64 protein-coding genes, 2 pseudogenes and 1 riboswitch (1 of these 67 only partly in view) are annotated in these 56,748 nt (G+C 37.7%); of the genes and pseudogenes, 19 read left to right on the top strand and 47 right to left on the bottom strand.

Features of this window, described 5'->3' with window-relative positions; genetic code table 11:
• From JOD14_RS05920 to JOD14_RS05875, 10 genes are all read right to left on the bottom strand, one after another.
• Positions 1-276 carry the start of a hypothetical protein gene (locus JOD14_RS05920; protein ID WP_204653919.1) on the bottom strand. 339 nt of this gene lie to the left of the window's left edge, so only the first 276 of its 615 coding nucleotides appear in the window; it begins with the start codon at positions 274-276; the stop codon falls past the left edge of the window.
• 82 nt (positions 277-358) lie between these two features.
• Positions 359-634: a GNAT family N-acetyltransferase gene (locus JOD14_RS05915; protein WP_204653918.1), complete on the bottom strand. Its 276-nt coding sequence runs from the start codon at positions 632-634 to the stop codon at positions 359-361.
• Positions 635-898: a (4Fe-4S)-binding protein gene (locus JOD14_RS05910; protein ID WP_204653917.1), complete on the bottom strand. Its 264-nt coding sequence runs from the start codon at positions 896-898 to the stop codon at positions 635-637.
• 146 nt (positions 899-1,044) lie between these two features.
• Positions 1,045-1,815: an ABC transporter permease gene (locus tag JOD14_RS05905; protein WP_204653916.1), complete on the bottom strand. Its 771-nt coding sequence runs from the start codon at positions 1,813-1,815 to the stop codon at positions 1,045-1,047.
• Positions 1,808-2,743 (bottom strand): ABC transporter ATP-binding protein, encoded by a 936-nt coding sequence (locus JOD14_RS05900; protein WP_204653915.1) that lies wholly within the window; start codon positions 2,741-2,743, stop codon positions 1,808-1,810. The genes JOD14_RS05905 and JOD14_RS05900 overlap by 8 nt, the downstream gene beginning before the upstream one ends.
• A gap of 57 nt (positions 2,744-2,800) precedes the next feature.
• Positions 2,801-3,097, bottom strand: coding sequence for an ArsR/SmtB family transcription factor (locus tag JOD14_RS05895; protein WP_204653914.1), 297 nt, complete (start codon positions 3,095-3,097; stop codon positions 2,801-2,803).
• 392 nt (positions 3,098-3,489) lie between these two features.
• Complete coding sequence (locus tag JOD14_RS05890; RefSeq protein WP_204653913.1) at positions 3,490-4,563, bottom strand: ABC transporter substrate-binding protein; 1,074 nt, start codon at positions 4,561-4,563, stop codon at positions 3,490-3,492.
• Positions 4,560-5,402 carry an ABC transporter permease gene (locus JOD14_RS05885; RefSeq protein WP_204653912.1) on the bottom strand — a complete coding sequence of 281 codons (843 nt, stop codon included), beginning with the start codon at positions 5,400-5,402 and terminating at the stop codon, positions 4,560-4,562. The genes JOD14_RS05890 and JOD14_RS05885 overlap by 4 nt, the downstream gene beginning before the upstream one ends.
• The gene (locus JOD14_RS05880) at positions 5,399-6,208 is read right to left on the bottom strand and encodes an ABC transporter permease (RefSeq protein ID WP_204653911.1); all 810 of its coding nucleotides are present in this window, start codon (positions 6,206-6,208) and stop codon (positions 5,399-5,401) included. The genes JOD14_RS05885 and JOD14_RS05880 overlap by 4 nt, the downstream gene beginning before the upstream one ends.
• 10 nt (positions 6,209-6,218) lie before the next feature.
• Positions 6,219-7,304: an ABC transporter ATP-binding protein gene (locus JOD14_RS05875; protein ID WP_204653910.1), complete on the bottom strand. Its 1,086-nt coding sequence runs from the start codon at positions 7,302-7,304 to the stop codon at positions 6,219-6,221.
• Between the two features lie 235 nt (positions 7,305-7,539).
• On the opposite strand from JOD14_RS05875, the gene JOD14_RS05870 reads away from it, so the two are divergent.
• From JOD14_RS05870 to JOD14_RS05855, 4 genes are read left to right on the top strand one after another with little or no spacing between them, the layout of a single operon-like run.
• Complete coding sequence (locus JOD14_RS05870; protein ID WP_204653909.1) at positions 7,540-8,523, top strand: YhdH/YhfP family quinone oxidoreductase; 984 nt, start codon at positions 7,540-7,542, stop codon at positions 8,521-8,523.
• A 2-nt stretch (positions 8,524-8,525) separates the two neighbouring features.
• The gene (gene coaB / locus JOD14_RS05865; protein ID WP_204653908.1) at positions 8,526-9,290 is read left to right on the top strand and encodes a phosphopantothenate--cysteine ligase; all 765 of its coding nucleotides are present in this window, start codon (positions 8,526-8,528) and stop codon (positions 9,288-9,290) included.
• Positions 9,287-9,835 carry a phosphopantothenoylcysteine decarboxylase gene (gene coaC / locus JOD14_RS05860; protein WP_204653907.1) on the top strand — a complete coding sequence of 183 codons (549 nt, stop codon included), beginning with the start codon at positions 9,287-9,289 and terminating at the stop codon, positions 9,833-9,835. The genes coaB and coaC overlap by 4 nt, the downstream gene beginning before the upstream one ends.
• A 10-nt stretch (positions 9,836-9,845) precedes the next feature.
• Positions 9,846-10,490 (top strand): ECF transporter S component, encoded by a 645-nt coding sequence (locus JOD14_RS05855; RefSeq protein WP_204653906.1) that lies wholly within the window; start codon positions 9,846-9,848, stop codon positions 10,488-10,490.
• A 79-nt stretch (positions 10,491-10,569) separates the two neighbouring features.
• Here the strand turns inward: JOD14_RS05855 and murB are convergent, their stop codons facing one another.
• On the bottom strand, positions 10,570-11,472 hold the full coding sequence (murB, locus tag JOD14_RS05850) for a UDP-N-acetylmuramate dehydrogenase (RefSeq protein ID WP_204653905.1): 903 nt from the start codon (positions 11,470-11,472) through the stop codon (positions 10,570-10,572).
• A 143-nt stretch (positions 11,473-11,615) separates the two neighbouring features.
• Between murB and JOD14_RS05845 the strand changes: the two genes are divergently transcribed.
• Entirely contained in the window at positions 11,616-12,368 is a 753-nt protein-coding gene (locus JOD14_RS05845; protein WP_204653904.1) for an exodeoxyribonuclease III, read from the top strand.
• A 227-nt stretch (positions 12,369-12,595) separates the two neighbouring features.
• On the opposite strand, the gene JOD14_RS05840 is transcribed toward JOD14_RS05845, so the two are convergent.
• From JOD14_RS05840 to JOD14_RS05825, 4 genes are all read right to left on the bottom strand, one after another.
• Positions 12,596-13,123 carry a GNAT family N-acetyltransferase gene (locus tag JOD14_RS05840; protein WP_204653903.1) on the bottom strand — a complete coding sequence of 176 codons (528 nt, stop codon included), beginning with the start codon at positions 13,121-13,123 and terminating at the stop codon, positions 12,596-12,598.
• Positions 13,116-13,589, bottom strand: coding sequence for a tRNA (adenosine(37)-N6)-threonylcarbamoyltransferase complex ATPase subunit type 1 TsaE (gene tsaE, locus JOD14_RS05835; protein WP_204653902.1), 474 nt, complete (start codon positions 13,587-13,589; stop codon positions 13,116-13,118). Before tsaE ends, JOD14_RS05840 begins: the two co-directional genes overlap by 8 nt.
• 123 nt (positions 13,590-13,712) lie before the next feature.
• Complete coding sequence (gene pta, locus JOD14_RS05830; RefSeq protein WP_204653901.1) at positions 13,713-14,693, bottom strand: phosphate acetyltransferase; 981 nt, start codon at positions 14,691-14,693, stop codon at positions 13,713-13,715.
• A 150-nt stretch (positions 14,694-14,843) separates the two neighbouring features.
• Positions 14,844-15,524, bottom strand: coding sequence for a uracil-DNA glycosylase (locus JOD14_RS05825; RefSeq protein ID WP_204653925.1), 681 nt, complete (start codon positions 15,522-15,524; stop codon positions 14,844-14,846).
• A gap of 152 nt (positions 15,525-15,676) precedes the next feature.
• Here JOD14_RS05825 and JOD14_RS05820 point away from each other — a divergent pair, with 152 nt between their 5' ends.
• Together JOD14_RS05820 and JOD14_RS05815 are read left to right on the top strand one after the other, a co-directional pair.
• Positions 15,677-16,546 (top strand): Cof-type HAD-IIB family hydrolase, encoded by an 870-nt coding sequence (locus tag JOD14_RS05820; protein ID WP_204653900.1) that lies wholly within the window; start codon positions 15,677-15,679, stop codon positions 16,544-16,546.
• Between the two features lie 22 nt (positions 16,547-16,568).
• Positions 16,569-17,108 carry an LURP-one-related/scramblase family protein gene (locus tag JOD14_RS05815; RefSeq protein ID WP_338031669.1) on the top strand — a complete coding sequence of 180 codons (540 nt, stop codon included), beginning with the start codon at positions 16,569-16,571 and terminating at the stop codon, positions 17,106-17,108.
• A gap of 64 nt (positions 17,109-17,172) precedes the next feature.
• Here the strand turns inward: JOD14_RS05815 and JOD14_RS05810 are convergent, their stop codons facing one another.
• Positions 17,173-17,733 carry a GNAT family N-acetyltransferase gene (locus JOD14_RS05810; protein ID WP_204653924.1) on the bottom strand — a complete coding sequence of 187 codons (561 nt, stop codon included), beginning with the start codon at positions 17,731-17,733 and terminating at the stop codon, positions 17,173-17,175.
• 99 nt (positions 17,734-17,832) lie between these two features.
• Between JOD14_RS05810 and nrdI the strand changes: the two genes are divergently transcribed.
• Both nrdI and JOD14_RS13170 read left to right on the top strand, forming a co-directional pair.
• Positions 17,833-18,303, top strand: a complete 471-nt coding sequence (gene nrdI, locus JOD14_RS05805) for a class Ib ribonucleoside-diphosphate reductase assembly flavoprotein NrdI (RefSeq protein WP_204653899.1) — start codon at positions 17,833-17,835, stop codon at positions 18,301-18,303.
• A gap of 13 nt (positions 18,304-18,316) precedes the next feature.
• Positions 18,317-19,150 carry a LysR family transcriptional regulator gene (locus JOD14_RS13170; protein WP_204653898.1) on the top strand — a complete coding sequence of 278 codons (834 nt, stop codon included), beginning with the start codon at positions 18,317-18,319 and terminating at the stop codon, positions 19,148-19,150.
• A gap of 18 nt (positions 19,151-19,168) precedes the next feature.
• Here JOD14_RS13170 and JOD14_RS05795 read toward each other — a convergent pair whose 3' ends face one another.
• From JOD14_RS05795 to JOD14_RS05780, 4 genes are all read right to left on the bottom strand, one after another.
• Positions 19,169-20,284 (bottom strand): radical SAM/SPASM domain-containing protein, encoded by a 1,116-nt coding sequence (locus JOD14_RS05795; RefSeq protein ID WP_204653897.1) that lies wholly within the window; start codon positions 20,282-20,284, stop codon positions 19,169-19,171.
• On the bottom strand, positions 20,285-20,509 hold the full coding sequence (locus JOD14_RS05790; protein ID WP_204653896.1) for a hypothetical protein: 225 nt from the start codon (positions 20,507-20,509) through the stop codon (positions 20,285-20,287).
• A 176-nt stretch (positions 20,510-20,685) separates the two neighbouring features.
• Positions 20,686-21,510, bottom strand: a complete 825-nt coding sequence (gene nadE, locus JOD14_RS05785) for an ammonia-dependent NAD(+) synthetase (protein WP_204653895.1) — start codon at positions 21,508-21,510, stop codon at positions 20,686-20,688.
• A gap of 28 nt (positions 21,511-21,538) precedes the next feature.
• Positions 21,539-23,005 (bottom strand): nicotinate phosphoribosyltransferase, encoded by a 1,467-nt coding sequence (locus JOD14_RS05780; protein WP_204653894.1) that lies wholly within the window; start codon positions 23,003-23,005, stop codon positions 21,539-21,541.
• Positions 23,006-23,455: 450 nt separating this feature from the next.
• Here JOD14_RS05780 and tyrS point away from each other — a divergent pair, with 450 nt between their 5' ends.
• The 4 genes from tyrS to JOD14_RS05760 all read left to right on the top strand — a co-directional run bounded on the left by tyrS (position 23,456) and on the right by JOD14_RS05760 (position 27,222).
• Positions 23,456-24,727 (top strand): tyrosine--tRNA ligase, encoded by a 1,272-nt coding sequence (gene tyrS / locus JOD14_RS05775; RefSeq protein ID WP_204653893.1) that lies wholly within the window; start codon positions 23,456-23,458, stop codon positions 24,725-24,727.
• A 183-nt stretch (positions 24,728-24,910) separates the two neighbouring features.
• The gene (locus JOD14_RS05770) at positions 24,911-25,975 is read left to right on the top strand and encodes an FtsX-like permease family protein (protein WP_204653892.1); all 1,065 of its coding nucleotides are present in this window, start codon (positions 24,911-24,913) and stop codon (positions 25,973-25,975) included.
• Between the two features lie 9 nt (positions 25,976-25,984).
• A complete protein-coding gene (locus tag JOD14_RS05765; protein ID WP_204653891.1) occupies positions 25,985-26,647 on the top strand; it encodes an ABC transporter ATP-binding protein in 663 nt (220 codons plus the stop codon).
• A gap of 242 nt (positions 26,648-26,889) precedes the next feature.
• On the top strand, positions 26,890-27,222 hold the full coding sequence (locus JOD14_RS05760; protein WP_204653890.1) for a YrdB family protein: 333 nt from the start codon (positions 26,890-26,892) through the stop codon (positions 27,220-27,222).
• Between the two features lie 204 nt (positions 27,223-27,426).
• On the opposite strand, the gene JOD14_RS05755 is transcribed toward JOD14_RS05760, so the two are convergent.
• The 4 genes from JOD14_RS05755 to groES form a co-directional block, all read right to left on the bottom strand.
• Positions 27,427-27,954, bottom strand: coding sequence for a PBECR4 domain-containing protein (locus JOD14_RS05755; RefSeq protein ID WP_204653889.1), 528 nt, complete (start codon positions 27,952-27,954; stop codon positions 27,427-27,429).
• A 333-nt stretch (positions 27,955-28,287) separates the two neighbouring features.
• Positions 28,288-28,608 (bottom strand): hypothetical protein, encoded by a 321-nt coding sequence (locus JOD14_RS05750; RefSeq protein ID WP_204653888.1) that lies wholly within the window; start codon positions 28,606-28,608, stop codon positions 28,288-28,290.
• A 196-nt stretch (positions 28,609-28,804) separates the two neighbouring features.
• Positions 28,805-30,430, bottom strand: a complete 1,626-nt coding sequence (gene groL, locus JOD14_RS05745) for a chaperonin GroEL (protein WP_204653887.1) — start codon at positions 30,428-30,430, stop codon at positions 28,805-28,807.
• A gap of 25 nt (positions 30,431-30,455) precedes the next feature.
• A complete protein-coding gene (gene groES / locus JOD14_RS05740) occupies positions 30,456-30,740 on the bottom strand; it encodes a co-chaperone GroES (protein WP_204653886.1) in 285 nt (94 codons plus the stop codon).
• 191 nt (positions 30,741-30,931) lie between these two features.
• On the opposite strand from groES, the gene JOD14_RS05735 reads away from it, so the two are divergent.
• Positions 30,932-31,576 (top strand): CPBP family intramembrane glutamic endopeptidase, encoded by a 645-nt coding sequence (locus JOD14_RS05735; protein WP_204653885.1) that lies wholly within the window; start codon positions 30,932-30,934, stop codon positions 31,574-31,576.
• 195 nt (positions 31,577-31,771) lie between these two features.
• On the opposite strand, the gene JOD14_RS05730 is transcribed toward JOD14_RS05735, so the two are convergent.
• The 7 genes and pseudogenes from JOD14_RS05730 to JOD14_RS13360 form a co-directional block, all read right to left on the bottom strand.
• Positions 31,772-32,116 (bottom strand): substrate-binding domain-containing protein, encoded by a 345-nt coding sequence (locus tag JOD14_RS05730; protein WP_204653884.1) that lies wholly within the window; start codon positions 32,114-32,116, stop codon positions 31,772-31,774.
• Positions 32,113-32,385 (bottom strand): type 1 periplasmic-binding domain-containing protein, encoded by a 273-nt coding sequence (locus JOD14_RS05725; protein ID WP_204653883.1) that lies wholly within the window; start codon positions 32,383-32,385, stop codon positions 32,113-32,115. Before JOD14_RS05725 ends, JOD14_RS05730 begins: the two co-directional genes overlap by 4 nt.
• Positions 32,364-32,630: pseudogene (locus JOD14_RS13165) on the bottom strand (glycoside hydrolase family 2 TIM barrel-domain containing protein). The gene JOD14_RS05725 and the pseudogene JOD14_RS13165 overlap by 22 nt, the downstream one beginning before the upstream one ends.
• Positions 32,578-32,784, bottom strand: coding sequence for a hypothetical protein (locus JOD14_RS13610; RefSeq protein ID WP_204653881.1), 207 nt, complete (start codon positions 32,782-32,784; stop codon positions 32,578-32,580). Before JOD14_RS13610 ends, JOD14_RS13165 begins: the two are co-directional and overlap by 53 nt.
• Positions 32,785-32,939: 155 nt before the next feature.
• Positions 32,940-33,323: pseudogene (locus JOD14_RS13605) on the bottom strand (sugar-binding domain-containing protein); the annotation flags it as partial.
• 12 nt (positions 33,324-33,335) lie between these two features.
• Complete coding sequence (locus JOD14_RS05700; protein ID WP_204653880.1) at positions 33,336-33,551, bottom strand: hypothetical protein; 216 nt, start codon at positions 33,549-33,551, stop codon at positions 33,336-33,338.
• A 153-nt stretch (positions 33,552-33,704) separates the two neighbouring features.
• Entirely contained in the window at positions 33,705-34,820 is a 1,116-nt protein-coding gene (locus tag JOD14_RS13360; RefSeq protein WP_204653879.1) for a 3D domain-containing protein, read from the bottom strand.
• 311 nt (positions 34,821-35,131) lie between these two features.
• On the opposite strand from JOD14_RS13360, the gene JOD14_RS05690 reads away from it, so the two are divergent.
• Together JOD14_RS05690 and JOD14_RS05685 are read left to right on the top strand one after the other, a co-directional pair.
• Positions 35,132-36,853, top strand: a complete 1,722-nt coding sequence (locus JOD14_RS05690) for an ABC transporter ATP-binding protein (RefSeq protein ID WP_204653878.1) — start codon at positions 35,132-35,134, stop codon at positions 36,851-36,853.
• A complete protein-coding gene (locus tag JOD14_RS05685) occupies positions 36,846-38,594 on the top strand; it encodes an ABC transporter ATP-binding protein (RefSeq protein ID WP_204653877.1) in 1,749 nt (582 codons plus the stop codon). The genes JOD14_RS05690 and JOD14_RS05685 overlap by 8 nt, the downstream gene beginning before the upstream one ends.
• 119 nt (positions 38,595-38,713) lie before the next feature.
• Here the strand turns inward: JOD14_RS05685 and JOD14_RS05680 are convergent, their stop codons facing one another.
• From JOD14_RS05680 to JOD14_RS05655, 6 genes are all read right to left on the bottom strand, one after another.
• Positions 38,714-39,892, bottom strand: a complete 1,179-nt coding sequence (locus tag JOD14_RS05680; RefSeq protein ID WP_204653876.1) for a glycoside hydrolase family 3 N-terminal domain-containing protein — start codon at positions 39,890-39,892, stop codon at positions 38,714-38,716.
• Positions 39,893-39,961: 69 nt separating this feature from the next.
• Positions 39,962-40,501 carry a folate family ECF transporter S component gene (locus tag JOD14_RS05675; protein ID WP_204653875.1) on the bottom strand — a complete coding sequence of 180 codons (540 nt, stop codon included), beginning with the start codon at positions 40,499-40,501 and terminating at the stop codon, positions 39,962-39,964.
• A 28-nt stretch (positions 40,502-40,529) separates the two neighbouring features.
• Positions 40,530-40,627, bottom strand: a riboswitch (THF riboswitch).
• 155 nt (positions 40,628-40,782) lie between these two features.
• Positions 40,783-41,346: a hypothetical protein gene (locus JOD14_RS05670; protein WP_204653874.1), complete on the bottom strand. Its 564-nt coding sequence runs from the start codon at positions 41,344-41,346 to the stop codon at positions 40,783-40,785.
• Between the two features lie 159 nt (positions 41,347-41,505).
• Positions 41,506-42,390, bottom strand: a complete 885-nt coding sequence (gene rsmA / locus JOD14_RS05665) for a 16S rRNA (adenine(1518)-N(6)/adenine(1519)-N(6))-dimethyltransferase RsmA (RefSeq protein ID WP_204653873.1) — start codon at positions 42,388-42,390, stop codon at positions 41,506-41,508.
• Positions 42,387-42,956 (bottom strand): ribonuclease M5, encoded by a 570-nt coding sequence (gene rnmV, locus JOD14_RS05660; RefSeq protein ID WP_204653872.1) that lies wholly within the window; start codon positions 42,954-42,956, stop codon positions 42,387-42,389. Before rnmV ends, rsmA begins: the two co-directional genes overlap by 4 nt.
• Positions 42,956-43,723 carry a TatD family hydrolase gene (locus tag JOD14_RS05655; RefSeq protein WP_204653871.1) on the bottom strand — a complete coding sequence of 256 codons (768 nt, stop codon included), beginning with the start codon at positions 43,721-43,723 and terminating at the stop codon, positions 42,956-42,958. The genes rnmV and JOD14_RS05655 overlap by 1 nt, the downstream gene beginning before the upstream one ends.
• A 138-nt stretch (positions 43,724-43,861) precedes the next feature.
• On the opposite strand from JOD14_RS05655, the gene JOD14_RS05650 reads away from it, so the two are divergent.
• The gene (locus JOD14_RS05650) at positions 43,862-44,683 is read left to right on the top strand and encodes a metallophosphoesterase (RefSeq protein ID WP_204653870.1); all 822 of its coding nucleotides are present in this window, start codon (positions 43,862-43,864) and stop codon (positions 44,681-44,683) included.
• Positions 44,684-44,737: 54 nt separating this feature from the next.
• Here JOD14_RS05650 and JOD14_RS13355 read toward each other — a convergent pair whose 3' ends face one another.
• From JOD14_RS13355 to JOD14_RS05630, 4 genes are all read right to left on the bottom strand, one after another.
• The gene (locus tag JOD14_RS13355) at positions 44,738-46,495 is read right to left on the bottom strand and encodes a metal ABC transporter solute-binding protein, Zn/Mn family (RefSeq protein WP_204653869.1); all 1,758 of its coding nucleotides are present in this window, start codon (positions 46,493-46,495) and stop codon (positions 44,738-44,740) included.
• A 1-nt stretch (position 46,496) separates the two neighbouring features.
• Complete coding sequence (locus tag JOD14_RS05640; RefSeq protein WP_204653868.1) at positions 46,497-47,219, bottom strand: metal ABC transporter ATP-binding protein; 723 nt, start codon at positions 47,217-47,219, stop codon at positions 46,497-46,499.
• 121 nt (positions 47,220-47,340) lie between these two features.
• On the bottom strand, positions 47,341-48,678 hold the full coding sequence (locus JOD14_RS05635) for a DUF438 domain-containing protein (RefSeq protein ID WP_204653867.1): 1,338 nt from the start codon (positions 48,676-48,678) through the stop codon (positions 47,341-47,343).
• A gap of 1 nt (position 48,679) precedes the next feature.
• Positions 48,680-48,907: a DUF1858 domain-containing protein gene (locus JOD14_RS05630; protein WP_204653866.1), complete on the bottom strand. Its 228-nt coding sequence runs from the start codon at positions 48,905-48,907 to the stop codon at positions 48,680-48,682.
• A gap of 256 nt (positions 48,908-49,163) precedes the next feature.
• Between JOD14_RS05630 and JOD14_RS05625 the strand changes: the two genes are divergently transcribed.
• Entirely contained in the window at positions 49,164-50,672 is a 1,509-nt protein-coding gene (locus JOD14_RS05625; protein ID WP_204653865.1) for a flavocytochrome c, read from the top strand.
• 54 nt (positions 50,673-50,726) lie between these two features.
• Here JOD14_RS05625 and JOD14_RS05620 read toward each other — a convergent pair whose 3' ends face one another.
• The 6 genes from JOD14_RS05620 to JOD14_RS05595 all read right to left on the bottom strand — a co-directional run bounded on the left by JOD14_RS05620 (position 50,727) and on the right by JOD14_RS05595 (position 55,504).
• Entirely contained in the window at positions 50,727-50,894 is a 168-nt protein-coding gene (locus tag JOD14_RS05620) for a hypothetical protein (RefSeq protein ID WP_204653864.1), read from the bottom strand.
• Between the two features lie 82 nt (positions 50,895-50,976).
• Positions 50,977-51,933 carry a DHH family phosphoesterase gene (locus JOD14_RS05615; protein WP_204653863.1) on the bottom strand — a complete coding sequence of 319 codons (957 nt, stop codon included), beginning with the start codon at positions 51,931-51,933 and terminating at the stop codon, positions 50,977-50,979.
• A gap of 17 nt (positions 51,934-51,950) precedes the next feature.
• Entirely contained in the window at positions 51,951-53,282 is a 1,332-nt protein-coding gene (locus JOD14_RS05610) for a DRTGG domain-containing protein (RefSeq protein WP_204653862.1), read from the bottom strand.
• A gap of 314 nt (positions 53,283-53,596) precedes the next feature.
• Positions 53,597-53,767 (bottom strand): hypothetical protein, encoded by a 171-nt coding sequence (locus JOD14_RS05605; protein ID WP_204653861.1) that lies wholly within the window; start codon positions 53,765-53,767, stop codon positions 53,597-53,599.
• Positions 53,768-53,964: 197 nt separating this feature from the next.
• The gene (locus JOD14_RS05600; protein ID WP_204653860.1) at positions 53,965-55,137 is read right to left on the bottom strand and encodes an AI-2E family transporter; all 1,173 of its coding nucleotides are present in this window, start codon (positions 55,135-55,137) and stop codon (positions 53,965-53,967) included.
• A gap of 10 nt (positions 55,138-55,147) precedes the next feature.
• On the bottom strand, positions 55,148-55,504 hold the full coding sequence (locus tag JOD14_RS05595; protein WP_204653859.1) for a PTS glucitol/sorbitol transporter subunit IIA: 357 nt from the start codon (positions 55,502-55,504) through the stop codon (positions 55,148-55,150).
• A gap of 118 nt (positions 55,505-55,622) precedes the next feature.
• Between JOD14_RS05595 and JOD14_RS05590 the strand changes: the two genes are divergently transcribed.
• Positions 55,623-56,642: a lactonase family protein gene (locus JOD14_RS05590; RefSeq protein ID WP_204653858.1), complete on the top strand. Its 1,020-nt coding sequence runs from the start codon at positions 55,623-55,625 to the stop codon at positions 56,640-56,642.
• The last annotated feature ends 106 nt before the right edge of the window (positions 56,643-56,748 follow it).

The following is a 56,748-nucleotide window of genomic DNA, read 5'->3' as shown; positions in this document are numbered from 1 at the left end:
TGAGTAAATGTGTAATTCTGGATAACTTTCAAGAGCAATTTCATAAACATCAATTGGTGTAAGGGTAATCTCACTGACGGTTATTTTTTCTGAAAGTATCTCTTCGTTTTCAGAAATGTTTACTGTTGAAGATGGCCTTGGTTCGCTCGATTCTACTTTAGTTGACGTCGCAGTTGAAACCTCAGAGGATAGAGTGGTTGATTCTGGTTTTAGAGGCATCGTTTGACAAGCAGTAAGGAATAAAAATGCCACAGGTAGGAAATATATTTTTTTCAATTGAGCCAATCCCCTTTCGATGTCTTTTCTTAAGTATAAGAGCTTCTTTGTAGTTTGTCGAAGAAGACGACTCTTTTTGTTTTTAGTGAAGAATATCTTGATAATTCTCAAAGTCATTTTCTGTAATTTTTTTAGCAAAAGGGCATAATGGTAATATTTTCTTCTTTCGGTTACGCGCTTCACTTGCTAGATGCTCGACTAATTGATTCCCAACTTTTTGACCACGAAATTGATCGTTGACTTGCGTGTGATCAATAATCCATAAATGTTCACCTGCAGGGCTGTAAGTAATCTCTCCCATTACTTCTTGTGCGTCATTCATTGCAATAAAGCGATTTTTTTCTTCCAAAAATTCCATTCAGACCGTCTCCCTTTCATACTGAAGTGCGTGGCTTGGACAACGATTAATAATTTCTTTAATTTCTTCTGCTTTTGCTGCATCGGCGTTAATCCAAGGTTTTTGCTTCGGATTAAAAACAGCAAGATTGCCTCGAACACATTCCGCTGCATGTTGACAAATTTCTGCTTTAAAGTAAACGTTTATTTCTTTTCCACGATATTCACGATAGTCATTTGCTAGCAATTCTTCTTTCGTCATTTGATGATTATTAAATGTTGCCATACGATCTCTTCCTCAGGAAAATTTTAAAATTGATTTATACTCTGTCTTTATGTTACTCCTTCAAAATAAACAATGCATATATTTCTAATCCGAAATATTAAAAAAAGAAGAACGACTCCTATTTTTGAGCCGTTCTTCTTTTTTTACTAACTTCTTAAACCACGACCTTTACTTACTAAATAGTAAGCTGCCGTGTATAGCGCTACAATAAATAAAACTAAAATCGCAAGAGACAATTGAATTGAAACATCCTTCATTCCTAAAAATCCATAGCGGAAACCAGAAATCATATAGACAATCGGATTAATTTTAGAGACGGCTTGCCAAAATGGTGGTAACATCGAAATCGAATAAAAAACCCCACCTAAATAGGTCAGTGGTTGTAAAACAAACGTTGGCACGATCGACACATCATCAAAAGATTGTGCAAAAACACCATTAATTAAACCTGCCAGTGAAAATAAAATTGCTGTCAAAAGTAACGTCAATATTACCATGAACCAAGAATGGACATGTAAAGGTACAAAAAGTAACGATACTACTGTTACCAGTGAGCCAACTAACAAACTACGTCCCATGCCACCTAAAACAAAGCCCCAAATAATCACATGCGTTGGAACCGGTGCAACGAGTAATTCTTCAATATTTTTTTGAAATTTTTGCGAAAAGAACGAGGAGGAAACATTCGCATAAGAACTCGTAATTGCCGACATCATAATTAGACCCGGAACGATAAATTCCATGTAAGAAAAGCCACCCATGTCGCCAATTCGTCCACCAATCATCTTACCAAAAATAACAAAGTACAAAGAAGTCGTAATCACAGGTGGTACGAGAGTTTGAACCCAAATTCTTAAATAGCGATTGGTTTCTTTCACAACCAGGCTTTTTAAAGCCGTAAAATAAAGACTAAACATTTTCTTCCTCCAACTGATGATTTTCTTCGGTAATTTTCAAAAAAAGCTCTTCTAAACGATTGGACTTATTACGCATCGATAAAACTTTTACGCCTTGTTCACTCAATTGACGAAAAATTTCATTCAATCCTTGATTGCGTTCAACTTCTACTGCCAAAGTAAAGTCGTCTTCAAAAGCTGTTTTGTAGCCTGTAATTTCAGGCTTTTTAGCCGCATGGTCTAGATCAAAAATAAAGGTTTCATATTGGAGTTTGGCTAAAAGTTCTTTCATACTCGTGTTTTCAATTAGCTCGCCTGATTGAATAATCCCGATATTACGACAAAGCATCTCTGCCTCTTCTAAGTAATGCGTTGTCAAAATAATTGTCGTTCCTTGTTCATTTAACTCACGTAAAAAATCCCACATCTCACGTCTAAGCTCAATGTCCACTCCAGCCGTTGGTTCATCTAAAATAAGCAAACGTGGCTCATGCATCAACGCACGGGCAATCATCAAACGACGCTTCATACCACCTGAAAGCATCCGCGCGCGAACATGACGTTTTTCCCATAAATTTGATTGCTTTAAATATTTTTCACTCCGCTCGATTGCTTCTTTTCTTGAAACACCATAATAGCCCGCTTGGTTAACGACAATCTGTTGGACGGTTTCAAAAGGATTAAAGTTAAATTCTTGCGGGACGAGACCGATTTGTTGTTTCGCTCTTTCTAAGTCTGCATCAAGGTCATAACCAAAAACATTGACACTCCCCGAAGTTTTATTCACAAGCGACGTGATAATCCCTATTGTTGTTGATTTTCCTGCACCGTTTGGGCCAAGTAAAGCATAAAAATCACCTTCTTCAACAACCAAATCAATGCCACGTAATGCTTTTACACCGGTTGCATATACTTTTTTTAAATCCTTTAATTCTAATGCATGCGCCATTTACTGCAAATCCCCTTATTCTTAAATTTCTTTATCCTCATCTACTAATCGCACCACTTATTTTTCACTGCGATGATTTACGTCTTGCGCAAATAATTGAGCCATCGTCGCCATAAATTCTTTTACAAAAGCTTCTTTTAAAGCATAGTGATGCCACTGACTTTTTTTACTAACTTCTACAATACCAGCATTCTCCAATACTTTCATATGATGAGACAATGTCGGTTGTGTAAAATCAAAATGCTCAAGCACCTCACAAGCACAGAGCGTCCCTTTTGATAGTAGGTGAATAATCTTCATTCTTTTTGGATCGGCCATTGCTTTTAATCTGCGAGAAGTTTCTTCGTAATTCATTGTCAGCACCCTTTCGATAGATAGATGATTATCGATGTTTAATATAGATGATTATGAATGTAGTGTCAAGCGTTGTGCAATTTTTTTGTGCTATCTTATTTTTACTTGCTATTATTTTAAACGATAATGCTCACTTTATTGAAACTATTTCAAAATGCGTTTCATTTTATGCTGATTTCTTTTTCTATTTTGGAAATTACAATTCTTTTTGATTTACTTTTTTTGAGGCTCAAAACCTTGACCATATTCTTCAACAAACTGTCGCTTCCCCTTCGAAAGTCCCTATGACCATAGACGAGAGGAAGCGTATTGGACAAGTGCTTTGTTATTCGATGTTCACGATATTAAGGAATCAAAAAAGCGGCGCCCATCAAGCAGGCCCCGCTCTTTTCTTAATTCCGATACATTTTCAATTCTAAGAACAAATCATTATAGATACCAATATATTTTGGTCCTAAGTTTTCATAAACTTCTAGACGTGCCATTCGTTCATCGCTAGGATAAAACTGTTCGTCTTCGGTAATCTCACTTGGTAAAAGTGCCAACGCTTTTACATTTGGGGTTGAATAACCAATATATTCTGCGTTTTGGGCGGCAACTTCAGGCCGTAACATGAAGTTAATAAAGTCATACGCCCCTTCGATATTTTTAGCATTATGAGGAATGACAATATTATCAAACCACAAATTCGAGCCTTCTTCTGGAATCACATAATGAATGTGTTCGTTTTGATCCATCATATCAGCGGCTTCACCTGAATAGGTCACAGCTACTGCACTTTCTTCATTCGCCATATACATTTTTATTTCATCCGCGACAATCGCCTTAATATTTGGCATAAGCGTTCTTAAATGATCCACAGCTTGTGTAAGTTCCTCGTCATCAGTGCTGTTTAAAGAAAACCCTAAACTATTCAAGCCTATCCCGATTACTTCACGAGCACCGTCAATCATCATCACGTTGTTTTTTAATGAAGGATTCCAAAGATCATTCCAACTCGTCATGTCCGCTTCATCCACGTATTTATCATTATAGACAATTCCTAAAGTCCCCCAAAAATAAGGAATCGAATATTGATTTCCTGGATCAAAACTTAAATCTAAAAAGCGTGGATCAATATTTTCGATGCCTTCTATCTTTGAGTAGTCCAGTTTTTGAACAAGTTTATCATCCATCATTTTTTGAATCATATATTCACTAGGGATGGTAATATCATACGACATCCCTCCTTGCGCAATTTTGGTGAACATCGCTTCATTCGAGTCAAAAGTTTCATAGTTCACTTTATAACCATATTCTTTTTCAAATTGCTTGAGCAAATCTGGGTCGATGTAATCCCCCCAGTTATAGATATTTAAAGTTGTTGCCCCTGCCATACCCGTGCTTTTATCTAATTCATGCGCCCCAAAGATTAAGACGAGAATAACTAGAATAATCCCTATTAGTAATGATTGAATTTTTTTCATCGGATGGGTGCCACTCCTCTCCCTGATTGACGTCCACGTTTTAGTTTTTTCGGTAAATTATCTTTACTAATAAAATAGTACCCAACCACTAATAACATGGAAAACAAGAAGACTAGCGTCGATAAAGCATTAATTTCTAAACTAATGCCTTGGCGAGCACGGGAATAAATTTCTACAGAAAGTGTACTAAACCCATTGCCTGTCACAAAAAACGTCACCGCAAAATCATCTAGTGAATATGTGAAGGCCATAAAATAACCCGCCACAATTCCTGGTGATAAAAATGGTAAAATAATCCGTTGTATCACTTGAAAGTAATTCGCACCTAAATCAAGGGCGGCATCAACCATTGAATCATTCATCTCTTGTAACTTTGGTAAAACCATTAAGACGACAATCGGAATACTGAAGGCTACGTGAGAAAAAAGAACACTATAAAAACCTAAACTAAAGTTACGAAACAACGTGCCAATCGTCGTAAAGAAAATCAAGAAACTTGCCCCGATGATAACATCTGGTGAAACGAGTAAAATATTATTCAAACTTAAAAACGTATTGCGCAAGCGGCGTTTTTTCGTATAATAAATGCCCATTGCCCCAAACGTACCGATTATTGTTGCTAACAAAGCCGCTAAAAAGGCTAACATAAAAGTATCTAGTACAATAATCAATAGACGCGTATCTTCAAAAACAGCTGTATAGTTATCCCAAGTAAACCCGGTAAAATGATTCATCGTCCCACCTTCGTTAAAAGAATAAAAGACTAAGTACAAGATTGGGGTATAAAGTAAAATAAAAACAACGGTTAAATACAAGCGTGACCAAATATTTCGTTTCATTTACGTTGTCCTCCTTTCGCTTTTTCGCCAGTCAGTAACATCACAAGGAACATTGCGATAATCAAAATAACCCCAATGGTTGAACCCATTCCCCAGTTTTGAGTAACAAGGAAATGTTGCTCAATTGCTGTTCCTAGCGTAATGACACGATTTCCACCAATTAAACGTGTTAACATAAATAATGAAAGCGAAGGGATAAAAACAGCTTGTACACCGCTTTTCACCCCGTTTAAAGATAACGGAAAAATAACCCGACGGAAGGTTTCAAAGGAATTGGCACCTAAATCTTGACTGGCACTAATCAGTGATGGATTCATTTCTTCTAAGGCATTGTAAATTGGAATAATCATAAACGGCAATTCAATGTACGTTGCAACGGTTAAAAAACTCACGTCGGTAAATAAAATTTGTTTTGGACCTAAGCCAAAGAAATCTAAGAAAGTATTGACACTGCCATGAATACCAAAAATCCCAATAAAGGCATACGCTTTAAGTAATAAGTTCACCCATGTCGGCAAAATAATTAACAATAGCCATAAGTCTTTGTGACGAAGTTTCGTTAAAAAATAGGCGGTTGGATAGCTAATGAGTAAGGTAATTAAAGTAATCAAAAAAGCGTACCAAATCGAGTTAAAAGTCATAGCTAAATATTTTCCTGAAGTAAAGTAAACACGGTAGTTCGCTAGAGTAAATTGCCCATCCATATCAAAAAAAGATTGATAAACAATCAACAATACGGGAGCCAATACAAAAAGAAACAACCAGAGCATATAAGGAACCGCATAAATACGTCTTACTTTTGTCATTTCATCCCTCCTACTCTTCGTAACTTTCAAGTCGTGCATCAAAGTCTTCTTCTGATTCATTAAAACGCATGACGTGGATATCTTCTGGTTCAAAGAAAAGGCCGACTTGACTACCTTCGACCGCTTTTTTAGTGGAATGGACCATCCACTCGTTTCCATCAGCGTCATAACAGATAATTTCATAATGAACCCCGCGGAATAGTTGCGTATCAACTTTTGCTTTTAGCTTGCCTTTCTCAACCGTAGTTAGCGTTAAATCTTCTGGACGAATGACAATTTCAATGGGCTCATTTTTACGCATCCCACCATCGACACATTCAAATTGCTTGCCAACAAATTCTACTAAGTAATCATCAATCATCGTGCCTTTGACGATGTTACTTTCACCAATAAAATCAGCGACGAATTTATTAATTGGCTCGTCGTAAATATCAACCGGTGTCCCACTTTGAACGATCTCACCGTTATTTAAAACAAAAATTTCATCACTCATCGCGAGGGCTTCTTCTTGATCATGCGTTACGAAAATGAACGTAATTCCTAAACGTCGTTGTAATTCACGTAATTCATACTGCATGTCTGTCCGTAACTTTAAGTCAAGCGCCGATAAAGGCTCATCTAATAGTAAGACTTTCGGTTCATTGACAATCGCACGCGCAATGGCCACACGTTGCCGCTGACCACCTGACATTTCACTAATTTCACGATTTTCATAACCACCTAAACGAACAAGACGTAAAGCCTCTTGCACTTTTTCTTGTATTTGATTTTTAGGTAACTTTTTGATTTTCAAGCCAAAAGCGACGTTTTCAAAAACATTCATATGAGGAAACAAAGCGTAGTCCTGGAAAACGGTATTTACTTGACGTTGGTTGGCTGGGACATCATTGATTCGTTTACCTGCAAAATAGATATCCCCTTCACTTGCCTCAGAAAAACCTGCGATAATTCTTAAAATGGTTGTTTTGCCACAGCCCGAGGGCCCGAGTAACGTATAAAATTTTCCTTCTTCTATCTCAAAATTAACTTTCTTTAATACGATTTCATCATCATAACGCTTTACCACATCTGTAAATGAAATGATTGGTTTTCCCATCTTCTTTCCCCCTCAATTGGTCGATTATATGTTCTTTTATATCCGTTTTTTACTTTTCACGTTTAGTCTTTTAGAACTGGTTGTTTGAGTGGATTCCAGACCAGAACATACTTGTTAAGAATAGGTTTTTTTAGCATAAAATACAAGTATAATTTCTTTTTTTATATATTTTTCTAAAATAAAGCAATTTATGGTATGATTATGCTAATTTATCAGTAGAAAAGGGGGATTTTTCTTGAGTAAATACATTGCTTTTGAAGTCAATCAAACAGAAAATATTTTCTCTCGTGGTTTAACAACCAAAGAGCGAATACCTTTAGCAACAGACGCCGTTGAAATTCGCGTCCACTATTCTGGTGTCAACTATAAAGATGCCTTAGCAACCACTAAAAATGGCGGGGTTATTCGCTCGTATCCGATGATTCCAGGAATTGATTTAGCCGGTGAAATTGTCACCTCAAAAGATGAAAATTTTCCGGTCGGGAAAAAAGTTCTAGTGACCGGTTATGGTTTAGGCGTCACACACGTTGGTGGCTATAGCCAATACCAACAAGTACCAACGAATTGGCTCGTTGAAATACCTGAAACGTTAGATGAAAAAAAAGCAATGACATTTGGAACAGCTGGATTTACCGCTGCATTGGCTGTACTTGCTTTGGAAGAAAAAGGCTACGAAAAAGAGGCTGCTATTTTTGTGACAGGGGCTTCTGGTGGTGTGGGTAGCATTGCAATTGCTTTGTTGCATAACCTAGGCTATACGAATATTACCGCTGTTTCTAGAAAAGAAGCCGCTTGGTTGACTGACATTGGCGCAACCAATATTGTCACACCGGAACAAATTATCCCTGAAAAAATCAAACCATTAGCCAAACAAAGCGTCCATGCAGTCATTGATACGGTCGGTGGTTCTTTACTTTCCGCTTTATTGCCACAATTGCAATATAATGGTAGTGCTTTTTTATGCGGTAATGCAGGTGGTATTCAATTAGAAACAACCGTCTTGCCTTTTATTTTACGCGGGATTTCGGTTATTGGCATTGATTCCGTCGCCACTCCAACTGAGCAAAGAAAAGCTGTTTGGGACTTTTTAACGCAACAACAAAATATTTTAGCTAATTTGAAAGTTAATGAAGTCTTATTAAGCGATTTAGATCTAATTTTTGACACTTTGTTATCCGGTCAACATGAAGGTCGTACAATTGTAAAAATGGAAGTGTAAAAATGAAAAAAAGAATTTTAATTACGGCTGGTGGGACGGCAGAAAAAATTGATCAAGTGCGTTCGATTACTAACCACTCCACTGGAAAACTTGGCTCTTTTATTGCTGATCTCTTTTTGAAACACGATTATCAAGTAGATTACGTAACGACAGCAAGCGCGCTACGTCCAACTGCACAAATCAATTTAACCGTTGAAGAAATTACCGATACGCAACAACTTGATGAGCGCTTAACTTTTTTACTAACAAAAAATCGTTACGACGCAGTCATTCATAGCATGGCCGTCAGTGATTTTACGCCAGTTAAAAGTTATACCCAAAAAGATTTTGTCGAGCAAATCAATCAACACTTTCTTAAAAGTGGCTTGCCATTAACAGAAGCTGATTTGGCAAACATGATCGAAACACCAGTAGCAACCACTACTAGCAAAATTTCTTCGAACACGGATTATTTATTTTTGGCCTTAAAACAAACACCAAAAGTTATCCAAAAAATCAAGGTTTTGCAACCAGACACACTATTAGTTAGTTTTAAACTACTGGTTGACGTGCCCAAAGCGGAACTGTTACAGGTTGCCTTAGCAAGTATGCAAAAAAACCAGGGTGACTTTGTTTTAGCCAATGATTTAACGACGATTAAAGGGCAAGCCCATACTGGCTATTTGCTAAATAAAGAGGGCCAAATTGTCGGTGAAGCCCAAACCAAAGAAGCAATTGCGCAACTAATTACGCAAACGATTTTAAATGAAGGGACGAAAGAAGTATGACGCAAAAAAGAATTCTTTTAGCCGTTTCTGGTAGTATTTCGGCCTATAAAGCAGCCGATTTAACGAATGAATTAACTAAAAGAGGTTACGCCGTTGATGTTTTAATGACGAAAAATAGTCAAGCGTTTATTACACCTTTAACCTTACAATCTTTAGCCAAACGTCCGATTCATACCGACGTCATGCAAGAAAGCTGGCCAGAAAAAATTAACCATATTGAACTTGCTCGTGACGTGGATTTATTCCTAATCGCGCCGGCCAGTGCAAATCTCATTGGCAAACTAGCAAACGGGATTGCCGATGACTTGGTTTCTACGGTTGCATTAGCAGTCAAAACAAGTGTGCCAAAATTAATCGCACCGGCAATGAACACCAACATGTACCAAAATCCTGCCGTTCAACAAAACTTAGCCCGTTTAAAAACTTTTGGGTATGAAGAAATTCAACCACGCGAGGCACTCCTAGCCTGTGGTGATTTTGGTCCGGGCGCTTTAGCCAATGTTGAACAGATTTTACAACGCGTAACGCAAACGCTAACCAACTAAGGAGACCCGCATGAAAAAAAATAAAAATATTTTCAATCTAGTTTTAACCGCTCTTTTCCTAAGCATCATGCTGCTCCTAGCGACGGTGCCTTTTCTTGGCTTTATCCCAATTGGACCGATCCATGCAACAACACTTCATTTGCCTGTCATTATTGCTTCGATTGTGCTAGGACCAAGAACAGGTGGCTTTTTGGGTGGTTGTTTTGGTTTAATTAGTATGATTCGCAACACCGTAATGATTACTCCGATGTCTTTTGCTTTCTCCCCTTTTATTGCGCCATTAGGAACCGATGGCAGTGGTAGTTGGAAAGCTTTAGTGGTTGTCATGATTCCCCGTATTTTAATCGGTGTCGTTCCTTATTTTATCTATCAATGGAGTATGAAGCTTTTCAAAAATAAAGGACAAGGTTTTGCCTTATTTTTTGCTGGTTTATCTGGTGGTGTGGTCAATACGGTACTTGTGATGAATTTGATTTATTTCTTGTTTAAAACAGAATATGCTCAAGTTTTAGGTGAAGCTGGCAATGCCGTTTACTGGGCAATTTTAGGCGTTATTTTAACCCAAGGAATTCCTGAAGCAATCATTGGCGGGCTTGCTTGCGCAGGTGTCGCTGCCATCTTATTAAAATTTATGCAACAACGCGAAAAAGTCTAATAGAAAAAACCGTAGACTTCCTCTTTTTTGAGGTTTTGTCTACGGTCTGAAGTCTAAGAGTAAACCTCTTAGACTTTTTTTATTCTTCACCAATGATACGGACTTCTGGCTCAAGCGCCACATGAAATTTTTCTTGAATGACTTCTTGAATATAGGCGATTAAACGAACATAATCTGTTGCGGTTGCTTCGTTAATGTTAACAATAAAACCAGCATGCTTCATTGAAATTTGAGCGCCACCGATTGTGTATCCTTGCAAGCCTGCATCTTGAATTAACTTGCCTGTGAAATGCCCTTCTGGTCGTTTAAAAACACTGCCACAAGAGGGATATTCTAGTGGTTGCTTGGCTTGACGCAATTCCGTTAAGTCCACCATTTGGGCTTTAATTTCAAGCGGTTTCCCCTTTTTTAAAGCAAAACGACTCGATAAAACAATACCACCTTCTTCTTGCATTTGACTATGACGGTAACGAAAATTCATAGCTGCTTGATCATAAATCTTGATTTCTCCATTTGGCAACAAGACTTCACTAGAAACAAAAACATCTTTTATCTCGCCACCGTAAGCACCAGCATTCATAAAGACTGCTCCACCTACACTACCAGGGATACCACAAGCAAACTCTAAACCTGTTAAAGACGCCTCATAAGCTGCTTGACTCGCATCAATTAAGCGTGCACCTGATTCGACAATCATCTCCGTGCCTTCAATCGTTAAATGATTCATCTCAAGTAACATGATCACGACCCCACGAATGCCGCCATCACGCACAATTAAATTACTAGCATTGCCTAAAACAATCCAAGGAATTTTTTGTTCTCGACAATAATCAACTAAAGCTTTGACTTCTTGACTTGTTTTTGGTAAAGCTAACCAATCAACGGGGCCACCTGTCTTAGTAAAGGTATATTTTTTTAAAGGTTCATCTTTTAATAGTGTTATTTCAGGAAACTCTTGGTTTAAATTTGGATTCTTGCTCACAGCTTTCGCTCCTCTATTTATTAATCTTGTCTATTTTAGCATTTTCTTTCTTAACTAGCTAGATGACCGAATAAAAACAAAGAACTTTTAACTTTTACTTTTTTTCGTTAAAATAGGAGTAATTGCTTACGAGGAGGAAAAAAATGAAATTTATTTCGTGGAATGTGAATGGCTTACGGGCTGTCGTTAGTAAAAATTTTATGGAAGTATTTAACACTCTTGAGGCAGATTTCTTTTGTTTACAAGAAACGAAACTACAAGCTGGACAAATTGACTTAGATTTACCCGGTTATTATCAATACTGGAATTATGCAGAAAAAAAAGGCTATTCTGGAACAGCAATTTTTGCCAAAGAAGCAGCCTTAGCCGTAACCTATGGCATTGATCTTGCACATCATGATCAAGAAGGCCGCGTCATTACTTTAGAATACCCGGAATTCTATTTAGTTAATTGCTACACCCCAAATTCGCAAGCGAAATTAGCGCGTTTGGATTATCGTTTAACTTGGGAAGATGATTTTCGGTCGTATTTACAAAAATTAAATGAAAAAAAACCGGTCATTTTATGTGGCGATCTAAACGTGGCTCACCAAGAAATTGATTTAAAAAACTGGAAAACGAATCAAAAAAATGCTGGGTTTACCCCGCAAGAACGCCAAAAATTTTCCGAATTGTTAGAAGCTGGCTTCATCGATTCGTTTCGTCATTTTTATCCAGATGTAACAGGCCAATATTCTTGGTGGAGTTACCGCTTTAATGCTCGTCAAAATAATGCTGGGTGGCGCATCGATTATTTTGTTGTTGCAGAAGCACTAAAAGAAAAGTTAGTCGATGCAAAAATTCACACAGAAATTTTTGGCAGCGATCACTGCCCGGTGGAGTTGGTCTTAGCATAATCGTTTTTTAGACATTAGAAGCCTTCAATATTGATAAAAGTGTACGGTTTTCCGTGTTTTACCGTTAAAAACCTTGCACTTATTCTATAAAATATCGAGATCAAACTAAAATGGACCCATAGATAAGGACAGTTTAAAAAAACACCTTAGCTATTGGGTCCATTTACTCAAACTCCGCTGTTTCATTGTCTTTTATTAATCAGTAGACATTATATATCACTTAATAACTACTCATCAATCATCTTACTCATCAACACAACGTCCAAAAAGCGGCCGTCGTTGCCTCTTGCCCCACGTTCCAAAATGCCTTCTTGCTTGAAGCCAAATTTTTCATATAAAGCAATGGCTCTTGTATTTTGCGCTTGAACAGTGAGTTCTATGCGAAAAATTTTCCCACTCGCTTCAGCCCACTCAAGAAGTTCTTCCATTAAAATCGTTCCTAACCCTAACCCCCAATATGCTTGTAAAATCGAGACACCGAGTTCGGCAATGTGAGCAATTCTTTTTTCTGAAGCACTTTTTAAAGAGGCTTGGCCAACAATTTGATCACCTAAAAAAGCTAAAAAAAGAACATTCGTCTCACTTTCATATAAATCGGCTAATTGAATAGCCAATAATTCTTCCGGTAAATGAATGCCTTTTTCATCCATGACTAAAAATTCTGTTTCTTCACCAATTTTTCTAGAAACCGTTAATAGTTCGGCAGCATCACTTGGAATGGCTTCGCGAATCGTTAATTCGAGGGCATCACTCATCTGTTTTCCCCCATTTTTCTAAAATACGCGCCATGAAGTTTTCGCCTTGTGTCCCATAGGCATGAAACGTTGCGTAACGCTTTTCTGGATTTTCTTCATCTTTCGTTAAGACCACTTCTAAATAGCTTGCGGGCAAATCTTCTGCTAAGAGATTGCCCCATTCAATCACGCTTAGGCCATCGCCTTCAAAATATTCTTCTAAACCTAAGTCACTGGCGCCTTCACCAATTCGGTACACATCCATGTGGTAAAGTGGCAAGCGCCCTTGATGGTATTCGCGGATAATCGTATAAGTTGGACTTTTTATCATTTGCTCAATGCCCAAACCTAGCGCAATTCCCTTGGTCAAAGTCGTTTTTCCTGCACCTAAATCACCCGTTAAAATAAGATTATCGCCACTTACGGCCATATTCCCAATGACTTGCGCAAAGTATGAAGTTTCTTCTGGGTTATTTAAAACAATCACTAAAAAACCTCCTTTTTTCTTCTTTTTTTCTTTAGTATACAAATTTTGCGTCAAAAAACCAACGCTCTTTATTCATAAAAAAATCAACCGTTTTTTACGACGGTTGATTCTAATTTTTTTCAATTAGTTTGATAACGCTTGAGCTGCTGTAATAATTGATAATTTGTAAACATCTTCTTCGTTACAGCCGCGAGAAAGGTCAGAAATTGGTTTGTTTAAACCTTGTAAGATTGGGCCAATTGCTTCAAAGTTACCTAAACGTTGGGCAATCTTGTAACCAATATTACCTGATTGTAAATCTGGGAAAACAAAGACATTCGCTTTACCAGCAACCTCTGATTCAGGTGCTTTTAATTGCGCAACAGATTGGTTGTACGCAGCATCAAATTGTAATTCGCCATCAATCGCTAAATCTGGTGCTAATTCTTTGGCAATTTTAGTTGCTTCGATGGTTGCATCGGCTTGTGGTGCTTTAGCTGACCCTTTTGTTGAGAAGCTTAACATTGCAACACGTGGCTCGATATCAAACATTTTTGCTGTTTCAGCAGAAGCAATCGCAATTTCAGCTAATTCTTGTGGTGAAGGCTCAACGTTGATTGCACAATCAGAGAACAAATATTTCTCTTGTTCGTTTCCGCGCATCATTAAGAATGCACCGCTTGTACGACTAATTCCAGGTTTTGTTTTGATAATTTGTAAAGCAGGACGGACTGTGTCTCCAGTTGAATGAATCGCACCTGAAACTAACCCATCTGTAATTCCCATATGTGTTAACATTGTTCCAAAGTAGTTTTCATCTTTTAATAATTCTTCTGCTTGTTCTTTTGTTACTTTTCCTTTACGAACTTCAACAAAAGCCGCAACGACTTCATCCCAACGTGCACAGTCGTATGGATCATAAATCGTCATGTTGTCAATATTAATTCCACGAACCGCTGCTGCTTGCTCGATGTCTGCACGACGGCCAATTAAAACAGGATCTACTAACTCTTCTCCTTTTAGACGAGCTACCGCACTTAAAATACGGGTATCCGTTGCCTCAGGGAATGCAATACGAATACCACGACGAACAATTTTAAATTTCAAACTATCAAATAATTCCACAATAAAACCCTCCAGTTTTTTTATACGTTTCCATCATACACCATTTCAAAAAAAAAGAACAGTTTTTTCTACTGTATTATTCAAAGAAAAGTTAATTAGTTAACTCTTTCACAAATTTTACATTCGCTGTTTCTTTTTATTCTGCACCTGTTATAAAACAGAAGGTAAGCACCAATTTATCGGCTTTTCCCCCAACGAAATTAAAGCTTCATTCGTTCGTGAGAATGGCTTTGATCCAAAAAAACCGCGAGAAGCAGAAAGTGGACTGGGGTGAACTGATTGGATTATCACATGTTTTCCTGTATCAATCATCGCTGCTTTTTGTTGTGCTGGTTTCCCCCACAAAATAAAAACAATTGGTTGTTGACGAGCATTTAGTTGTTGAATTACCGCGTCGGTAAATACTTCCCAGCCTTTTTTACGATGGGAGTTTGCTTCTCCGGCTCTAACGGTTAAAACCGTATTCAATAATAAGACCCCTTGGCTTGCCCAGGCTGTCAAATCCCCACAAGTAGCTGGCGGAATCCCTAAATCATTTTCTAATTCTTTAAAAATATTACGTAAAGAAGGTGGAATTTTCACACCTGGCTGAACTGAAAACGCCAATCCATGCGATTGATTCGGTCCGTGGTAAGGGTCTTGCCCCAAAATCACTACTTTGACTTGATCAAAATCGGTTTGTTGAAAAGCATTAAAGATATTTTCTTTTTTGGGATAAATCGTTTGACTTTGATATTCTTCGTTCACAAAAGTTTGTAATTTTTGGTAATAAGGTTGTTGAAATTCTGAGGCTAAAATTGCTTGCCACTTATTTTGCATCACGTTATACACTCCTAGTCTTATCACTTTTTTACCATTTTTTCTTTTTTTATCATACGCCAAGAACCCAGCAATCTCAAATAATATTGTTTGTGAAATAAGCTAATTTTGCCCGTTTGTGTTAAACTAAGAATAGAAACGATGACTGGAAAGGATTTAAATCAATGATTAAATTAATTGCTTCAGATATGGATGGAACTTTACTCAACTCAGAAATGCAAATTCCACAAGAAAACATCGAGGCCATTCGTTACGCACAAAAAAACGGTGTTGAATTTATGGTTGCGACGGGCCGAAACCGCGAAGAAGCCCTCACACCTTTACTTGAAGCTGGGATTGAATGTGCCATGATTACGCTAAACGGCGCTCATGTTTTTGATAAAAAAGGAAATTCTTTATTTACGACCCCACTCGATAAAAAAGAAGTCTTTCAAATTTTTGACATTCTGGATGAAGAGGATGTTTATTACGAAATTTCAACTCAATTTGGAACTTATACAACAAGTAAAGAAGCACGAATTGAACAATTCGCTTCACACATTACTGATATGATGCCCCACTTAACACACAAAATGGCCATTGCAATGACCGCTGCACGCTTAGAATTTTTCCCAGTTACTTTAGTTAATAGTTTGCGTGAACTGGCAGCAGATGAAGGGATCCAAGTTTTAAAAATAATTTGTTTTGATAAACGTGGGACAAAAGCTTTAGGACAAGCGGCAAGTAAAATTCAACGATTTGAAGATTGTGTCGTTACCTCTTCAGGGCACAACAATATTGAAATTAACCATAAACACGCACAAAAAGGAATTGCTGTTGCGCATGTAGCAAAAGAACGTGGGATTGAACTTGCTGAAGTGATGACCATTGGTGATAATTTAAATGACCTTAGTATGATTCAAGTTGCTGGGGTAAGTTTTGCCATGGGGAACGCTTTGCAAGAATTAAAGGAAGAGGCAAAATATTTAACAAACGAAAATTCAGACGCGGGGGTTGGTAAAGCAATCATTCGCGCCATTGATGAAAAACTATAACATTTGAAATCAGGTGAAAACGGTGGCTGATTATTTCATTCAAGAAAAGTCTTTTGGAAATGCGAACACGCTGGTGAAAGATCAAGAAGGACACCCTCTCTTCACATTAGTTGGGCGGACAGGCACAAAAGACGATTGGCTGACCCTTTATCGTATGAATGGTGAAAATGTAGCAAGTGTTAAACAAGTACGTTGGCCTTTTATGCGACGGTTTGAAATCTACGAAGGCAGCCAAAAAGTCGGTACTTTGCAACGCTTTTTAAGTTGGCCTAGTGATTTTTATTTTGTTCAACAACTTCATTGGGTTGTCTACGGGAATTTAGCCCAGCATCGCTATAAGATTCAACATTTTAATCAAGAAATCATGTCGATGGATAAAACGCAACTCCTAGCTGGTGGGCACTATGTTTTACATGTCACTCACGAAAAAGATGCCCCTGTTTGTATTTGTCTTGCTGCCATTTTAGATTATTGGAACTATCACTACAACCGTGGTTCTTTGTTTTATCATAACGATACGCTTGAATTAAATGCCAATTATCAAACGTTTAGTAAAAAATAAGAACATAAAAGCACCATCGCCTTGCCCGTAGATAAGTCCGTGGCAAGGCGATGGTGTTTTCTCTTTAAATATCCTTTTGCATATGATGGTAATCATGCCCACTCAAGACTTGTTGACCGACGATTTGGTAACCTTGACGTTCATATAGTCGTTGCGCATTTGGATTGGCAAAATCGACACACAAGCCAATTTTCTTCACTCCTGCCTTTTTAGCCGTTTGATCACAAGCGATTAACAGTGCTTGCCCGACACCTTGTCCCCGATACTTATCAGCGACAACAATCGAATCTAAATACCATTCATCTGGGTAAGTTTCTGGATCAACAAAAATTGGAATATTGGGCAAGTTTAAGGTCGTTAATAATTCAGCTAAAGGTTGATCAACGATTGCTTCTTCTGCTGCTAAGTAACCAAAGGCAATCCCCGCGACTTCCCCTTCAATTTCTTTAACCACTCCACGCGGATAACCATAACGATAAGTTGGCAATTGAACCGCCTGTGTTAAAATTTCGAGCGTTTTTTCCTCTCCCATTTCTTCTAGGAAAGCAACTTCCATGTCTTTTAATATGACTAACACCAAGCGGGCGATGGCTTGGGCGTCTTCCAATTTCGCTGGACGAATCATTTTTTCTTTCTCTCCTCTTTGTTCATCAATGATTAAACGATTTTTAATTACCTTTTGCACTCGTTTTTTGCTATACTGATGCAAAGGAGGGCAATCGATATGAACTTACTTTATATTTCGATTTCTGGCAATACCCGGTCTTTTGCAAAACGGATTCAGCAACATTCTGAAATCATGCATCAAGAAAACCCTGATTTCCCTATTATACAATTAAAAGAAATCCATGACAATTCGCCATTTGAAAAAGAAGAATCCCCTTATTTTGTTTCACTTCCTACCTATTTAGAAGGTGGAAATGGGGTTGACAGTGGCGATCAAGAAATCTTGACACAAAGCATGCGTGAATACATTGAGTACGCAGAAAATGCTGCTTTATGTTTAGGAGTGATTGGGAGCGGAAATAAAAATTTCGGTCATCAATACTGTCTCACGGCTAAACAATACGCGGCACAATTTGACGTCCCGGTCGTTGCAGACTTTGAACTGCGCGGAAACCAAAAAGAAATTGAAAAAATTTATCAAAAATTAGCCACTATTTGGTTCAATCATGAAACAACAAATAAAAAATGAGTGAGGTGTCTTTGTGTTTCAGATTTTAAAAACATTTGTTTCTGTCTATGAAACGCATAACTTTACCCGTACGGCGGATAATTTATTTTTATCACAACCAACTGTTTCGGCACAAATCAAAAAACTTGAAGAATATTTTGATGTTGTTTTGTTTATTCGGCATGGAAAACAAGAGATTATCCCCACCAAAGAAGCCGACTTTTTATACCCACGCGCGCTAAAAATGATGGAAGAATGGGATGATACGCTCCTTCACATTCATATCGAACAAAACTACCGTGAAAGCTGTGTCTTAGCTTGTACGCAAAGCTGCGGCATGTACCTTTTACCAAAATTTGTACCACTTTTAATCGAACGTTTTCCGATGATTGATTTTCATTTCCCAATTATGGAATATAAGACGATTGTCCATGAACTAGAACAATCTAAATTAGACTTTGGTCTCATCGAGTGGCCCGAACGTAGTGAACATTTACAGCGGTACGTCGTGGCTCAAGATGAGCTAGTTTTAGCAGGAAGAAAAGAAGCCAATTACTGGTTAATCAATGAGTGCATGACCCCTTTACAAGAAATTAACGACCATTATTTGCGAGAAAACAACTTATCTCCTGCGATTATTCGTACCAATAGCTATGAAATGATTAAAAATTTACTTAATCAAGGGGTTGGACGCACGATTATCTCTAAACTAGCTTTGTCAGAAAATACGCCTTTTGAGGTCCTTGAAATGGATAATCATCGGAATTTTTACTTTTTAACGAAAGAAGAAGTGGTTTCAGATTTGCTTGCAGAAGTAGCGCTGTTTATCCGAACCACCTTGCAAGAAAATGCTCCTCCTAACCGTTAGGAAGAGCATTTTTTGACTTTATAACGCTTGTAAATACGTTTGAATGTTCGTAACTTCTGGTAAAAAAGTTTGTAAAAAACGTTGATAGCCACAAAAATCACCCGCAGCATTGACATACATCGCCGCTTTCATGCGTTTGCAACCGCCGTGACACATTTGTTGAAACGGGCAAGTTTGACATAAGACGCTTGCTTCTTTTTTTTCACATAAGAATTTTTGACCAACGTCTTGTGAAAATAACTCGCGTAACGTTTGCTCTTGGATAAAACCTAGGCGGTATTCATCCAGAACATAAAAATCACAAGGATAAACACTACCGTCTGCTTCAATAATATATTGAATTTGACAATTGCCAACTAAACCACAAGCATTGACTTGGCGATTGACAACCAAGTTAAATACATCATCAAATAGTTTCACACTACGATAATGGCCTGTAGAAAGTTCTTGCAGCCATAAATGCAACAATTGACGGTAAAAACTAGCAAATCGTTCTGGCGTTAGCGCGTAGGTACTTCGTTTTTTAGCCTGTAGTTCGTCTAAACAAGGGATAAATTGGATATAGTCAATCTTTTCTTTTTGCAGAAATTGATAAACTTTTTTCGGTTCTTTCGCGAGTTGATTCGTTAAGACACACAAAACATTGTATTCAATTTGATACGCATCAAATAAGCGTTTTGTTTCAAGCACACGATGAAACGTCCCTTTCCCTTTCGTATCTAAGCGGTGCAAATCATGATACATTGGGTGTCCATCAATCGATAACCCCACAAGGAAATGATTGGATTTTAAAAAGGTCGCCCATTTTTGGTTAATCAACATCCCGTTGGTTTGCAGTGCATAATGAACCCGCACGCTTTTTTGAGCTTGTTTTTCTTCGACCAATGCAACGAGCTGTTTAAAATATGGCAAGCCGGCTAAGGTGGGTTCCCCTCCTTGAAAGGCTAGCGTGAGTTCATCGCCTGCGTCTAAATCAACAAAAATTTGTTGAATCATTTTTTCGGTTGTTTCTTTTTTCATTTTTCCATAAGATGCGACTTCCCTAAGCGAGGTGATATCCGCGTAAAAACAATACTGGCAACGTAAATTACAAAGCCCAGATGCTGGCTTAATTAAAACCGAGATATGTTTCATTTATTTCCCCTTTTTTCTTCTAGCATGTGCCAAAAAATTTGTCCTTGCGAAAAATTTTGATCGCCCGTGACTTGGGCATGCGTTCGCATTCGTTGTTGCAATGCTTGAACGATGATTCTCAACTAACCAATCAAAATTTGGTGTTTGGATAGCAGGATGGCCTAAAGCCGCAATCGTATCAAATCGTTGATCATCTGCAACTAAAAAAAGAATGTTTTTCTTCATTATTTGCTCCTTCAATTACACTTTGATTCTAGCCTATCATGTGGTTTTTTTTGAAACAATGGAAATTTTTATGTTCTATCATGCAAAATCTTGCGACACAAAAATGCTACGAACTCCTCCCACAACTAAAATCAAAAAAAGAAGAAAACTTTGACGTCTTCTTCTTTTGTTTGTTTTTATTTCCAAAAGTCATCAAAAACCGTAATTGGCAAATGACGTTTGTGTTGGCCTTTATACCACCAACTCTCAATTGTCGCTTGTGCTTTTGGTGAAACGGGTTTTCCTTCTAAATAGTCATCAATTTCAGCATACGTTACACCTAAGACCGCTTCATCTGATACCATTGGGCGATTTTCTTCTAAATCAGCAACTGGCACTTTTAAGTAGAGGTCTGCTGGTGCATCCAAAGCTTTTAATAGTTCTCGCCCTTGACGCTTATTTAAGCGGTAAATTGGTAATAAATCTGCTGCACCATCACCAAATTTTGTAAAAAAAGCAGTAATGTTTTCGGCCGCATGATCGGTTCCTAAAACGGCTCCCTGATGAGCGCCAGCAATCGCATATTGCGTAATCATGCGTTGACGGGCTTTGATATTCCCTTTATTATAATCACTAATTTCGACACCAATTTTAGTTAACTCAGCGACTTGCGCGTCAACAGCTGGCTTAATATCAACAGTAATTTGACTATCGGCTTCAATAAAAGCCATCGCGCGTATCGCATCTTCTTCATCATTTTGCTTGCCATACGGTAAACGCACACCAATAAAGTAATAATCCGAATCGTTCGTTTCTTGACGCATTTCTTCCATTGCCAGTTGCGCTAAACGCCCCACTAAAGTTGAATCTTGCCCACCACTAATTCCTAAGACAAACGTTTTAATAAATGGGTGTTTATGCAAGTACGCTTTCATAAAATCAATGCTTCGACGAATCTCAACTTCTGGATCAATCGTTTTTTTGACCCCTAATTGTTCAATAATTTGTTCTTGTAAAGTCATTTTTTCCAACTCCTTTAACAATGGTTACTTATTCATGTAAGGCTTTCACTTGTTTACGAACGTGTTCTAAAATTTTCATTTTGTGGTTCCAACACTCACTCGACAAATCGACTGGATACGGTTGAGGATTTAAATCGCGCTTGTATTCTTCCCACAGCGCATCTAAACAGTCATGACAATATGCTTTTATCTCACCCAAGTTCGGTAATTCATAAACCAACTGCCCGTCCACAAAAATCTCTTGTAAAATTGGACGTGCCGTAAATTCAGTCACTGTTTTACTAATATACGTATGGACTGGATGGAACATGTAAATACTTTCTTGTTCACGTGGGTCTTCATCCCATAAAGTAATATAATCCCCTTCAGATTTTCCGTCTTTTTTACGGGTAATACGCCAAACTTGTTTTTTCCCTGGCGTTGATACTTTTTCTGCGTTACTCGATAATTTAATCGTATCAATCATTTCACCATGTTCATCTTCAATTGAAACAAGTTTGTACACTGCTCCTAATGCCGGTTGACTATAAGCCGTGATTAATTTGGTACCCACTCCCCAAACATCAATTTTAGCTTTTTGCATTTTTAAACTTAAGATGGTGCTTTCATCTAAGTCATTTGATGCATAAATTTTCGCTTCGGTAAATCCAGCTTCATCCAGTTGTTCACGGACTTTTTTTGAAATATAGGCCATGTCCCCACTGTCAATTCGAACACCTAAGAAATTAATTTGATCACCAAGTTCTTTAGCCACCCGAATGGCCGTCGGTACGCCTAATTTTAAGGTGTCGTAAGTATCCACTAAAAAGACACAATCTTTATGTGTTTTGGCATAAGCCATAAAAGCATCGTAATCATTGCCATACGATTGAACTAAAGAATGCGCGTGCGTACCACTAGCTGGAATGCCAAAAATCTTACCTGCACGTACATTACTGGTTGCATCTGCACCACCAATGAAAGCAGCTCGTGTTCCCCAAATCGCGGCATCCATCTCTTGGGCGCGTCGTGAGCCAAATTCTAGTAATGGGTCACGGCCAATCACCGATTTGATACGGGCGGCTTTCGTTGCAATCAACGTTTGGAAATTTACCATGTTAAGTAAAGCGGTTTCGATGAGTTGTGCTTGCGCCAAGGGTCCTTCAACTTGAATGATTGGTTCGTTATTAAAAACCAACTCCCCTTCTTTCGCCGATCGAATCGTGCAAGAAAATTTAAAGTCTTGCAAATATTGTAAGAATTCTTCGCTATATTCACCTAAGTCACGCAAATAAGCAATATCAGACTCCGTGAAAGTCAATTCTTCTAAGTATTTTACTAAACGCTCAAGACCTGCAAAAATAGCATACCCATTTTGAAAAGGCATCTCACGAAAATAACATTCAAAGACCGAATGCAACTCCGCACGACCTAAAGACCAATAAGTATACATCATATTAATTTGGTACAAATCCGTGTGTAATGTTAAACTGTCATCACTATATAATTTATCCATTAAAAAAACCCCTCTTTTTTAATCTACCCCTCTATTATAGCAAAGTTTGACCAGATACACACATAAAGGCTTAAGAAAAGCGACAAGATTTTATTTCTTTTCTTATGAAACCGAAATCATTTTTTAATGAACCATTGGAAAGGTGCTTGACAAGCTTTGCTGGATACTTTATGATGTTTTTTAAATCAATATTTTTTGGTTATTGAACGCAGTAGTCGCTTATCCCTGTTGATAGAAAGCTAAAGGTTGATGGAATTTAGCACAAATAACGCGATGAATTACACTCAATCTAGGACAACCAAGCGTTTCATCAGCGATAACAGATGATTAAGTGGTGTAAACATATTGTTTACACAAACTGGGTGGTACCACGGAAAACATGTCAATTTCGTCCCTGCAGAAAAAATCTGCAGGGACTTTTTTATTTTTATCAAGGAAAGGATGAACTCAATGTCAACAAACATTATTGATGAATTAATGTGGCGTGACGCCATTAACCAACAAACCGATGCGGAAGGTTTAAGAGAATACGTCGAAAACAATCAAATCTCTTTATATTGCGGGGTTGACCCAACTGGTGACAGTATGCATATTGGGCATTTGATTCCATTTATGATGCTAAAAAGATTCCAACTTTTAGGGCATCACCCTTATATTTTAATTGGAGGCGCCACAGGTACAATTGGCGATCCAAGTGGGCGAACTTCTGAACGTCAACTGCAATCAATGGAACAAGTGCAACATAACGTAGATCGTTTAACCGCTCAAATGAAAAAATTATTCTTTGATGAAGCGAGTATTCATAATTTAAGTATGGTCAATAACTACGACTGGACGAAAGATTTAACGTTGCTTGATTTCTTACGTGACTATGGTAAAAACTTCAATATTAATACGATGTTAGCCAAAGATATTGTTTCTAGTCGTTTAGAAACAGGAATTTCTTTCACCGAATTCACTTACCAAATTTTACAATCAATGGACTTTTTACACTTATTCCGTGAACACAATGTCCGTCTACAAATCGGTGGTGCCGATCAATGGGGCAACATTACAGCTGGTCTTGACCTCATTCGTAAAAAAGAAGGCGCCGAAGCCAAAGCATTTGGTTTAACCATCCCCTTAATGTTAAAAGCAGATGGAACAAAATTTGGTAAAACAGCAGGTGGCGCGGTTTGGTTAGATCCAGAAAAAACATCACCTTACGAATTTTACCAATTTTGGGTAAACCAAGATGATCGTGATGTCATCAAATACTTGAAATTCTTCACGTTCTTAACCCAAGAAGAAATTGCAGCATATGCCCAAAAAGTTGAAACCGAACCACACAAACGTGAAGCGCAGAAAGCCTTAGCCAGCGAAATGACTAAATTCGTCCATGGGGAAGAAGCGTTGCAAGATGCTTTGACCATTACCGCTGCCCTTTTCTCAGGCGATGTCAAACAACTGACGACAAGCCAAATTGCGGAAGGGTTCAAAAACATGCCAAGCGCAACGATGCCAAAAGAAACGCAAAACATTGTGGATTGGTTAGTTGATGCAAAAATCGAACCCTCAAAACGCCAAGCACGTGAAGACGTGAAAAATGGCGCCATTTCAATTAATGGTGAACGCGTGGCTGATTTAGAAGCAGAAATCACGCTAGAAAATTCTTTTGATGAAAAATTCATTATTGTCCGTAAAGGGAAAAAGAAATATACGTTAGTGCATTTAGTTGATTAGTTAAAAAAGAAAGTCACTCCTTAAATCTGGTGTGACTTTCTTTTTTTCATGATTCCCGTTTATTTTAATCAAAAAATTCCCACTTCGACATTTTCTTAAATTTAAATCTTTGCTTAAAGTGCAACAAACGTGCTATATTCATTCCAATCACTTATCAAAAGATAGGTTCGAAGGGGTGAGTCCATGTTTTTAGCAATCAATGAAATCAAACATGCCAAGTTACGCTATTTTTTAGTAATTGGTGTTCTATTTTTAATTGCTTATTTAGTCTTTTTTTTAACTGGTTTAGCTTACGGTCTGGCACAAGACAATCGTAGCGCCATTGATAAATGGCAAGCTGACCATATTTTAGTTGCAGAAGAAGCCAATCAAAACTTGAGTATGTCAATGATTCCAAAAAAATTCTACACCGAAGTCCAAGCAGAGCAAAAAGCACTTTTAGCTCAAACTCCAGCCGTTATTTCGCACAAAGACGGTGGAGAAACAATCACAACCACGATTTTCGGGATTGAACCTGAACAATTTTTAGCACCTGACATTATCGAAGGAAAGATGTTTACAAATACACAAGAAGCCGTGGCCGATAACAGCCTCCAAACACAGTACGGCTTAAAATTGGGCGACACTTTAACATTGTCTGGTAACGATACCGAACTAACGATTGTCGGTTTTACCAATCGAGCAAAATTCAACGTGGCACCTGTTTTATATACTTCGATTGGTGCTTATCAAAAAATCCGTTTTGAAAAAGAAGATGATTCACCTGAAGCGCGTATCAACGGCATTGTGACTCGTGGAGCGGTAGATAAAATTCCCGATGGCTTAGTAAAGATTTCTATCAAGCAATTCATCCAGAAATTACCTGGCTATAACGCGCAAGTCTTAACTTTTAGCTTTATGATTGGCTTTTTAATCGTTATCGCCGCTATTGTGATTGGTATTTTTATTTACGTCTTAACCATGCAAAAAATCGAAATTTTTGGCGTGATGAAAGCGCAAGGTGTTGCTAGTCGCTACATCGCTTCTTCTGTCCTTGCTCAAACATTTATCTTATCTCTCTTAGGTGTCGGTGGCGGGCTCGTTGCAACCATTGCGACCTCGTTTTTATTACCTGTGAAAGTTCCTTTTGAAATGAATTTTCTCTATCTTAGCACTATTGGTTTGATAATGATTGTCTTTGCTTTATTAGGAGCCTTTTCTTCGGTTCGCGCTGTCGTAAAAATTGATCCCTTAAAGGCCATTGGATAGGAGGACGCTATGAAAGCGATTGAATTAAAACAAGTCAAAAAAAGCTTCCAAGATGGAAGTAACACGATCGAAGCTTTAAAAGAAACAAATTTAGCTGTCCATCAAGGTGAATTTATCGCTGTGATTGGACCATCTGGGTCAGGTAAAAGCACCTTTTTAACCATTGCAGGTGGTCTCCAAGCTCCAAGCGAAGGACAAGTGCTGATTAACGGCAAACCTTTTAGTGACAAAAATGAAAAAGAACGCGCTAAAATTCGTTTTCAAGAAATTGGCTTTATTTTACAAGCATCCAATCTAATTCCTTTCTTAACCGTTCAAAATCAACTGGTACTTGTCGATAAAATTCGAAAAGAAAAACATTCTGATTTTAGTTTATTTAAAGAATTAGGGATTGAAAAACTTATCAATAAGTACCCCGAAGACTTATCTGGCGGCGAGCGGCAACGCGTCGCCATCGCTCGCGCACTTTACCACAACCCATCAATTATTTTAGCCGATGAGCCCACCGCAAGCTTAGATACTGAAAAAGCCTTTGAAGTGGTCAAAATTTTAGCCCAAGAAACGAAACAAAAAAATAAAGCAACCATTATGGTCACACACGATTTACGCATGACAGAATTTTGTGACCGAGTGTTAGTGATGAAAGATGGGTATTTGACGGCACAGAAGTAAATCCATTGACAACAAGTACTCTTTTAACTTTGTTTATTTTGATTCCATTGAAATAAAGTGTCCCCTTTATTACGGACAAGGCTTGCTTTATTTACGATACACTCCTCATGAACTGACCAAGGTTTAGAATTTATTTAGCTGTAAATTAGATAGACAATGCTACTTATAAAAAAAGGTAGAAAAATGGCAAGAATTTGATGATAGTGAATGGCAACAAGGATTGATAGTATGTGAGGTGTTCGATGACAACAATTGTATTAGCTGTTCGATTTCTTCTAGAAATTGTAACAGTTTTAGGCATATTTAGTGGCGTATTTATCAATAGGTCTATCCAATCAAAAATCGTTTCTTTTTTTTTAAGCATAGTGATTGTTTTACTGTGGGCTCGTTACGGAGCACCTAAATCACCGAATGTGCTATCAGGTGTTAATAAATTTGTGTTAGAAATTTTTGTATACGGAGTAGGAAGTATTGCTTTTTATAAACTATTTGGTGATAGTATCGGTACTATTTACTTGAGCGTTGTCGTTGTAGATTTATTCTTTATGTATGTATTAGGATTACAGGGTAACTGACCTATTTCATATCAAAAAACCACATGAGAATAAAAATCTCATGTGGTTTCTTTTATTATCAAGATTTGTTTTACTAAATCTTAAATTACATCATGCCACTCATCATTCTTCGTATATAGTAACTACTACAAACCACTACTAAAGTGTTGATAAATAACACACCCCCCTATCCGAGTGAGAGTAGGGATTTAGTTATAGCATAAGTCAAATCATATCTAAAGTAAGAATTTTTGCTCGTTTAGAATTACTAAACGGTCTTTCATTAGGACGATTTTTTCTCACATAGAAAGTTACTGGACAATAAACAGAGTGCTCAGTTTCTCTTAATCCTAAAGTAAGAACTTTATTTTTATGAGGATGAGCAAATGCAATATCTAGTTTCATTGACGATCCATCTCTATCTTTATCAGAGACATAAATAACAGAATCATTATACCCTTCCAGAAAAATATCTAGGATGAAATAGAAGTATTGAATTCTATCTTTAATTTGACCAAAATTTTGATGATGTTGAATTTTTTCATATGTAATGATGGATTCATTGAGGTTTGCACAAATTTTCTTCGGTGGATAGGTATAAATTTTGTGTAGTCCTAACAAATGTGGTAATTGAAGAATATCAAATTTTATGTAAAAACAATCTAATGGCTTGAATAATGTAGTAATTATAGCTGTATGCCCGTCAAAATTGGATAAATACTGATTATAAATTTTATTTAAATCTATTTTCATCATATTCTCCAATCCTATTTTTAGACAAAAAAAAAGAGTGCAAAGCATGGCTACCGTCCCATGCAGACCAACGCTAGGTTACCCACCCGCAGGGGATCGTGGGTGCACTCATTCCCACTTTGACTCATAAAAGTCTATACTACAGAGACGACACGAAGACTGGACTTCGAGCGGAAGAGAGCGACTCTTCATACTTAAAATAGCATGATTTCTAACTTTCGTCAATTATGCAAAATGAAAATATTCAATGCTTAATAAAATTTAAACAAGCCACGCCTACGAGGACGGTGTGGCTTGTTTTATAAACAAAACACGGTTAATTTACATATTATTTTATTTAAAAGCATTGACTAATTTTTGTACTGCATTTGCATCATAACCTGCTTTAGTTAGACGATTAAAGCGATCCTTGCCATTGCCCTCGCCGTTAATCACTTCTTCTGCAATCGTACCAATTGGTTTTAACGCTGGTTTAGTCGGTGCCACTGGTGCGCCTAAAATGGCGTTCACACAGTTTTGCATCTCTTGCGCATTATAACCGGCGTTCGTTAATTTATTGATACGATCTTGTCCAGATGACCACTTGCTTGCAATAACTTCTTTTGCGATTTCATCAACTGGCTGTTTAGTTGGTGCAGGTGCAGGAGTTGACACTTGTCCGCCCGCGTTAGAATCGCTAGCCAGAATGCAGCGCTTGGAAATTTATAACCACGTAACTTCGAACATGAAGGAACAACTTCTGACAAAATTAAACGAATTAAAAAGTTATGCTTCTTTTATGCCCCTTTCAGACGAAAAAGAACTATAAAAAAGAAAAGAACCTTGATTTAACAAGGTTCTTCATTCATTCTTACATCATACCGCCCATCATTGACGGATCCATTGGCGGCATTGCTGGTGCTGCTGGTTCTGGTTTGTCAGCAATCACTGCTTCAGTTGTTAATAATAAAGCCGAAATGGATGCGGCATTTTGTAACGCTGAACGAGTTACTTTTGTTGGGTCTACGATACCGGCAGATACCATGTTGACCCATTCACCGTTCGCTGCGTTAAAGCCTGTTCCTAATTCAGCGCGTTTTAATTGGTCTACGATAACAGAACCTTCGTAACCCGCGTTTTCAGCGATTTGACGAACGGGTTCTTCTAAAGCACGTAAAACAATTTTCACACCAGTTGCGACGTCGCCTTCCGCTTCGATTTCAGCGACTTTATTCATGACATTAACAAGGGCTGTTCCCCCACCAGATACCATGCCTTCTTCTACGGCTGCACGAGTCGCATTTAAGGCGTCTTCAATACGTAATTTCAATTCTTTTAATTCGGTTTCGGTTGGTGCACCTACTTTAATAACTGCAACACCACCAGCTAATTTCGCTAGACGTTCTTGTAATTTTTCGCGGTCAAAATCAGAAGTTGTTTCACCGATTTGGTTTTTAATTAATAAAACGCGCGCTTGGATTGCTTCACTTTGGCCTGCGCCTTCGACAATCGTTGTGTTGTCTTTATCAACAACCACTTTGCTTGCTTGACCTAACATATCGATCGTTGCGTCTTTTAATTCTAAACCTAAATCTTCTGTAATCACAGTACCGCCCGTTAAGATTGCAATGTCTTCTAACATCGCTTTACGACGATCGCCAAAACCAGGTGCTTTGACTGCGACAACGTTGAATGTGCCACGGATTTTATTTAAAACAAGTGTTGGTAAAGCTTCCCCATCCACATCATCGGCAATGATTAATAGTGGTTTTGAAGCTTGTAAAATTTGTTCTAATAAAGGTAAAATGTCTTGAATATTTGAAATCTTTTTATCGGTAATTAAGATGTATGGATTTTCAAGTTCTGCTTCCATTTTGTCGTTGTTGGTTACCATGTATTGTGATAAGTAACCACGGTCAAATTGCATTCCTTCGACGACATCTAATTCTGTTTCGATTCCTTTTGATTCTTCAATCGTAATCACGCCGTCGTTGCCAACTTTTTCCATCGCATCGGCAATATATTGACCAACTTGTTCGCTACCAGAAGAAACCGCTCCGACTTGCGCGATCGCTTCTTTTGAATCAACTTTGATTGAGATTGCGTGTAATTCTTCAACCGCTGTTTTTGTTGCTAGTTCGATCCCACGACGAATCCCTAATGGGTTTGCGCCTGCTGTTACGTTTTTCATCCCTTCGCGGACAATAGCTTGGGTTAAAACGGTTGCCGTTGTTGTTCCATCTCCAGCGATATCATTTGTTTTGGAAGCTACTTCAGAAACTAATTTAGCGCCCATGTTTTCAAAATGATCTTCTAATTCGATTTCTTTAGCGATGGTTACACCGTCGTTTGTAATAAGTGGTGAACCAAATGATTTTTCTAAAACAACGTTACGACCTTTTGGACCTAAAGTTACTTTAACCGTATCGGCTAATTTATCAACCCCACGCAACATTGCGCCACGTGCGTCTTCTGCAAATTTAATCTCTTTTGCCATTTTCTTCCACCTCAGTATTTATTTTTTATTCAACGATTGCAATAATATCTTTTACTGCAAAAATCATGTATTCTTTGCCTTCATATTTTACTTCTGAGCCAGCATACTTTTCAAAAAGAACCGTTTCGCCAACTTTTACAGGAACTGGTGCGACTTCGCCATTGTCTAATAAGCGACCTTCACCGACCGCAACAACGGTACCCGTTTGTGGTTTTTCTTTCGCAGCAGAGGCTAAGACTAACCCACCGATTGTTTTTTCTTCTTCTTGTGTTACTTCGATAAGTACACGATCACCTAATGGTCTCAACACAATGAATCCCTCCAATAAATTTAAGATTTTTTAAATTAGCACTCAAACCATTCAAGTGCTAACTCACATGTTTTATATTACTCATTTTTTCTTCTTTTGGCAAGTCTTTTAACTAAATATTCAAAGTTTCGTTGGTTGCATCACAAAATTTTGTTATAATTAAAGAAAGAACAATCACCTAGGAGGACTTTATGTCTTATAAAAAATATACTTTCTTGACGTTATTCATTTATTTTATTGCTTTTATCGCGCCTTCTTTTGCTTTTACTTTACAGCAAAGTTTGATGATTTTAACCGTAAGTTACATTGTTGGCGCGTTTGCACTCATTCGGTTATACCAAAACCAAACTACCTTACTCCCTTTCGAGGAAGAAAAAATGGCGAAAGGTCGTATTTGGATTTTAGGACTCGTCGGAATATTTCTAGCCATCATACTACAAAACGTCGCGATGAACATTGAAATTTTCTTTGGTGGTAGTCTAGAATCTGAAAATACAAATGAAATTCTAGCGTTAGTCATGCAGCAACCACTGGTGATGTTAGCAGTAGCAATTGGTGGGCCGATTATGGAAGAGTTGGTGTTTCGTCGGGCGATTTTAGGTGCGGTTACTCGAAAAACAAATGTTTGGATTGGTGTAGTAATCAGCTCGCTGCTTTTTGCTCTCATTCACCAAGATGGGCATTTACTACTTTACAGTTCGCTTGGTGCTTTTTTTAGTTTACAGTATGTGATCACAGGGAGCATTTGGACTTCAATCATCACTCACGTTGGGATGAATACCTTAGTTGTATTGGCGAATATTTTAGTACAAACAATGGATTTACCAGTAAAATAACTTAACCCTTGAAGTTTTTTAAGCTTCAAGGGTTTTTGCTTTTGTACTTTGTCTCACGACTAGCTGTGGGGGTAAAGTGATTTTAATGGGTAGTTCTAGGTTTTTCTTCCATGTCTCGCCTAAGACATGGATGGCAATTTTTACTAACGTATCAATCGGTAAATGAATCGTTGTGAGTGAAGGAATTAGAAATTCTCAAAAATCCAAGTCATTAAAACTAATCACGCTGACTTCATCAGGAATGGTTAACTCTAGTTCATGAGCAGCTTTGTAGCAACCGACCGCCATTGAATCATTGCCGATAAAAGCGGCGCTAGGGCAATTTTTTTGAGACCTTATTTCTTTAAACAAACGATAGCCATCTTGCGAAGTATACTGACCAATACCGACAAACGCCTCTTGGTATAGACCTTGCTTTTTTAAGACTTGCGTAAATATTTCGAATCGTTCATCCGTAATTTCGTCGTTATCCCCCCCCCGACAAAACCAATTTTTTGATGACCAAGCGTTAATAAGTGCTGAATAGCTAATTTCGTTCATAAAGCAATATCCATAACGACCGCGCTATAACGATCCGGACAAGGCGATGAATCAAGGAAAATAACCGGCTGCTTGAGCGTTTCTAACCAATTTAATGACGGTGTTCCCATAGGCCCTATACAAAATAAGGCTTTTAATTCTTTGATTTCTTCTTTGGCCGTGCTAGGATGAACCACTTTTAATTGATAACCTTCCGCGGTTAGATATTTTTCTAAAGCAACCCTCAGCGCCAAATAATAGACGTCTTCTAACTCCGCTTCACATGACACTCTAGGTCCGCTTCATCAATCACGTACAACCCATACTGGTCACATAAATCATAAATGACACGTTGACTTGGTTAATGCGCGGTCCGTACCGCATTGATATTGTGTTGTTTCATTAAGCGAATATCTTCTTCCATGACTTCTTTGGTCACGGCAATCCCGGCTTTTGGCATAAAATCGTGACGATTTACGCCGTTAATAAAGATTTTTTTGACCGTTAACGAGTAGTTGATTGTTTTTGATTTCAACGTGGCGAAAACCAACTTTAAACGGAATAAATTGTTCATCGACTTGTAACATCAATGGGTATAAATGAGGCGTTTCCGCATTCCAAGTTCGCGGTTTTTCAACGAAAGTCGTGCTTTGACTAAGCCCCTCACCCTCTTCTTTAAAATTCGCCAATGAAATTTTTGCTCGCCATCTAGGTAATAGCCGGTAATTGGCAACTGGTGGGGATTTTCTACGGTAATCACTAATTCGAAATTTTCGTATGTTGTATCTGGCAAAGTTTGGAGGCGGATATCCGCGACTTCTTTTGCTGCAACCTCATAGAGTGAGACATTCCGGAAAATCCCCGACAACCACCACATGTCTTGATCTTCTAAATAGGTCCCTGATGACCATTTGACCACTTTTACGATGAGTTCATTTTCACCTGCTTGGATAAATTGGGAGACATCAAAGGTCGTTTCCATCCGACTGCCAATGTTCGAACCGACAAATTTACCATTTAAATAACACTCAAAGTAAGAAGAGACACCTTCAAATAACAAACGGGGCACGCGGTCATTCACTTGATAGTCAAAAGTCCGATAGTAGACGTCGATTGGATTTTCTGTCGGTACAAAAGGCGGATTAATCGGAAACGGGTACAGGACATCGGTATAATGCATCTGGTCATACCCTTCTAATTGCCAACAAGACGATACTGGAATTAGCGGGCTTGCTTGTAATTATTTCGTTAAGGCCGTTAAATCTTTCGCCACGGCTTCAGGATAATCATAATAACTAAAATGCCAATCGCCATTTAATGATTGATAGCCGATTTGATTTGTTTCATCCATCGCGAAAGCCAAAGTTTCCTTTTCATAACGAAAGAACGTCGTTGTTTGTTCTAAGCGGTTTTCTCCTAATTGTTCGAGTTGTTCCCATGGTTTGATTTGTCTCATTTATTTTCTCCTCATTCTTAAACTAAAAAGATATTGACTCTCTTTCATTATAATGAACATTTAGTAAATCAAAAGTAAATAACCTGTTATTTACTAAATATTTTTTTATAACAAAAAACATCCGTTAAACGCTAACGGATGTTTTTTACTTTATTATTCTAAAATTGTCACTTTCACATTGAACTTTCGGCCCCATTGTTTGCAAGCATCGACACTATTTAAGTGAACATCAATAATATTCCCTTTAATTGCCCCACCAGTATCTGCTGCTAGAGCAATACCATATCCTTCGACTTCTACAACAGAACCTAATGGAATAACACTTGGGTCAACAGCGATTACTTGTGAGTTTTGACGTAAATCAACGCCCAAAGCGGTATAAAAACTTGAACCGACTTCTTTATAAGAGTACGCAGTCGCTTGGACATACAACGTTTTTCCTGTTGACGGCGCAGGAGTTTCTACCACGGGTGGCGTAGAAGGGCTTGTTTCTGGTTGACTAACTTCAGGTTGCGGCGTAGTCACTTGTTCTTGTGTTGCTGGTTGTTTTTCAGCTTCTTTGGCGGCTTTTTCCGCTGCCTTTTTCGCTTCTTCTTCAGCCAACTTCTGACGTTCTTTTTCTGCTGCTAAACGAGCCGTTTCAACTTCTTTACTTTGAGCAATTTCTGCTAAAGCGGCTTGGTTTCCTGCCAGCTGTACTTTTAATGCTGCGACTTGATCATCCAAAGCATCTGCCTTTATTTGCAGTGTTTGTTGATCATTGACTAGTTCTGCTTGGGCAACTTGCGCTGTTCTTTCTAACTCTTCAAGCTTCAAGGTTGCTTCTTCCAAAGTTTGAACGGTTTCTTTTTCAGCATTTTGCATCACACTCATTGCATAAAGACCACTAACTAATTCTTGTAAGTTAGAAGTTTGTAATAAATAAAAGAGTTTGTTCTCGCCTATACTACTTACTTGGAGATTTCTTAAACGTTTTGCTGCAATCTCTTTTCGCTTTTTGATTGTCTCATTGGTTTCGACAATCTCTGCTTGCGTGCTTGCAATTAACGCTTCATTTTGGGCGACATCATTTTTTAGCGCTTCGACTGCTCGATAAGTTTGATTTACCTCTTCTAACGCAGCTTGAACTTGCGAACTAATCGCTTGGCTTTGCTGTTGCAAGGTCACTTCTTTTTGATTAAGCGACTCTAATGTATCGGCTGAAATAGAAACTGGTGCCAACATTTGAATAAAAACTAAACTTAGTACAATCCATTTTTTTCTATGCATAAAGGTTTAACCGTTTCCTCTCTTGACGAATTCTTAAATATTATACGAAAAATAACTAAATGCTTTGTAACAGTTCTTTTACAGATTGTTACAAATAAACAGATAAATAGTAGAATGAAGTGACATTTCGACACTATTCTAATTGAAACCGCCATTGAAAGCCTTTTATTTATTGTTATTTTTCGTCACATAATTGTAATGTTCCTTCATTTTCTCCTTAAATCTTTTTTTAAGCTATGCTATGATAGTAGATAGTTTTAATGAATAGACAGATAAAGTGAAAATATTTTTATAAATAAAGGAGAAGTGAGATGTTACGTTTATTTCCTTATGCGAAAAATTATCGTAAAGAAATTATATTAGGTCCAACTTTCAAATTTTTGGAAGCTGTTTTTGAATTGTTCTTACCATTATTGATGGCTCGTTTAGTGGATCAAGGCATCCAACAACAGAATTGGACCGTTATTTGGCAAATGACTTTTTGGATGATACTCGCATCGATTACTGGCTTATTGTTTGCTATAACCTGTCAATATTTTTCTTCGATTGCCTCCCAAGGTTTTGGTACGGAACTTAGAAATCAGCTAATGGAAAAAATTAACCGCTTATCGCACCGTGAATTGAATTACTTTGGTAGCAATACTTTAATCACTCGTTTAACAAATGACATTAATCAAATGCAATTGGCCCTAGCAATGGTCATTCGTCTAGTCGTACGAGCGCCCTTTTTAAGTATCGGGGCTTTGATCATGGCTTTTTATATTGATTGGCAAATCGGCTTGATTTTCTTAGCTATTCTTCCAATTTTTTCTTTACTTTTATTTTTACTAATTCGCTTTTCGGTGCCATTATTTCGACTCGTTCAGCAACAACTCGATCGCTTAAATCAATTGGTGGCTCAAAATTTAAGTGGCGTACGAATTATTCGGGCCTTTAATCGCCAAGAGCGTGAAGTCGATAAATTTCAACAACAAAGCGATGCATTAAATGAAACTTATTTAAAAGTCACAAAATTATCGATCATTTTATCACCTCTGACAACATTGGTGTTAAATTTAGGCATTATTGGCATTTTTATGATTGGTGGTTTTAAAGTTGAGCTTGGTCATTTGCAACAAGGGGAAGTCTTAGCTTTGGTTAATTATATGAATCAAATGCTCTTAGCTTTAATTGTTGTTTCAAACTTAGTCATTATTTTTACTCGTGCAGAAGCTTCTGCCAAGCGAATCAACGAAGTCTTTGATTTACCAATTTCTTTAAGCGAAAAAGACGAACCGACCATGCCTCGGCAAGTTCGTGGTGAAATTATTTTTAATCAGGTCGATTTTCGTTACTCACCTGAACACGGACGCGCCCTTCGAAAAGTTAGTTTTCAAATTCCAGCAGGCGCTTTTTTGGGAATAACTGGTCCTACCGGTTCTGGTAAATCAACCCTTACGCAATTGATTCCACGTTTTTATGACATCGATACAGGTGAAATATTAGTGGATGGGATAAACATCAAAGATTGGCCGTTAGATTATTTACGTCGGCAAATTGCTTTTGTACCACAAAAATCCGTGTTGATCCGCGGAACCATTCGTGAAAATCTACAATGGGGGAAAGAAACGGCAACCGACGCTGACTGCTGGCAAGCACTTGAACTTGCTCAAGGTGCCGAATTTGTGCGTCTTCTACCGGACCAGTTGGATACTTTGATTGTTGAAGGCGGGAAAAACTTTTCTGGCGGACAAATTCAACGGTTGGCGATTGCCCGTGCTTTGATTGCCCAACCTAAAATTTTAGTTTTGGACGATTCGCTGAGTGCTCTTGATTACCAAACAGACTGGCTTTTGCGTCAAAACTTAAGAAAGATTCCTGCGACCGTTTTACTCATTTCTCAGCGGGTTTCGTCTATTCAAGAGGCTGATCAAATTTTAGTTTTAGAAAAAGGGCGGGTAGTAGGCTTAGGCTCACATTTAGATTTGCTCCAGCAAGTGCCTTATTATCAAGAAATTGTCCATGCACAAGAAGAAGGTGAATCAAATGCATAAAAATCAAATTGATTGGCAAATACTCAAACGTTTTATGCCTTATGTAATGGCTTACCGTAAATTAAATACTTTTGCACTCATTTGCGGTATCATAACGGGTGGTTTTTCCGTTTATTTAACTTATTTAATTGGCCGTGGAATCGATCAACTCGTCGGGCAAAATCAAGTTGATTTTGCTAAATTGGCCCAAATACTAGTACAATTCGTTCTTGTTTTACTCTTAACAACTGTTAGTCAATGGTTAATTTTACAGTTGGGAAATCAAGTCGCATACAAAAGTGTCAATCAACTTCGAAAAGACAGCTTCGCACATTTAAATCAGCTACCGATTCAAACTTATGATCAAACACCTCATGGCAGTTTAATGAGTCGCTTTACGAATGATTTGGATTTAGTTGCTACAGCAATTGCGGCAGTCTATCAACAATTGTTTGCGGGTATGACGATTATTTTCATCGCCCTCGTATTGATGCTACGTCTAAGTTTTACTTTAACCATTGTTGTTTTATTCTCCACTCCTTTTATTTTTATGGTTAGTTATTTTGTTGCAAAACGCTCGCAACAGGACTTTACCGATCAACAAAAAATCATTGGTGAAATGACTAGTTTTATTAACGAACGAATAAATAACCAGGAGCTCTCAATTGCTTTTCGCCAAGAAAAAAAGAATCAACAAACATTTACAAAAATCAATCAAGAACTCTATAAAAAAGGCCAACGTGCGCAATTTTCTTCTTCTTTAACCAACCCTGCTTCTCGCTTTGTGGACCATTTAGCTTATGTTGCAGTGGGCTTTGTCGGTGCCTGGTTAATATTTATCGGCTCATCGACCGTAACAATTGGTGTGATTGCCAGTTTTACAATTTATGCCACACAGTTTTCAAAACCTTTTATCGAATTGTCTGGTTTAATGACTCAAATTCAAGGGGCATTCGCTGGTCTTGCGCGAGGTTTTGAATTACTCGATCAAGAAATAGAAAAAAAAGAACAAGCGATCGACTTACCAAAAGTGCGAGGCGATATTACTTTTACGGATGTTGATTTTGCTTATTCTCCAAATCAACCATTAATTACTGACTTTGATTTCAGCGCAACAGCCGGTGAAACTATCGCCATTGTTGGAAAAACGGGTGCTGGCAAATCAACTTTAGTTAATTTGCTGATGCGTTTTTATGAAGTCCAAAAAGGAATGATTACTTTAGATGGACGCAATATTCAACAAATTCCACGAGGCCAATTACGGCAATGTTTTGGGATGGTTTTACAAGATACTTGGCTTTTTGATGCGACTTTGCGAGAAAACTTAACTTACGGCAAAGAACAAACCAGTGATGAAGAAATCTATGCGGCATTAAAGAAAACAGACATGCTCGAATACGTGATGGATTTACCCAAAAAATTAGACACGCCAATCGGGCACTATGGTGTGAAACTTTCAGAAGGACAACGACAACTCCTAACGATTACTCGTACGATGATTGCTAATCCACCAATGCTCATTTTGGATGAAGCAACCAGCTCCGTCGATCCACTAACTGAACGAAAAATCCAAAGTGCTTTCTTAGCTTTGATGCAAGGAAAAACGAGCTTTGTCATTGCCCATCGCTTATCCACGATTGAATCCGCCGATAAAATTCTTGTAATGGATCAAGGAAAAATTATCGAACAAGGAACACACGCAGCATTATTAGCTCAAAATGGGGCTTATGCAACACTTTACCATGCACAATTTGAAGAGTGACCAATCAAAAAAACTCGAAAAATAGCGACATTCACTTGCTATCGATTAGGATTCTGAAATATAACCGTCCTAACCGATAGCTGATTGTAACTAATTTTTCGAGTTTTTTTTGAACGGATTTACTCTTTTAATAATCCGAGTTCCGCTTTTAATTTTAAGACGCGATAGACCGCTTGATTCAGATCTATTTCTGGATAATCATTTTGTTCCACTGCTTGAATAATTACTGGAATTTGACTGGCATAATGGGAGCTTAAAACCAAATCATTCCCCGCTTTTAACGCGCTTAAAGCGGCCGCTTCTTGGCTAGTGAAGTCGGTCATCCCTGCCATGTCTAAATCATCCGTCATGATGACGCCCTCAAATTGTAATTCCTCACGCAAGAACTGAATAACGGTTGGCGAAATCGAAGCCGGTTGTGTCGCATCTAAACTAGTAATGATATTATGCGATACTAAAATACTATCTGCCCCCGCCTCAATCCCCGCTTGAAAAGGAGGTAGCGCGTCTTCTTCTAGTTCGGTCAACGAACGCGTATCTGTGACTATTTCAACATGTGAATCGAGATTGTCCCCATATCCTGGAAAGTGCTTTAACGTTGAAGCAACGCCTGTTTCTTTCAAGCTCTTAACAACTGTTTTAACAAAGGTATTTGTCCCTATTACGTCTAAACCGATTGTGCGCTCATAAATAAACGCTTGTGGATTCGTTGCCACATCAGCCACTGGAAACATGCCAAATTGAAACCCTAAATCAGCTAAAATAGCCGCCTTTTCCTGTGTGTCTTGGGCAATTCCTTCCCAACCTTGTTCTTGATAAATCGCTTGTGGTGAAAGAAATCGTGCTTCTACCAAATTCGGATTCATACTTATCCGAGTCACGGTTCCACCTTCTTCATCAGAAGCAAAAAATAAGGGAATTTTTTGCTCGGCTTGTAAGTTTTGGATTTTTTCAATTAAACTGTCTTTGTTCTCATTGACTACATCCGTCCCAAAAAGGATAAAACCACCTAAATTATACGTCTGACTATCATTTAACGCTTGCTCTCCAGGAAAACGAGCTAAAAATAATTGACCGACTTTTTCAGCTAACGTCATCGTGGTGATCTTTTCTTGAATCCAGTCGGTTTCTGTTTGCGTACTCTCGACGACTGACGATTTGGTTGTGGACGTTTGACTCGATGAATGCGTTGTTGAACTTTCGGTAAACGAACTTGAGTTGGTTGTTTCACCTGACTTGACGCAAGCGCTCAGAGAAAATAGCAAGCTAAGGAAACATACAAATAATGTTTTTTTCATTAAAAAACTCCTTTCTGGCCCGCTTTTAGCGTACCTTGAAAGGAGTGAAAATGCAACTATCTACTTGACTTAAAACGAATAACGACTGCGTTTCATTAATTGTTTTACAGGGATGACCCGGCCAACAACATAAGTGAGTGCACTTTGAACCGGCAACATAATCAGCGCCTTCAATAAACGCGGACCCCAAATAATCCAACTCGTTAAGGGAACATTATACATAATCGCTAACCAAATTGGTGTTAAAATAAAACCAATTATGACGGTATTGGCAATTGTACACAAAATGGCATTTTTCCAAGTCACTTCTTTTTTATAGAAGAAATAACCGTAGATTAAACCACCGATAAAAGCATTCAATGTAAACCCTGGGAAAAAAGCAGCCCTAGCGAACAATGACATGCCTAGTAAATCAGCAATGACCGCTCCAACGCCTGTCCAAAACGGACCAAACATCATCGCCATCACCATTTTTGGCACAAAATCAAAAGATATCTTGATAAACTGCCACTCAAAACCTAAAATCCGAGATAAGATAACCATTAAGGCTACCAAAATCCCCATCATGCTTATCATATAAGCACTCATTTTTTGTTTCATTCGAAGCATCTCCTTAATAGAGTTGCTACATAAAATATGCAGCGAATGCGAAAATAAAACCGCAGACCAAAAGGCCCTTCGTCAAAAAGCAACATCCCATCTTTTTGCACTTAACGCTTTATTTTCTACTCTGGTTTTTATTTAGATAGACGAGCTACCCATGACGAGAATATAGCATAAAAAAACAAGCGAAGCAATCTTTTGCCTTTTTTTCTCTAGTTACATCCCCAATTTTATGAAAAAAACTCGCAAAATCCGATCGTTTTACGAGTTTTACTTGTTTCTTGTTATTAAATTGTTGTTTCTTTTGCTTTATTGAAAACGGGAATTTCAAATCCTTTGCTTAAAGCACGCACAATAAAGAAAGCAATGTTATAATCCACCATGCTATGAACAATACCGCCGACGCCCATCAAGACAAATAAGAAGTAAAAAGCATTCCCTTGTACTTGCATTTGACCACCAAACATAAAAGCAGCTACAACGACTAATTCTACCGCTGAATGAATAAACGCAATCAAGAAATTAAATAGTTGGAACTTCTTGATGTTATTAACAATATCTGGATTTTTTTGTAGATAAATAGAACCGATAATGGCAAATACTAAATGTGACAATGCTCTTAAAGCAATAATGAATGGCAAGCCATTAATCATAAAACCAAAAGTCGTTCCAAGCGCAACCGCAACTGCCATCGCTGGTGAAAAGAACATCGCAATTAATAAAGGTACATGACTTGCTAAAGTAAATGATGCTGGACCAATGACGATTTTTGGCATAACCATTGGGATAATGACTCCCATTGCGATTAACAAAGCCCCGATTGTTAACTGACGTACTGAATTATTTCTCATGTTTACTCCTCCAAATGTGTCAAGACACGTTTTGTTTTCTTTAGTTTAGCTGTTCCTCGCTTAACTGTCAAGACACATTCGTTTTATTTTAGTAATTTTCATGATTTTTATCATAAGTTATGAAAAAACAGACCATTCGAATTCAAATGGTCTGTTTTTTTAAGAACGGCTATTTTCCAAGGCGTTACTTAAGGCTGCAAATTCAGCTAATGACAACGTTTCGCCGCGACGTGAAGGTTCGATACTAGCTACTTCTAATGCCTGGGTTAGCCAGCGTTTCGTTGCTTCGTCTTTCCCATAGAAATTTTGCAAATTATTCCACAATGTTTTTCGTCGCAATTGGAAAGCAGCCTTGGTTAATTTAAAGAACTCTTTTTCATTCACTACCTCAACAGCTGGTTTTTCTCGGCGCGTTAATTTTAAAATTGCTGAATCCACGTTTGGCTGAGGGACAAATACCGTTTTAGGTACGATGAAAGCGAGCTTGGCTTCCATATAGTATTGAACAGCAATCGATAGTGAGCCATATGCTTTCGTTCCAGGTTTTGCACTAATTCGATCGGCCACTTCTTTTTGCATCATCACAACCATCTCAGCAATCGGTACACCCGACTCTAAGAAATGCATCATAATCGGCGTCGTAATATAATAAGGTAAATTAGCGACAACCTTTATTGGATACTCTTGGGTAAATTCAGTTTTTATAATTTGAGCGAGATCGGCTGTTAGTACATCTTGATGCAATACTTTTATATTAGGGTAAGGTGACAACGTATCTGCTAAAACCGGAATTAAACGATCATCAATTTCAAAAGCTAAGACTTGATTCGCGCTTTGACCTAAGTGCTCAGTTAAAGCCCCAATCCCTGGTCCGACTTCAATGACATTGGTTTCTTTTGTGATATCAGCAGTGGCAACGATTTTACGTAAAATATTCGGTTCCGTCAAAAAGTTTTGACCTAAACTCTTCTTAAAAGTAAAACCATGTTTTTTTAAAATTTCTTTCGTTCTTGTCGGATTTGCAATTTCTCGGTTTTCGTTCACTCTTTTTCCTCGACTTTCTTTAAAGCGGCGATGAGTTCTTCATAAGTAATTTGAAACATCGCCAAACGTTTTTGCAACTGCTTGCCATTGGTATAACCAATCCGCAATTCATCGCCTAATTTCTCTCGTAATTCTTTTGCCCCACTTCCAGCCATTAAACCTAAAGCAAATAAATCACTTTGACGAATAGTTGGTTGTGTTGTCTTTTCAGCAACCGGCACAACGACGCGGTTCAAAGCTTCCAAAATAGCCGCGTCACTTGCATGTTCCACACCTAAACTCCGATTTTTCTTTTTTCCTTTGGCTTGTGCGCGTGGTAAAAAGGCGTGCTTGACTTCGGGGACAGCTTCCATAATAATTTTACGGATTTTTTCCCCTGAAAAATCTGGATCCGTAAAGACAATCACCCCTCTAATTTCTTGAGCGTGTTCAATTTGTTGCAAAATATTTTCGTTAATGGCCGATCCGATCGTTTCAATCGTATCCGCACTTACTACTTCTTGAATCCTTTTTGTGTCGTCTTTGCCTTCAACGACAATAATCTCTTCAATAATCGGTTTGCCCATTACGAAATCCTAAAGAGTTGGTGCGCGTTTTTAGTTGTTTGCTGAGCGAGTTCTTCAAAAGAAACTTCACGTAATTCTGCAATTTTTTCAACAACGTAGCGTGTGTACCCAGGTTCATTACGCTTGCCACGATAAGGAACCGGCGCTAAATAAGGGGCATCTGTTTCAACCAATAGACGATCGAGTGGGACAATTTTTGCCGCTTCTTGAATTTCGATTGCCTTTTTAAACGTTACCACACCACTAAAAGAAAGGTGCATGCCTAAATCTAAAAAGCGCTTAGCCCATTCACTATCACCACTATAACTGTGCATAATGCCACCAATTTCATGTACTTTGCAATCTTTTAAAATCCGATACGTGTCTTCAATCGCATCACGCATATGAATACTAATTGGTAAGTTCATTTCTTTTGCAATCGCGATTTGACGACGAAATACTTTTTCTTGTACCTCTTTAGGGTCTTCCATCCAATAATAATCGAGGCCGATTTCACCCAAAGCCACGACTTTCGGTAATGTCAATTGTTCTTGCAATCTTTTTTCGATTGCGGGTGTATAAGAGCCTGCTTCTGTCGGGTGCCAGCCAATAATACTATAAATAAAATCGTAAGTTTGACTTAACGCTAACGACAAGTCAATCGTCGCGGTATCAAAGCCTACAACCGCCATTTCAGTAACCCCTTGTTCTTTGGCACGCTGAATGACTTCAGGGATTTCTCCTTCAAATTGTTTGGCATTTAAATGTGTGTGTGAATCAAAAATCATTCTACATTGCCCTCCTTATTCTCTTGTCTACAATAGCACATTTTTCTTTAAAATTTAAGTAGATGTTCGATTGCTTTTTTACCTATAATCTACTATTCTTAATAAAGTAGAAAAATTAAATCAAAAAGGAGCCAAAACATGTCGGACTTCATTTATCCGCTTATACTTGGAGTAAGTCTACTTTTCTTTTTTTGGTTCTTACTGAAACCTAAAAAAGCAAAAGAGGTCCATTATCTCGTTCAAAAAGATAAGAGTCAAATTTTAGATATATCGAAAGCTTATGATTTATACGACAACCCGAAAAACGTTGTCATTGCGCATTTTAGTGATACACATTTTGGTAAAAAAATAAAGCCTCGAAAAATAAAACCGATCATTCAATCGACAATCCAGCAACAACCAGATATTATTTTATTTTCTGGTGATTTACTTGAAGATTATAGTAAGTGGCCCCATCGACAGTCAAGTGATTTAATTGATAAACTAAATCGTCTTTCAGCACCAATGGGCAAGTTTGCTGTTTTAGGTGACCGCGATTACCAGGCAAATGGGCAATACTTTGTGAAAGAAATATTAAAAAGTAGTCAGTTTGATTTATTAGTAAATCAAGACTTGTACCAAACAAAAGAAAATATCTCACTTCACCTAACAGGTTTAGACGATACCCTTGCCGGTCAACCCGTTTTTAATCATCCGAAAAAACTATCGACTTGGTCAATCCTTCTAATGCATGAAACCGATTACCTTGGCGAAATAAAAAACCTCACTGATTATGATTTGATTTTAACGGGACATGAATTTAAAAAACCTCTCTTGAAAAAAATAAACGCGGTGCCTTTATTTACAAACGGGCTTTATCAATTCAACCAAAAAACTTTACTTTCTATTTACCCAGGCTTTAGCAAGTGGCCTCACTTCATAAAAAAACCGGTCATTTACTATTACTATTTAGCGAAATAAAAACCATGAAATGGCCGTATTTCATGGTTTTTATTTTTTAATTAATTTAAATTTTTATTGAGACAAACCTTCATAGATTTTCTCTAAATTCCATTTCATCATCGCATAATAACTATCCCCATCTTTGCCTGGTTCTGCGACTGAATCGGTAAAGACCGTCGTATAAATTGGGACATTTGTTTCTGTTGAGACGCTTGTTAATGGCTTTGGATTGGCGCTACTTTCTAAAAAGAGCGCTGAAACTTGCGATTGCTTGATTTTTTTGACCACTTGGCGAATTTGATCTGGTGTCCCTTCTTCTTCCGTATTAATTTCCCAAATATAAGCGGAAGGGACCCCATACGCTTTTGAAAAGTATTTAAAACTACCTTCACTTGTAACAATCAATTTTTTCTCACTCGGTAATTGATCAAAACGAGCTTTTCCCGTTTCGTGAAGTGTGGCCAATTTTTCAAGGTAAGCTTCGCCATTTGTTTCATAAAAAGTACGGTGCGCAGGATCTTTTTCACTCAAGTATTTGGTAATATTCCGGACATATTGCATACCATTTTGAAGATCTAACCAAGCGTGAGGGTCTTCCTTGCCTTCATTTCCCCCTTCTTGTAAGTAAAGCGGGCTCACTCCCTCACTTACAGCAAAATAATCTTGGCCTTCAATTTTATTGGCATTTTTCATTAATTTATTAAACCAAGCATTGCCACCTGTCTCAAGGTTCAAACCGTTGTATAATACAAGGTCGGCATTTGTTGCTTGACGAATATCTTCTGGTAAGACTTCATATTCATGTGGGTCGCGTCCAACGGGGACAATACTATATAAATCAATTTTATCTTGACCGACTTCCTTAGTTATATCGGCTAAAATCGAATTGGTTGCAACGACGTGAAGCTTGGTAACCTCTTCATTTGTTGGTTGTGCTTTCACGTAGTAGCGAATCCCCCCCATAAAAAATACCCCTAGTGCGAGTGCTGCTAAATAGACCCCCTTGCCATGTTTTTTGCGTTGCATTGGTGAAAATAAAAAACCAATCACAAAGAAAAAAGCAGCGGTTAAAACGATACTGGATCCGGCAGCTAAGTTAAAAGTATAACCTAACCACAAACCAATCACTGAAGACAACGCTCCTAAAGTCGATGATAAAATTAACATTTGACTTAAACGTTTCGTATATAAAAACGCGGTTGCAGCAGGCGTAATTAATAGCGCTACTATTAAAATCGTTCCCACGCTTTGCATCGCAGTCACCGATACAAGTGTTAATAAAAACATTAATAGATAATGATACATTTTGACATTCATTCCAAAAGCCTGTGCCATGTTGGTATCAAATGAAGTCAATAGTAACGGCCGGTAAAAAAGAATGATAATGAACAGCACTAGCACTGCAATGCCAATCGTTAACCACATCTCACTCTTTTGCACAGCTAACACATTCCCAAATAAAATATGGAATAAGTCTGTCGAGCTATTCGCGAATCCAATTAAAATGACCCCTAAAGCAAGAAAGGCACTAAACGTAATCCCTATCGCGGTATCACTTTTGACAATACTATGATGCGAAATGTAAGTAATTAATATCGATGCTAAAATCCCAAAAATGATGGCTCCGATGAAAAAATTGATACCTAATATATAAGAAAGTGCGACACCTGGTAACACCGCATGTGAAATCGCATCCCCCATCAGCGACATTCCCCTTAAAATAATAAAACAACCAATGGCTCCCGCTACAATCCCAATTGCTACGGACGTTATGAGCGCGTTACGCAAAAATTGGTATTCCACTAAACCTGAAATGAACGTCTGAAACATCTTACTCGCCTCCTAACACAACTAACGATTGGCCAAAAGCTTGTGCCAATTTCTTTGGTGTAAAAACTTGTTTCGTCGGCCCAACCGCGATTAACTGTTGTTTCATTAAAATTAGTTGATCAAAATACGTTTCAACTTTACTGAGATCATGGTGCACAATAAAAATATACTTGCCTTTACTTTTTAAATCTTGTAATAAATTCATTATAATTTCTTCACTGACGATATCGATACCAACAAATGGTTCGTCTAAAAAGATTAAATCGGCATTTTGAACGAGTGTACGTGCAATTAAAACCCGTTGGAATTGCCCGCCCGATAATTCTCCAATTTGCCGATTTTTAAATTCAAGCATGGCGACTGCTTTTAAAGCTTCCTCGACTTTTTGCCAATCAGCTTTTTTTACCCGTTGATAAAAACGCATTTGTGGGTAAAGCCCTAACGAAACACATTCTTTGACTGTAATCGGAAACGTTTCATCAATCGCACTTTTTTGTTCAACATAAGCGATTTTTTTTTGAAATTGTTTTAAAGGAAGTGAATCAAAGAAAATCTCACCGTTATGTGGAATCAAATCAAGCATTGCTTTAATTAACGTTGATTTCCCTGCGCCATTTGGTCCAATAATGCCAACAATCGCTGGTTCTTGTATGGAAAAAGTCACTTCTTTGACCGCCATTTGGTCTGTTTGATAACGAACTGAAATTTGATTTACTTGAAACATCCAATCCCTCCTATTTTTATTTTTAGGTTAACCTAAACTTTTTTTATTTATCATACCTTCTAATCAGTAAAAATGCAAATAAAAAAAAGCTTGCTGAATTTTTTCTCAGCAAGCTTTTTGATTAAACTTCTGTATACCCTTCTAACAAACGTTTTTGACCTGTTAACTGCTGAATCTCTGTAATATCTTGTGATACTTCCAGACAACCTAAATAATTGTTTGCTTGGTCTTTCACGGCAAAATAGCGAATATAAATTTTACGTTCTTTCATGTCAATCCAAAAACTAGCTTCTGAACGAGTCCCTGCTTTAAAGTCACGCAAGATTTCTTCCACCATGTGCATACTTTTTGGTGGATGACAGTTCACCACTTCACGGCCAATAACGGATTTCGTTCGAGGGAAAATTCGAATTGGTCCTTCAGAATAAAAACGAACGCGATCCTCTTGATCCACAAACGTTAAATCGACTGGTAAAATAGAAAAAATACCAATTAGTTGCTCAACATTTAAAACGCCTGTTGGGAAAACAATACTCTCTGCTTCGTTTTGGCGCTCCCAGTCAAAGTGGTCTGTTTGCGCTTGTTCTTCTTTTGCCAAACGAAGACCTTCTGCAATCCCTTCTGTTGTTTCTTTGGCTTGTTGGATGGCCATTTGACGTAACGGTTCACGCTCGGCTTCTTTTTCAAGTGATGCTTGGCTAGCTTTCCAAGGCATTGGTTCAGGAATATAGGCAAAGCCAATTTCAAAACTATCTGCCGCTATTTTTTCCCAATCGGCTAGACTAAAAACATCTAGACACATTGGCACCATGATTTCTTCTTCTTTAAAAATCATTTCTTCAATTTCTTCTTTCACTTTTTCCCATTTCTCAAACATGGGATTAAAAGCAACTTTTTCACTTTGAACATACTGCAGTAAGTCTTTGATTAAATCACGAATATCATCATCTACTCCCCACATCACTTGCGGTGGCGCAGTAATTCCATATTTTTCCATATAACTAAAAAAAAGTGTTTCTTTCCGAGCATAATGTTTATCAATTTGTAAAAGATCCGTCAAAGCATCAATTAAACGCTCTTTGTATGACCAATCACCTTTTTTTAATTTCGCCAAAACACCATCTACTTCATCCGTTAAAAGTGATTGTAGTACTTGGTTTTCTAGTTTTAAAGTATGAACAGGATGCCCAGGATACCCATGTTCTTCATTTGAATGATGGATTTCATTAATTGAACCTTTAAACACTGCGGCATGCACGTTACATAATCGTTGAATTTCAGCTGGATTTAACCCTTTTTGAATCAGTGCTCGTTCGGCAGAAGTAATTTCAGTGACATCAATGCCATCAAATTCTTCAATAAATAATTGCTTCGCCTCTTCAAAAGAGCCCCCTTCATGTAATAAAGATAGGATTTCAACAATTCGATTTTGACGGTCTTCTTTCGTTCTATGCTTCATTTTACTTCACCCCCACGACAGTAAAACCTTTTGCTTCAAATGCGGTAATCACTTGTTCAAGTGGAATTTTCTTTAACTTTGCGCCTTTAGGAATCGTCACATAACGCCCAGCTGTCTGTAACATCCCTGGTTGGATAATATCTTTAAAGCCAATTTCAAACATCAAATCTTTCACAACTGGATACTGATTGACTAATTCATATAATGATTTTGAAAAATCGATTTCCATTAAAATCCCCTCCTTAATTAAGAATGATTCTCAATGATTCTAATTATAGCATGTTTTTTCAGCATCTTAAACACAAAACCAAATGAATAATATTTCCTTCACAAATTTTTTATATATTTTTTTATATTAAAGATTGATTCAATCCAAGCTTAACATTAGAAAACATTCATTTTATTTCACTCTTTGTGAATAAAGGTTCAAATTAACAGTAACTTAGACTATACTAATAGCATGGTTAAACAAGGGGGAAATTAAAATGAAAAAGATTTTTAGTAATTTGTTGTTACTTTCTTCACTATTATTAGTAACAGCTTGTGGAAATGCTGGGCAAACAACAAATTCCACATCAAGTGCATCAAGCGACAAGACAACTGATACTACTTCAGGTGCATCCGAACAGCAGTATACTGATCCGGCCGAATTAAAAGATACCTATGATGTCATTATTGTTGGAGCAGGCGGAGCAGGAATGGCCGCAGCAATCCAAGCGAAAGAATCTGGTGCCAATCCAGTTATTTTAGAAAAAATGCCGATTGCTGGCGGAAATACGTTGAAATCTTCAGCGGGAATGAACGCGTCTGAAACAAAATTTCAAGCTGAACAAGGGATTGAAGATTCAAATCAAGCATTCTTTGATGAAACACTAAAAGGTGGTGCTGAAACGAATGACCAAGAATTATTGCGTTATTTCGTGGATCATTCTGCAAGTGCGATTGATTGGTTAGATTCAATGGGAATTAAATTAGATAATATTACGATTACTGGTGGAATGAGCACACAAAGAACCCATCGCCCTTCTGATGGTTCATCCATTGGTGGTTACTTAGTAGATGGATTAATTTCAAATGTCCATGAACGAGAAATACCACTATTTGTGAATGCAGATGTCGTAAAAATTAATGAAACAGATGGAAAAATTTCTGGTGTGCAAGTAAAAATTGAAGGCGAAGAAAAAACGATTAAAGCCGATGCAGTCATCGTTACAACGGGTGGTTTTGGTGCAAACATGGAAATGGTTGTTGCAAACAAACCGGAATTAGCTGGTTTTGTTACGACAAACCAAGCAGGTTCAACCGGCGATGGTATTACAATGATTGAAGCTTTAGGTGGACAAACGGTGGACTTAGATAAAATTCAAATTCACCCAACCGTTGAACAAGAAACTTCTTTATTAATTACAGAAGCGGTTCGCGGAGAAGGGGCCATTTTAGTTAGCCAAGCAGGTACTCGTTTTTATAATGAAATGGATACACGCGACAAAGTTTCCCAAGCCATTATTGCCTTACCAGAACAATATGCTTATTTAATCTTTGACGCTGGCGTAAAAGAAAGAGCCAAAGCGATTGATTTTTATGTCAAAGAAGGATTAACCGTCGAAAGTGAGACAATTGAAGGATTAGCAAATGAAATTGGCGCTTCTGAAGCGGATTTAAAAGCAACTCTTGATACATGGAATCAAGCAGTCACTGCGCAAGACGACACAGAATTTGGTCGAGCAACTGCGATGGATAACCGTTTAGATAAAGGACCTTTTTATGCAATTAAAATTGCACCTGGTATTCATCATACAATGGGCGGTGTTAAAATTAACACACTAACGGAAGTGCAAAACAAAGCCAATGAAAGTATCCCCGGCTTATACGCAGCTGGCGAAGTGACAGGTGGTTTACACGGAAGTAACCGAATTGGTGGGAATGCGGTAGCCGATATTATCATTTTCGGACGCCAAGCAGGTGAACAAGCAGCAACTTTTGTTAAAAAATAAAGATAATAAAAAAGCATGAGATAAAAGAGTCCTCTCTTACCTCATGCTTTTTTGTTAACCTTTACGGAAAGTATATACGCGTTTTCCTTTTGTTTTTACTTCTTCATCAATGACCTGCTTTGCAAGAGCTTCTTCTCGAGCTTCACGAAATATTACTTCTTTTTCTTGCTTATAGTTTTTTTGACGCTCTGCATATACTTCTTCTTTCGTTTTATCTTTCATAAAAAACTCTCCCTCCACATGATTTGAAAACGTTCTCTAAGTCCATAATAAAAGAAAGTTGTGGATTTGTAAACCATATTGTTTATTTCTTTAAACGATGTGCCTTACAAATGTCTTGAATGGCTTGATAAAGTGTTTGAACCTCTTCCATGTTCTTCGCATTGGCACCACTAGCCAGAGGATGCCCGCCACCATGGTATTTTTTAGCTAATTCATTAATGACTGGCCCTTTTGAACGCATTCTTACGCGATAATAGCCTTCAGGTTGCTCAACAAAAATTGCCCAAGCAAGCACATCTTCAATCATTCCTGGTAAGGAAACAATCGCTGAAGTATCGACGTCACTTACCCCGATTTCTTGCAGCACTGCTTGCGTAAGGATAACTTGACCGGCACCATTGGCATCTACTTTTAAATTTTCATAAACAAAACCTGAAAGTTGTGCCACGTTTAGTGATATTTGTTCTAATTGGCGATTTAATTTTGTTGCATCAAAAGGATACTCACGTAAATCAGCAGCAATCTTTAACGTGTGCGCGCTTGTTGCTGGGTATAAAAAACGGCCCGTGTCGCCAACAATCCCTGCATAAAGCAAGCGAGCGGCTTCCCCATTCATTTCCAATTCATTTGAGAAAATTTGCCAAAAATCAGCAATCATTTCACTACAACTACTTGCCTTTGTATTCACCCACACGAGATCGCCATAAGGTTCATCATTCGGGTGATGATCAATTTTAATGAGCTTTTCCCCTAGAAGATAACGTTCATCGCTAATTCGTGGTGTATTCGCGGTATCCGTTATGATAACGAGGGCGCCTTGATACCATTCATCAGGAATTTCATCCATTTGAGCCAAGTATTCTAAACCTTCCACAGGGCCGCCAACTTGATAAATCTTTTTATTAGGGAAGTTATTTCTCAACAATTCTGCCAATCCAACTTGTGAACCAAGTGCATCTGGATCCGGACGTTTATGTCGATGAATCATAATTGTGTCATAATTTTTAATGGCTTGTAGAATTTTTTCTTCCACTCTCATAAGAATCCCCCTATTTTTTACGGTCGCTCCATCACTTGACAAACAACGATTGCTTTAGCGACTAATGAATTTTCAATAAAAATTTCAACATCTAACTTTGCTGATCGTCGACCAAATTCTAAAATTCTTGGTTGCAAAACGAGTTCACTTTCCAACTGAATTAAACGAAAATAATGTAAATTGACTTGTTCAATCCAAGTATTTCTTCGTTGGTTCACTAATAAACTACGCTTAGCAGTCGTTGCGATGATCTCACTTAGTACGCCAAATGAAATAGTCCCTAGCTCATCCACCATTTGAGGAGTCACAGTAAAGCGAAATTCTGGTTGTTCGAGTTTATTGCCTTCAAAGTCTTGATCAATCATCTGCAAATGGCCTGCAATTTGATCAGAAATTGTATCTGAAACTTGTGGCTGGCGCTGAACAAGCTGCATTGCTTTCATTACGTCTTGACGAGTTATAATGCCTAATAAAGACAAATCATCAGCTACAACCGGCATCACCTCTAATCCTTCCCAAATCATTTGGTGAGAGACCGAAGCCACACTCATTTCTTTTTTGACAATTCGTGGATCTCTTGTCATGATTCGCTCAATAATTTGATTATCTGCTTTTTCTAAAACATCTTTTGCAGTCACAATTCCAACCGTGCGCATATTCTTGTTTACAACCGGAAAACGTGAATGGCCATTTTTTTCAGCTAATGATTTGTAATCTTTTACAATATCAGTCGTCGTTAAATACTGTGTCTTAGCTAAAGGCATATAAATATCGCCCACCAACAAGATTTCTTTTTTAATTAATTGGTCGCTTAATGCGCGGTTAATCATTGTTGCCACGGTAAAAGTATCATAAGTTGTTGAAATAATTGGCAAAGCTAACTCATCGGCTAGTGCCTGAATGGCGGGTGTTGTTGCAAATCCTCCAGTAATCAGTACCGCCGCCCCTGCCTTTAGTGCAAGTTTTTGAACATTTTCCCGGTTCCCAACAATCATGAGTGAGCTAGGTGTAATATAGCGTTCCATTGCTTTTTCTTGCATAGCACCAATCACAAATTTATTTAGATCTTTCCCTAGTCCGCTAGCTCCACCAAGAACTTCCCCTTCAACAATTTGAGAGACTTCATCAAAAGTTAATTTCTCAATGTGTTTTTTTAATTTCCTTTCGATTCGAATGGTGCCGACGCGTTGAATCGTCGAAACAAGACCCGTTGATTCGGCATCTTTAATCGCTCGATAAGCCGTGCCTTCACTAACATCTAAGTCTTTAGCAATTCCTCGGACTGAAATTCGTTCGCCAACTGGTAACCCCTCGATGTGCGCTAAGATTAAATCATGCTTTGTTGCCATCTATTTACCCCTTCGTCTTTCTTCTTTATATAGGGACAGTCATTGCAAATGTCCCTCTCTTGTTCAATTCTTAATTATCAATAAATTTTACTATAAATATGAATTATATCAGTACAGCTTAACAACTATATTGTAACAGATTAAGCCAAAGAAACAAATATTCGGCTTAAATTTTGATGAAAAGACGATAAGAGGTTTTGATTCTAAGACAATCGTTATTTTTTAAGGTTCTAAGTTTTAATAAGATTTTTTTAAACCAACAAGTTGATCAAAATCGGCACAAGTAAGTTGCGGGTAAATTGGTGGTTTATACATTAGAAGCCTTCAATATTGCTAAAAGTGCACAGTTTTCCAAGTCTATATTCTTCAATGAATTTTGTTTTGAAATCAACGGAATAGGTAATTCCTTTTTGACTTGCTTTAACGATATTTGGATTCGCTAGTAAAGCTTTAAGTTGGCTTGGTGTAAAAGGCTTAGTAGTCATTGATTAACCCGTCCTTCCTTTTTCTTGTTATATTTAGTGGACATAAAAATAGACCCAATCGCTCATGTGTTTTTTTCAACCTGTCCTTATCTATGGGGACACTTCAAACACCGTTGTTTCAATGTTTTTTATCTAATAGGTAGACATAAGATAAAAAAACGATTTGAAAAAGTTCTTTCAAATCGTTTTTATTCCAGTTATTCAGAGATTTCTTGTTTTGTTTCGCTTTGGTTTTCTTCGTCATACAAGCCGGAGATTTTTGTATACCAAGTAAAGACTGCTTGAAGTAAAACTTTAACAGCTGCGTAAACTGGGATTCCTAAAATAACTCCCGTCAAACCAAATAATTGGCCTGAAGTCAGTAAAACAAATAAAATGGTAATTGGATGAATATTTAGCTGACTACCTAAAATGAGTGGTGAAATAAAACGGCCTTCAAGGGTTTGTTCTACTACAAACACAACCAATACTTTAACTAATAACACTGGTCCACCAACAATTCCTAAAAACACAGCCGGAACCATTGCTAAAAACGAACCTAAGTATGGAATTAAATTTAAAAAACCAGCCATAATCCCTAAAGTAACCGCGTAATCTAGACGAATAATTGAAAAACCAACAATAAAAATAAGGGCCACCAAAAAAGCGACTGTTAGTTGACCGCGAATATAAGAAGAGACTTGGTCATTCATTTCTTTTAATATTTTTAAAGTTGGTTTGCGCCATTTCGTCGGTAATACTTGGACGGCAAAAGGAACTAATTTCTCTCCATCACGCAATAAATAAAACAATATAAACGGCGTTGTAATGATCGCAACTACGACCGAAGCAATTGCACCAAAAAGATTGCCCAAATTTTTCAAAGAAGATTTTGAAAAATTTTGTATTATTTGGGTAAACCAAGTAAATATTTTTTCCCAAGATTGCTCTAATTGCTCTTGAACTTGACTAAACATCGAGCTTGAGAGAAAATCAGTGACCGTTTTTTCCGCGACACTCATGTAACTCGGAAGATTGTTCACAAAACTAATCGATTGCTCCTGAATCTTAGGAATAATGACTACAATCCCCCATACAATCAATCCTGTGACAAAAATAAACAAGCCGATAATACTATAAATCCGTTTGACGCCTTTTTTTTCAAAATAATCGACAACAGGATTCATTAAATAATATAAAATTCCAGCCATAATAACCGGCAAACTAACAATACCGATAAATTGCAAAAATGGGGTAAATAAATAAGCCACTTTTGTAAATAAAAAAATATTACATAAAACAAGTAAGACAATTAATAAGGCGGTCACCACTTGGTTATTTAAAAACCAGCGCCAAAACCACGAAAAGGTGTATTTGTTTTTTTTATCCATCAAAATCCTCCTACGCTTGATAAGTAATCGTCATTCCTTTTGAAATATTTGGTAATTTTGCGGGTGTCAAATAAATACTACTGCCTAATTTCCCTTCGTGCGGTTCTTCCGCAAAGACAAAAGAAACATGTTCAATTTCTTGTAGATTACGATTGGCAAATTGTCCAACATAGGTCACATGATAGATTTCTTCACCAAAAGCAATTTTGTCTCCAACGGCTACCTTTACTTTCTTTGGATCTTCTATTTTTTGAATGATGGCATATTCCTGTAATCCTTGCGTTACGCCCTCACCAAAAAATAGTAACAAGGGTTCTTTGTGATCAATTGCCTTGTTGCCAATTTCAATAACAGTTGCTTTTTGCATCAATCTTATCAATCCTCTCTGCTTCTTACAATAATTATAGCACATTCTTTTTTTGTTCGGTTCATTTGTGTGTTAAAATACAGTAAAGGAAATAAAAAGATTTTGTAGGAGGCTATTCATGAAAGAAAAAATGTTATTAGGTACTTATACTCGTCGTAAAAGCGAAGGTGTTTATTCACTTACTTTAGATACGGACACCAAAAAACTAGAAGCGTTAACACTTGTCACAAAGGAAAACAGTCCCACTTACTTAGCAAAAAGCCAAGCTGGAAATATTTATTCAGTGACTTCAATTCATGATCAAGGTGGCGTGGCTGCTTACAACCAAGACTTTCACTTTTTAAATGGTGTAACAAAAGAAGGCGCGCCGTTATGTTATGTCGCAGTTGATGAAGTGCGTCAATTGGTCTACGGGGCCAACTATCATAAAGGTGAAGTCAATGTCTACCGAATTTTAAACGATGGTTCGTTAGAAGAAACAGATACCGTTTGCCACCAAGACCCAACTGGACCTCATGCCAATCAAGATAAACCACATGTCCATTACACTGATTTGACACCCGATGGCCGCCTAGTTGTTTGTGATTTAGGAACAGACATTGTTTATACTTACGATGTTTCAAATGATGGAAAATTAAATTTAGTTGCTCGCTTTGAAGCTTTCCCTGGAACGGGTCCTCGCCATTTAGTCTTTCATCCAAATAACAAATTCGCTTATTTATTTGGTGAACTAGCGAATACCGTAACGGTTTTAAGCTACGATGAGGTCACTGGCGCATTTGAGTCACTCCAAACGATTTCAACTTTACCAGCCGACTTCACCGGTTTCAGTGGTGGCGCAGCGATTCGCATTACCCGTGACGGCCGCTTTTTATACGCGTCTAACCGTGGTCATAATTCATTAGCTGTTTTTACAATTAATGAAGAAGGCGCAAACTTGCACTTGATTCAACTGATTTCAACTGAAGGCGATCATCCAAGAGATTTTGCCCTTGATCCGACTGAAGCATTTATTGTGTGTGCCAATCAAAATACTGATAACTTAACGTTATACGCACGTGATGCCAATGAAGGCACATTAACTTTACTCGAAAAAGACATTTTCGCACCTGAAACTGTTTGTGTTTTATTTGATTAATTACTTACCTTAAAAGTCTTGTGGTATTAAGTCAAGTGATAAGTAACGCTCTTTTCATCGTTTTCACAAAATTTAGACCGCACGAAACTAAACCCGACCCAAAACT

Source organism: Enterococcus lemanii (assembly GCF_016909125.1).
Taxonomy (GTDB): domain Bacteria; phylum Bacillota; class Bacilli; order Lactobacillales; family Enterococcaceae; genus Enterococcus_I; species Enterococcus_I lemanii.
Note: the sequence above shows the minus strand (reverse complement) of the source record. Positions and strands in the feature narration are given on the sequence as shown.

Bases quoted from the DNA above. Each gene is read 5' to 3' on its own strand.
- JOD14_RS05915 (WP_204653918.1), bottom strand. From the start codon at position 634: ATGGAATTTTTGGAAGAAAAAAATCGCTTTATTGCAATGAATGACGCA.
- JOD14_RS05910 (WP_204653917.1), bottom strand. From the start codon at position 898: ATGGCAACATTTAATAATCATCAAATGACGAAAGAAGAATTGCTAGCA.
- JOD14_RS05905 (WP_204653916.1), bottom strand. From the start codon at position 1,815: ATGTTTAGTCTTTATTTTACGGCTTTAAAAAGCCTGGTTGTGAAAGAA.
- JOD14_RS05900 (WP_204653915.1), bottom strand. From the start codon at position 2,743: ATGGCGCATGCATTAGAATTAAAGGATTTAAAAAAAGTATATGCAACC.
- JOD14_RS05895 (WP_204653914.1), bottom strand. From the start codon at position 3,097: ATGAATTACGAAGAAACTTCTCGCAGATTAAAAGCAATGGCCGATCCA.
- JOD14_RS05890 (WP_204653913.1), bottom strand. From the start codon at position 4,563: ATGAAAAAAATTCAATCATTACTAATAGGGATTATTCTAGTTATTCTC.
- JOD14_RS05885 (WP_204653912.1), bottom strand. From the start codon at position 5,402: ATGAAACGAAATATTTGGTCACGCTTGTATTTAACCGTTGTTTTTATT.
- JOD14_RS05880 (WP_204653911.1), bottom strand. From the start codon at position 6,208: ATGACAAAAGTAAGACGTATTTATGCGGTTCCTTATATGCTCTGGTTG.
- JOD14_RS05875 (WP_204653910.1), bottom strand. From the start codon at position 7,304: ATGGGAAAACCAATCATTTCATTTACAGATGTGGTAAAGCGTTATGAT.
- coaB (WP_204653908.1), top strand. From the start codon at position 8,526: ATGAAAAAAAGAATTTTAATTACGGCTGGTGGGACGGCAGAAAAAATT.
- coaC (WP_204653907.1), top strand. From the start codon at position 9,287: ATGACGCAAAAAAGAATTCTTTTAGCCGTTTCTGGTAGTATTTCGGCC.
- JOD14_RS05855 (WP_204653906.1), top strand. From the start codon at position 9,846: ATGAAAAAAAATAAAAATATTTTCAATCTAGTTTTAACCGCTCTTTTC.
- JOD14_RS05845 (WP_204653904.1), top strand. From the start codon at position 11,616: ATGAAATTTATTTCGTGGAATGTGAATGGCTTACGGGCTGTCGTTAGT.
- JOD14_RS05840 (WP_204653903.1), bottom strand. From the start codon at position 13,123: ATGAGTGATGCCCTCGAATTAACGATTCGCGAAGCCATTCCAAGTGAT.
- JOD14_RS05820 (WP_204653900.1), top strand. From the start codon at position 15,677: ATGATTAAATTAATTGCTTCAGATATGGATGGAACTTTACTCAACTCA.
- JOD14_RS05810 (WP_204653924.1), bottom strand. From the start codon at position 17,733: ATGATTCGTCCAGCGAAATTGGAAGACGCCCAAGCCATCGCCCGCTTG.
- nrdI (WP_204653899.1), top strand. From the start codon at position 17,833: ATGAACTTACTTTATATTTCGATTTCTGGCAATACCCGGTCTTTTGCA.
- JOD14_RS05795 (WP_204653897.1), bottom strand. From the start codon at position 20,284: ATGAAACATATCTCGGTTTTAATTAAGCCAGCATCTGGGCTTTGTAAT.
- JOD14_RS05790 (WP_204653896.1), bottom strand. From the start codon at position 20,509: ATGAAGAAAAACATTCTTTTTTTAGTTGCAGATGATCAACGATTTGAT.
- nadE (WP_204653895.1), bottom strand. From the start codon at position 21,510: ATGACTTTACAAGAACAAATTATTGAACAATTAGGGGTCAAAAAAACG.
- JOD14_RS05780 (WP_204653894.1), bottom strand. From the start codon at position 23,005: ATGGATAAATTATATAGTGATGACAGTTTAACATTACACACGGATTTG.
- tyrS (WP_204653893.1), top strand. From the start codon at position 23,456: ATGTCAACAAACATTATTGATGAATTAATGTGGCGTGACGCCATTAAC.
- JOD14_RS05770 (WP_204653892.1), top strand. From the start codon at position 24,911: ATGTTTTTAGCAATCAATGAAATCAAACATGCCAAGTTACGCTATTTT.
- JOD14_RS05765 (WP_204653891.1), top strand. From the start codon at position 25,985: ATGAAAGCGATTGAATTAAAACAAGTCAAAAAAAGCTTCCAAGATGGA.
- JOD14_RS05760 (WP_204653890.1), top strand. From the start codon at position 26,890: ATGACAACAATTGTATTAGCTGTTCGATTTCTTCTAGAAATTGTAACA.
- JOD14_RS05755 (WP_204653889.1), bottom strand. From the start codon at position 27,954: ATGAAAATAGATTTAAATAAAATTTATAATCAGTATTTATCCAATTTT.
- groL (WP_204653887.1), bottom strand. From the start codon at position 30,430: ATGGCAAAAGAGATTAAATTTGCAGAAGACGCACGTGGCGCAATGTTG.
- JOD14_RS05735 (WP_204653885.1), top strand. From the start codon at position 30,932: ATGTCTTATAAAAAATATACTTTCTTGACGTTATTCATTTATTTTATT.
- JOD14_RS05730 (WP_204653884.1), bottom strand. From the start codon at position 32,116: ATGAACGAAATTAGCTATTCAGCACTTATTAACGCTTGGTCATCAAAA.
- JOD14_RS05700 (WP_204653880.1), bottom strand. From the start codon at position 33,551: ATGAGACAAATCAAACCATGGGAACAACTCGAACAATTAGGAGAAAAC.
- JOD14_RS13360 (WP_204653879.1), bottom strand. From the start codon at position 34,820: ATGCATAGAAAAAAATGGATTGTACTAAGTTTAGTTTTTATTCAAATG.
- JOD14_RS05690 (WP_204653878.1), top strand. From the start codon at position 35,132: ATGTTACGTTTATTTCCTTATGCGAAAAATTATCGTAAAGAAATTATA.
- JOD14_RS05685 (WP_204653877.1), top strand. From the start codon at position 36,846: ATGCATAAAAATCAAATTGATTGGCAAATACTCAAACGTTTTATGCCT.
- JOD14_RS05680 (WP_204653876.1), bottom strand. From the start codon at position 39,892: ATGAAAAAAACATTATTTGTATGTTTCCTTAGCTTGCTATTTTCTCTG.
- JOD14_RS05675 (WP_204653875.1), bottom strand. From the start codon at position 40,501: ATGCTTCGAATGAAACAAAAAATGAGTGCTTATATGATAAGCATGATG.
- JOD14_RS05670 (WP_204653874.1), bottom strand. From the start codon at position 41,346: ATGAGAAATAATTCAGTACGTCAGTTAACAATCGGGGCTTTGTTAATC.
- rnmV (WP_204653872.1), bottom strand. From the start codon at position 42,956: ATGGGCAAACCGATTATTGAAGAGATTATTGTCGTTGAAGGCAAAGAC.
- JOD14_RS05655 (WP_204653871.1), bottom strand. From the start codon at position 43,723: ATGATTTTTGATTCACACACACATTTAAATGCCAAACAATTTGAAGGA.
- JOD14_RS05650 (WP_204653870.1), top strand. From the start codon at position 43,862: ATGTCGGACTTCATTTATCCGCTTATACTTGGAGTAAGTCTACTTTTC.
- JOD14_RS13355 (WP_204653869.1), bottom strand. From the start codon at position 46,495: ATGTTTCAGACGTTCATTTCAGGTTTAGTGGAATACCAATTTTTGCGT.
- JOD14_RS05640 (WP_204653868.1), bottom strand. From the start codon at position 47,219: ATGTTTCAAGTAAATCAAATTTCAGTTCGTTATCAAACAGACCAAATG.
- JOD14_RS05635 (WP_204653867.1), bottom strand. From the start codon at position 48,678: ATGAAGCATAGAACGAAAGAAGACCGTCAAAATCGAATTGTTGAAATC.
- JOD14_RS05630 (WP_204653866.1), bottom strand. From the start codon at position 48,907: ATGGAAATCGATTTTTCAAAATCATTATATGAATTAGTCAATCAGTAT.
- JOD14_RS05625 (WP_204653865.1), top strand. From the start codon at position 49,164: ATGAAAAAGATTTTTAGTAATTTGTTGTTACTTTCTTCACTATTATTA.
- JOD14_RS05620 (WP_204653864.1), bottom strand. From the start codon at position 50,894: ATGAAAGATAAAACGAAAGAAGAAGTATATGCAGAGCGTCAAAAAAAC.
- JOD14_RS05615 (WP_204653863.1), bottom strand. From the start codon at position 51,933: ATGAGAGTGGAAGAAAAAATTCTACAAGCCATTAAAAATTATGACACA.
- JOD14_RS05610 (WP_204653862.1), bottom strand. From the start codon at position 53,282: ATGGCAACAAAGCATGATTTAATCTTAGCGCACATCGAGGGGTTACCA.
- JOD14_RS05605 (WP_204653861.1), bottom strand. From the start codon at position 53,767: ATGACTACTAAGCCTTTTACACCAAGCCAACTTAAAGCTTTACTAGCG.
- JOD14_RS05600 (WP_204653860.1), bottom strand. From the start codon at position 55,137: ATGGATAAAAAAAACAAATACACCTTTTCGTGGTTTTGGCGCTGGTTT.
- JOD14_RS05595 (WP_204653859.1), bottom strand. From the start codon at position 55,504: ATGCAAAAAGCAACTGTTATTGAAATTGGCAACAAGGCAATTGATCAC.
- JOD14_RS05590 (WP_204653858.1), top strand. From the start codon at position 55,623: ATGAAAGAAAAAATGTTATTAGGTACTTATACTCGTCGTAAAAGCGAA.